General features: G+C 70.5%; 53 protein-coding genes (2 of these 53 cut by a window edge). 35 read left to right on the top strand and 18 right to left on the bottom strand.

What is annotated here, in order from left to right; all coding sequences use genetic code 11:
- Positions 1 to 853: the 3' portion of a molecular chaperone DnaJ gene (gene dnaJ / locus SMIR_RS17145; protein WP_168493948.1), read on the top strand. Its footprint begins 332 nt before the window's first position; the window shows 853 of its 1,185 coding nt (coding positions 333-1,185); its start codon lies beyond the left edge, outside the window; it ends in the stop codon at positions 851 to 853.
- Between the two features lie 4 nt (positions 854 to 857).
- Positions 858 to 1,310, top strand: a complete 453-nt coding sequence (locus SMIR_RS17140) for a heat shock protein transcriptional repressor HspR (RefSeq protein ID WP_030617286.1) — start codon at positions 858 to 860, stop codon at positions 1,308 to 1,310.
- Positions 1,311 to 1,367: 57 nt separating this feature from the next.
- Here SMIR_RS17140 and SMIR_RS17135 read toward each other — a convergent pair whose 3' ends face one another.
- Both SMIR_RS17135 and SMIR_RS43515 read right to left on the bottom strand, forming a co-directional pair.
- Positions 1,368 to 2,048, bottom strand: coding sequence for a fibronectin type III domain-containing protein (locus tag SMIR_RS17135; RefSeq protein ID WP_168493950.1), 681 nt, complete (start codon positions 2,046 to 2,048; stop codon positions 1,368 to 1,370).
- Positions 1,991 to 2,350 carry a PA14 domain-containing protein gene (locus SMIR_RS43515; RefSeq protein WP_248003036.1) on the bottom strand — a complete coding sequence of 120 codons (360 nt, stop codon included), beginning with the start codon at positions 2,348 to 2,350 and terminating at the stop codon, positions 1,991 to 1,993. The genes SMIR_RS17135 and SMIR_RS43515 overlap by 58 nt, the downstream gene beginning before the upstream one ends.
- A gap of 275 nt (positions 2,351 to 2,625) precedes the next feature.
- Here SMIR_RS43515 and SMIR_RS17130 point away from each other — a divergent pair, with 275 nt between their 5' ends.
- Positions 2,626 to 3,753: a sugar ABC transporter substrate-binding protein gene (locus tag SMIR_RS17130; protein ID WP_248003037.1), complete on the top strand. Its 1,128-nt coding sequence runs from the start codon at positions 2,626 to 2,628 to the stop codon at positions 3,751 to 3,753.
- 495 nt (positions 3,754 to 4,248) lie between these two features.
- Positions 4,249 to 4,740, top strand: coding sequence for a hypothetical protein (locus SMIR_RS17125; RefSeq protein WP_248003684.1), 492 nt, complete (start codon positions 4,249 to 4,251; stop codon positions 4,738 to 4,740).
- On the opposite strand, the gene SMIR_RS17120 is transcribed toward SMIR_RS17125, so the two are convergent.
- Positions 4,718 to 4,906, bottom strand: coding sequence for a DUF397 domain-containing protein (locus SMIR_RS17120; RefSeq protein ID WP_168493954.1), 189 nt, complete (start codon positions 4,904 to 4,906; stop codon positions 4,718 to 4,720). The two genes, SMIR_RS17125 and SMIR_RS17120, sit on opposite strands and share 23 nt — an antisense overlap.
- Before the next feature lie 12 nt (positions 4,907 to 4,918).
- Entirely contained in the window at positions 4,919 to 5,572 is a 654-nt protein-coding gene (locus SMIR_RS17115) for a DUF5753 domain-containing protein (protein ID WP_168493956.1), read from the bottom strand.
- Between the two features lie 222 nt (positions 5,573 to 5,794).
- On the opposite strand from SMIR_RS17115, the gene SMIR_RS17110 reads away from it, so the two are divergent.
- Positions 5,795 to 6,442, top strand: a complete 648-nt coding sequence (locus SMIR_RS17110) for a Uma2 family endonuclease (protein ID WP_168493958.1) — start codon at positions 5,795 to 5,797, stop codon at positions 6,440 to 6,442.
- Between the two features lie 16 nt (positions 6,443 to 6,458).
- Here the strand turns inward: SMIR_RS17110 and SMIR_RS17105 are convergent, their stop codons facing one another.
- The 3 genes from SMIR_RS17105 to SMIR_RS17095 are packed head-to-tail and all read right to left on the bottom strand — an operon-like array spanning position 6,459 to position 9,801.
- Positions 6,459 to 7,313, bottom strand: a complete 855-nt coding sequence (locus tag SMIR_RS17105) for a transglutaminase family protein (protein ID WP_248003039.1) — start codon at positions 7,311 to 7,313, stop codon at positions 6,459 to 6,461.
- Positions 7,314 to 7,318: 5 nt separating this feature from the next.
- Positions 7,319 to 8,251, bottom strand: coding sequence for an alpha-E domain-containing protein (locus tag SMIR_RS17100; protein WP_168493960.1), 933 nt, complete (start codon positions 8,249 to 8,251; stop codon positions 7,319 to 7,321).
- Positions 8,248 to 9,801 carry a circularly permuted type 2 ATP-grasp protein gene (locus SMIR_RS17095; RefSeq protein ID WP_168493962.1) on the bottom strand — a complete coding sequence of 518 codons (1,554 nt, stop codon included), beginning with the start codon at positions 9,799 to 9,801 and terminating at the stop codon, positions 8,248 to 8,250. The genes SMIR_RS17100 and SMIR_RS17095 overlap by 4 nt, the downstream gene beginning before the upstream one ends.
- A 360-nt stretch (positions 9,802 to 10,161) precedes the next feature.
- Here SMIR_RS17095 and SMIR_RS17090 point away from each other — a divergent pair, with 360 nt between their 5' ends.
- Positions 10,162 to 11,232: a helix-turn-helix transcriptional regulator gene (locus SMIR_RS17090; RefSeq protein WP_248003040.1), complete on the top strand. Its 1,071-nt coding sequence runs from the start codon at positions 10,162 to 10,164 to the stop codon at positions 11,230 to 11,232.
- Here the strand turns inward: SMIR_RS17090 and SMIR_RS17085 are convergent.
- Both SMIR_RS17085 and SMIR_RS17080 read right to left on the bottom strand, forming a co-directional pair.
- Complete coding sequence (locus tag SMIR_RS17085) at positions 11,159 to 12,184, bottom strand: helix-turn-helix transcriptional regulator (RefSeq protein ID WP_168493964.1); 1,026 nt, start codon at positions 12,182 to 12,184, stop codon at positions 11,159 to 11,161. The two genes, SMIR_RS17090 and SMIR_RS17085, sit on opposite strands and share 74 nt — an antisense overlap.
- Before the next feature lie 23 nt (positions 12,185 to 12,207).
- Positions 12,208 to 13,191 (bottom strand): helix-turn-helix domain-containing protein, encoded by a 984-nt coding sequence (locus tag SMIR_RS17080; RefSeq protein WP_097285591.1) that lies wholly within the window; start codon positions 13,189 to 13,191, stop codon positions 12,208 to 12,210.
- A 345-nt stretch (positions 13,192 to 13,536) separates the two neighbouring features.
- Between SMIR_RS17080 and SMIR_RS17075 the strand changes: the two genes are divergently transcribed.
- Positions 13,537 to 13,833: a Rieske (2Fe-2S) protein gene (locus tag SMIR_RS17075; RefSeq protein ID WP_075033054.1), complete on the top strand. Its 297-nt coding sequence runs from the start codon at positions 13,537 to 13,539 to the stop codon at positions 13,831 to 13,833.
- 145 nt (positions 13,834 to 13,978) lie between these two features.
- Here SMIR_RS17075 and SMIR_RS17070 read toward each other — a convergent pair whose 3' ends face one another.
- A complete protein-coding gene (locus tag SMIR_RS17070; RefSeq protein ID WP_168493967.1) occupies positions 13,979 to 14,392 on the bottom strand; it encodes a pyridoxamine 5'-phosphate oxidase family protein in 414 nt (137 codons plus the stop codon).
- Between the two features lie 131 nt (positions 14,393 to 14,523).
- Between SMIR_RS17070 and clpB the strand changes: the two genes are divergently transcribed.
- Positions 14,524 to 17,124, top strand: coding sequence for an ATP-dependent chaperone ClpB (clpB, locus tag SMIR_RS17065; protein ID WP_168493969.1), 2,601 nt, complete (start codon positions 14,524 to 14,526; stop codon positions 17,122 to 17,124).
- Positions 17,125 to 17,298: 174 nt separating this feature from the next.
- Positions 17,299 to 17,832: a YbjN domain-containing protein gene (locus SMIR_RS17060; RefSeq protein ID WP_075033056.1), complete on the top strand. Its 534-nt coding sequence runs from the start codon at positions 17,299 to 17,301 to the stop codon at positions 17,830 to 17,832.
- Positions 17,833 to 17,847: 15 nt separating this feature from the next.
- Here SMIR_RS17060 and SMIR_RS17055 read toward each other — a convergent pair whose 3' ends face one another.
- Both SMIR_RS17055 and SMIR_RS17050 read right to left on the bottom strand, forming a co-directional pair.
- Positions 17,848 to 19,047, bottom strand: a complete 1,200-nt coding sequence (locus tag SMIR_RS17055) for a putative hexosyltransferase (protein WP_422664439.1) — start codon at positions 19,045 to 19,047, stop codon at positions 17,848 to 17,850.
- A gap of 106 nt (positions 19,048 to 19,153) precedes the next feature.
- Positions 19,154 to 20,368 (bottom strand): pyridoxal phosphate-dependent aminotransferase, encoded by a 1,215-nt coding sequence (locus SMIR_RS17050; protein ID WP_168493971.1) that lies wholly within the window; start codon positions 20,366 to 20,368, stop codon positions 19,154 to 19,156.
- 128 nt (positions 20,369 to 20,496) lie between these two features.
- On the opposite strand from SMIR_RS17050, the gene SMIR_RS17045 reads away from it, so the two are divergent.
- The 11 genes from SMIR_RS17045 (at position 20,497) to kynU (ending at position 31,557) form a co-directional block, all read left to right on the top strand.
- Positions 20,497 to 20,823 carry a hypothetical protein gene (locus SMIR_RS17045; protein ID WP_211118767.1) on the top strand — a complete coding sequence of 109 codons (327 nt, stop codon included), beginning with the start codon at positions 20,497 to 20,499 and terminating at the stop codon, positions 20,821 to 20,823.
- 392 nt (positions 20,824 to 21,215) lie between these two features.
- On the top strand, positions 21,216 to 21,737 hold the full coding sequence (locus tag SMIR_RS17040; protein ID WP_168493973.1) for a DUF2617 family protein: 522 nt from the start codon (positions 21,216 to 21,218) through the stop codon (positions 21,735 to 21,737).
- Positions 21,738 to 21,879: 142 nt separating this feature from the next.
- Positions 21,880 to 23,523, top strand: a complete 1,644-nt coding sequence (locus SMIR_RS17035; RefSeq protein ID WP_168493975.1) for a polyamine aminopropyltransferase — start codon at positions 21,880 to 21,882, stop codon at positions 23,521 to 23,523.
- A 68-nt stretch (positions 23,524 to 23,591) separates the two neighbouring features.
- Positions 23,592 to 24,389 carry an SRPBCC family protein gene (locus SMIR_RS17030; protein WP_168493977.1) on the top strand — a complete coding sequence of 266 codons (798 nt, stop codon included), beginning with the start codon at positions 23,592 to 23,594 and terminating at the stop codon, positions 24,387 to 24,389.
- A 130-nt stretch (positions 24,390 to 24,519) separates the two neighbouring features.
- A complete protein-coding gene (locus tag SMIR_RS17025; protein ID WP_168493979.1) occupies positions 24,520 to 25,308 on the top strand; it encodes an aldose epimerase family protein in 789 nt (262 codons plus the stop codon).
- Between the two features lie 10 nt (positions 25,309 to 25,318).
- Complete coding sequence (pyrE, locus tag SMIR_RS17020) at positions 25,319 to 25,867, top strand: orotate phosphoribosyltransferase (RefSeq protein ID WP_075033060.1); 549 nt, start codon at positions 25,319 to 25,321, stop codon at positions 25,865 to 25,867.
- 185 nt (positions 25,868 to 26,052) lie between these two features.
- Positions 26,053 to 27,075, top strand: a complete 1,023-nt coding sequence (gene fbaA / locus SMIR_RS17015) for a class II fructose-bisphosphate aldolase (protein ID WP_060901612.1) — start codon at positions 26,053 to 26,055, stop codon at positions 27,073 to 27,075.
- A gap of 105 nt (positions 27,076 to 27,180) precedes the next feature.
- On the top strand, positions 27,181 to 28,698 hold the full coding sequence (locus tag SMIR_RS17010; protein WP_168493981.1) for an MFS transporter: 1,518 nt from the start codon (positions 27,181 to 27,183) through the stop codon (positions 28,696 to 28,698).
- A gap of 113 nt (positions 28,699 to 28,811) precedes the next feature.
- Positions 28,812 to 29,225 carry a DUF3151 domain-containing protein gene (locus SMIR_RS17005; protein WP_054231350.1) on the top strand — a complete coding sequence of 138 codons (414 nt, stop codon included), beginning with the start codon at positions 28,812 to 28,814 and terminating at the stop codon, positions 29,223 to 29,225.
- A 237-nt stretch (positions 29,226 to 29,462) separates the two neighbouring features.
- Positions 29,463 to 30,311 carry a tryptophan 2,3-dioxygenase family protein gene (locus SMIR_RS17000; RefSeq protein WP_101399512.1) on the top strand — a complete coding sequence of 283 codons (849 nt, stop codon included), beginning with the start codon at positions 29,463 to 29,465 and terminating at the stop codon, positions 30,309 to 30,311.
- Positions 30,304 to 31,557, top strand: coding sequence for a kynureninase (kynU, locus tag SMIR_RS16995; RefSeq protein ID WP_168493984.1), 1,254 nt, complete (start codon positions 30,304 to 30,306; stop codon positions 31,555 to 31,557). The genes SMIR_RS17000 and kynU overlap by 8 nt, the downstream gene beginning before the upstream one ends.
- A gap of 583 nt (positions 31,558 to 32,140) precedes the next feature.
- Here the strand turns inward: kynU and SMIR_RS16990 are convergent.
- Positions 32,141 to 32,689 (bottom strand): TetR/AcrR family transcriptional regulator, encoded by a 549-nt coding sequence (locus tag SMIR_RS16990; RefSeq protein ID WP_248003041.1) that lies wholly within the window; start codon positions 32,687 to 32,689, stop codon positions 32,141 to 32,143.
- Positions 32,690 to 33,054: 365 nt separating this feature from the next.
- On the opposite strand from SMIR_RS16990, the gene SMIR_RS16985 reads away from it, so the two are divergent.
- The 8 genes from SMIR_RS16985 (at position 33,055) to SMIR_RS16950 (ending at position 42,376) form a co-directional block, all read left to right on the top strand.
- Positions 33,055 to 33,933, top strand: a complete 879-nt coding sequence (locus SMIR_RS16985) for an alpha/beta hydrolase (protein WP_168493989.1) — start codon at positions 33,055 to 33,057, stop codon at positions 33,931 to 33,933.
- A 139-nt stretch (positions 33,934 to 34,072) separates the two neighbouring features.
- Positions 34,073 to 35,263: an alpha/beta hydrolase gene (locus tag SMIR_RS16980; RefSeq protein WP_212727173.1), complete on the top strand. Its 1,191-nt coding sequence runs from the start codon at positions 34,073 to 34,075 to the stop codon at positions 35,261 to 35,263.
- Between the two features lie 169 nt (positions 35,264 to 35,432).
- Complete coding sequence (locus tag SMIR_RS16975) at positions 35,433 to 36,611, top strand: acyltransferase family protein (protein ID WP_248003685.1); 1,179 nt, start codon at positions 35,433 to 35,435, stop codon at positions 36,609 to 36,611.
- A 10-nt stretch (positions 36,612 to 36,621) separates the two neighbouring features.
- The gene (locus SMIR_RS16970) at positions 36,622 to 38,094 is read left to right on the top strand and encodes a sensor histidine kinase (protein WP_422664438.1); all 1,473 of its coding nucleotides are present in this window, start codon (positions 36,622 to 36,624) and stop codon (positions 38,092 to 38,094) included.
- Positions 38,091 to 38,765, top strand: a complete 675-nt coding sequence (locus tag SMIR_RS16965) for a response regulator (RefSeq protein WP_054231356.1) — start codon at positions 38,091 to 38,093, stop codon at positions 38,763 to 38,765. The genes SMIR_RS16970 and SMIR_RS16965 overlap by 4 nt, the downstream gene beginning before the upstream one ends.
- A gap of 155 nt (positions 38,766 to 38,920) precedes the next feature.
- On the top strand, positions 38,921 to 40,270 hold the full coding sequence (locus SMIR_RS16960) for a sensor histidine kinase (RefSeq protein ID WP_211118768.1): 1,350 nt from the start codon (positions 38,921 to 38,923) through the stop codon (positions 40,268 to 40,270).
- The gene (locus SMIR_RS16955) at positions 40,267 to 40,941 is read left to right on the top strand and encodes a response regulator (protein ID WP_054231357.1); all 675 of its coding nucleotides are present in this window, start codon (positions 40,267 to 40,269) and stop codon (positions 40,939 to 40,941) included. The genes SMIR_RS16960 and SMIR_RS16955 overlap by 4 nt, the downstream gene beginning before the upstream one ends.
- A gap of 196 nt (positions 40,942 to 41,137) precedes the next feature.
- Positions 41,138 to 42,376, top strand: a complete 1,239-nt coding sequence (locus SMIR_RS16950; protein WP_168493995.1) for a cytochrome P450 — start codon at positions 41,138 to 41,140, stop codon at positions 42,374 to 42,376.
- A gap of 64 nt (positions 42,377 to 42,440) precedes the next feature.
- On the opposite strand, the gene SMIR_RS16945 is transcribed toward SMIR_RS16950, so the two are convergent.
- Both SMIR_RS16945 and SMIR_RS16940 read right to left on the bottom strand, forming a co-directional pair.
- Positions 42,441 to 44,057 (bottom strand): ABC transporter permease, encoded by a 1,617-nt coding sequence (locus SMIR_RS16945; protein ID WP_168493997.1) that lies wholly within the window; start codon positions 44,055 to 44,057, stop codon positions 42,441 to 42,443.
- Positions 44,054 to 45,007, bottom strand: a complete 954-nt coding sequence (locus SMIR_RS16940) for an ABC transporter ATP-binding protein (RefSeq protein WP_168493999.1) — start codon at positions 45,005 to 45,007, stop codon at positions 44,054 to 44,056. Before SMIR_RS16940 ends, SMIR_RS16945 begins: the two co-directional genes overlap by 4 nt.
- A gap of 74 nt (positions 45,008 to 45,081) precedes the next feature.
- Here SMIR_RS16940 and SMIR_RS16935 point away from each other — a divergent pair, with 74 nt between their 5' ends.
- On the top strand, positions 45,082 to 45,603 hold the full coding sequence (locus SMIR_RS16935) for a GbsR/MarR family transcriptional regulator (RefSeq protein ID WP_168494000.1): 522 nt from the start codon (positions 45,082 to 45,084) through the stop codon (positions 45,601 to 45,603).
- A gap of 54 nt (positions 45,604 to 45,657) precedes the next feature.
- Here SMIR_RS16935 and SMIR_RS16930 read toward each other — a convergent pair whose 3' ends face one another.
- Complete coding sequence (locus SMIR_RS16930) at positions 45,658 to 47,178, bottom strand: APC family permease (protein WP_168494002.1); 1,521 nt, start codon at positions 47,176 to 47,178, stop codon at positions 45,658 to 45,660.
- 215 nt (positions 47,179 to 47,393) lie between these two features.
- Here SMIR_RS16930 and SMIR_RS16925 point away from each other — a divergent pair, with 215 nt between their 5' ends.
- Positions 47,394 to 48,788: an ethanolamine ammonia-lyase subunit EutB gene (locus tag SMIR_RS16925; RefSeq protein WP_168494005.1), complete on the top strand. Its 1,395-nt coding sequence runs from the start codon at positions 47,394 to 47,396 to the stop codon at positions 48,786 to 48,788.
- Between the two features lie 113 nt (positions 48,789 to 48,901).
- Positions 48,902 to 49,648, top strand: coding sequence for an ethanolamine ammonia-lyase subunit EutC (gene eutC / locus SMIR_RS16920; protein WP_249938626.1), 747 nt, complete (start codon positions 48,902 to 48,904; stop codon positions 49,646 to 49,648).
- A gap of 17 nt (positions 49,649 to 49,665) precedes the next feature.
- Here eutC and SMIR_RS16915 read toward each other — a convergent pair whose 3' ends face one another.
- On the bottom strand, positions 49,666 to 50,625 hold the full coding sequence (locus tag SMIR_RS16915; protein WP_211118769.1) for a diacylglycerol kinase: 960 nt from the start codon (positions 50,623 to 50,625) through the stop codon (positions 49,666 to 49,668).
- Positions 50,626 to 50,816: 191 nt separating this feature from the next.
- On the opposite strand from SMIR_RS16915, the gene SMIR_RS16910 reads away from it, so the two are divergent.
- From SMIR_RS16910 to SMIR_RS16895, 4 genes are all read left to right on the top strand, one after another.
- Positions 50,817 to 52,100 (top strand): adenylosuccinate synthase, encoded by a 1,284-nt coding sequence (locus SMIR_RS16910; protein WP_168494009.1) that lies wholly within the window; start codon positions 50,817 to 50,819, stop codon positions 52,098 to 52,100.
- A gap of 202 nt (positions 52,101 to 52,302) precedes the next feature.
- Positions 52,303 to 52,755: a hypothetical protein gene (locus SMIR_RS16905; RefSeq protein WP_212727172.1), complete on the top strand. Its 453-nt coding sequence runs from the start codon at positions 52,303 to 52,305 to the stop codon at positions 52,753 to 52,755.
- An 18-nt stretch (positions 52,756 to 52,773) separates the two neighbouring features.
- Positions 52,774 to 52,989: a cold-shock protein gene (locus tag SMIR_RS16900; RefSeq protein ID WP_168494013.1), complete on the top strand. Its 216-nt coding sequence runs from the start codon at positions 52,774 to 52,776 to the stop codon at positions 52,987 to 52,989.
- A gap of 288 nt (positions 52,990 to 53,277) precedes the next feature.
- A complete protein-coding gene (locus tag SMIR_RS16895) occupies positions 53,278 to 55,104 on the top strand; it encodes a 5'-nucleotidase C-terminal domain-containing protein (protein WP_168494015.1) in 1,827 nt (608 codons plus the stop codon).
- A 109-nt stretch (positions 55,105 to 55,213) separates the two neighbouring features.
- On the opposite strand, the gene SMIR_RS16890 is transcribed toward SMIR_RS16895, so the two are convergent.
- Positions 55,214 to 55,647, bottom strand: partial view of a putative DNA-mimic protein gene (locus SMIR_RS16890; RefSeq protein ID WP_054231368.1) — the 3' portion only. Its footprint extends 217 nt past the window's final position; 434 of the gene's 651 nt are visible here — the last part of the coding sequence; its start codon lies off the right edge, out of view — the gene reads right to left on this strand; it ends in the stop codon at positions 55,214 to 55,216.

Below are 55,647 nucleotides of genomic sequence, written 5' to 3'. Positions count from 1 at the left end.
CGGTGCCGGCGGCTTCGGCGGCGGCATCGGAGACGTCTTCGGGGGCCTGTTCAACCGCGGCGGCGCGGGAACCGGTACGCGGACCCAGCCCCGGCGCGGCCAGGACATCGACACCGAGGTGACGCTCAGCTTCACCGAGGCGGTGGACGGCGCGACGGTCCCGCTGCGGATGACGTCCCAGGCACCCTGCAAGGCCTGTTCGGGCACCGGTGACGCGAACGGCACACCGCGCGTGTGCCCGACGTGCGTCGGCACCGGCCAGGTCGCGCGCGGCTCCGGCGGCGGCTTCTCGCTCACGGACCCCTGCCCGGACTGCAAGGGCCGCGGTCTGATCGCGGAGAACCCCTGCGAGATCTGCCACGGCAGCGGCCGCGCCAAGTCCTCGCGCACGATGCAGGTCCGCATCCCGGCGGGAGTGAGCGACAGCCAGCGCATCCGCCTGCGCGGCAAGGGCGCACCCGGCGAACGGGGCGGCCCGGCGGGCGACCTGTACGTCACGGTCCACGTGGACGCCCACCCGGTCTTCGGCCGCAAGGGCGACAACCTCACCGTCACCGTGCCCGTCACCTTCACGGAGGCGGCGCTCGGCGGCGAGGTGCGTGTACCGACGCTGGGCGGCCCCCCGGTCACTTTGAAACTGCCCCCGGGCACGCCCAACGGCCGTACGATGCGGGCCCGCGGCAAGGGTGCCGTCCGCAAGGACGGTACGCGCGGCGACCTCCTCGTCACCGTCGAGGTCGCGGTCCCCACAGACGTGTCGGGCAAGGCTCGCGACGCCCTGGAGGCGTATCGCGAGGCAACCGCGGGCGAGGACCCACGGGCGGAGCTGTTCCAGGCCGCGAAGGGAGCATGAGCAGATGGACGGCCGTCGTCGGAACCCCTATGAACTGACCGAGGAGACCCCGGTCTACGTCATCTCGGTGGCGGCCCAGCTCTCCGGCCTGCACCCGCAGACCCTGCGCCAGTACGACCGCCTCGGCCTGGTCTCCCCGGACCGCACCGCCGGGCGCGGCCGGCGCTACTCGGCCCGCGACATCGAACTGCTCCGCACGGTGCAGGCGCTGTCCCAGGACGAGGGCATCAACCTGGCCGGCATCAAGCGCATCATCGAGCTGGAGAACCAGGTCGCCGCCCTCCAGTCCCGAGTCGCGGAACTGGAATCGGCCCTGGACGGCGCCGCTGCCGCGATGCAGCAGCGCGAGGCCGCGGTGCACGCCTCGTACCGCCGTGACCTGGTCCCGTACCAAGAGGTCCAGCAGACGAGCGCGCTGGTGGTCTGGCGCCCGAAGAGGCAGCAGTCCTCGGACTGACGGCCGACGCCCATCTGTCGCTGGGGCCCGGAGGCTGAGCCTCCGGGCCCCAGCGCGTCACTTGGCGGGCGCGGTGACCGCCCAGTCGCCGGCGGGCAGGGTCTCGGTGCCGTCGGCCTTCACACCGGTCACCCAGTAGTAGGACGTGGTGCCGCGCTTCGCGCCGGTGTCGAAGTACACGAACGCTCCGGCCGAGGCCTCGTGGATCTTCTCGTACGCGGCGGTGGCGGGGTTCCACCGGTAGATGCGAAAGCCCTGCGCGGATTCGGGGGACCCCTCTTCGCCTGCTCCGAGCCCGGACCAGGTCAGCTGGTTGCCCTCGTCGCCCTCCGCCGCGGACGCCTCCAGACGGAGCGGCGAGCCCTCGGGCGTCGGCACGCTCGGCGTCGTGTCGAGCTCGGTCGCGGCCACCGCCTCGGCCGTCCGGGTCCACTTGAAGGAGGAGTTCCAGGAGGTGTCGATGGCGTCGACGAAGAAGCAGACGCGGTCGCCGTCCGGACGGGTGGTGTACGAGTACGAGGTGGTGTCGGCCGGCAGATACTCCGTCAGCGTTCCGGAGCACACCTGCTCCTCGCCCTCGTCGCCCCAGAGCTCACCCCGGTAGACGGTGTACCTCCCGAGGTCGGCGGCCGGGTTCTTGTCCCACTCCAGCTCGAAGCCGTACTCGGTCGGGGTGACCGTCAGCCCGGTGACGGCGGGCGGCGGGGTGAGGTCCTCGCGTTCCCCGGCGGCGGCCATGGAACGCGCGGACTACCCGATCCGAAGTCCCTCGTCACGGTCCAGCGGACGCCGAAGTTGTCCTTGGGGAGGCCGGAGGCGGGGGCCTTCGTGCCCCAGTTCTCGCTGACCGCGCCTTCGCAGTCCGTTTTCTTCGGTGTGCCGGAGAAAGTGGTGTTCGCGTAGAACTGCCGCTTGTACGCCGGTGATGCGCAGCTGCTCGCGGCGGAGGCGGGTGCCCCCGATATGGCGAGCAGGCCCCCGGTGGTGGCGATCGTCAGTGTCGCGACGAGCGCCCGTCCACCCCGTCCAACTGGTCTCATGCTTCCCCTGATCCGTGCTGCGGTGTGCGCGGCCACCTTGGAGACTCCCGGGCGTGGGGGTGGGTTGTATGCCGCCGGGGAGCGAGTGACGCAAGTCAATCAGAGGGGTTCTGTGGAAGTGGCGGCGCACCCCCTTCCCATCGTGTTCACTTGGGGAACACAGAATGCTGTTGCCATCTCGTTAAGTGGTTACTCCTTGACGCTGAGGTGATCGCCGCGTTGGCTTTCAGCCACCTGGGTCGCAAAGCAGCTACCTCGCCCGGAAGGCACCTGATGTGAACACTCGTAACACCCGGCTTCGTCGTACCGCCATAGCCCTGGCCTGCTCCGCGATGACCGTCTCCCTCGCCGCGTGCGGTGTCGTGGACGGGATCGGCGGCAGCAGCACCAAGGCGAGCCCGACCAAGGGTGACGACATCACGGTTGGTCTGCTCCTCCCGGAGAAGGCCAACACCCGTTACGAGAAGTTCGACTACCCGATCATCGAGCAGCAGGTCGCCAAGCTCACGAACAACAAGGGCAAGGTCGACTACGCCAACGCGGCTCAGGACGCCAACAAGCAGAGCCAGCAGTTCCAGCAGATGGTGGCCGACAAGGTCGACGTGATCCTCGTCGACGCGGTGGACTCCAAGGCCATCGCGAGCGATGTGCAGAAGGCCAAGGACGCGGGCATCCCCGTCATCGCCTACGACCGTCTGGCGCAGGGCCCGATCGACGCCTACATCTCCTTCGACAACGAGCTCGTCGGCCAGGTCCAGGGCAAGGCCCTCCTGGAGGCGCTGGGCACCGACGCCGCCTCGAAGAAGATCGTCATGATGAACGGCTCGCCCACCGACCCGAACGCGGCGCAGTTCAAGGCCGGCGCCCTGGGTGAGCTCAACGGCAAGGTCGTCATCTCCAAGTCGTACGACACCAAGGACTGGGACCCGGCCGTCGGCAAGGCCAACATGGAGAAGGCCATCACGGCCATCGGCCTCAACAACATCGCCGGTGTCTACTCCGCCAACGACGGACTCGCGGGTGCCGTCATCGACGCCCTGAAGACCATGGGCGTCAGCAAGGTGCCGCCGGTCACCGGCCAGGACGCCGAGCTGGACGCGGTGCAGCGGATCGTCCGGGGCGAGCAGTACATGAGCGTCTACAAGTCCTACCCCGACGAGGCCTCCGCGGCCGCCGAGATGGCCGTGGCGAAGGTCCAGGGGCGTGGTATCGAGTTCGACGCGCTCACCCGCGACAAGGTCGACAGCCCCACGAACAAGAAGATCCCCTCCCAGCTGATGCCCGTGGTCGCCCTGACCAAGGCGAACATCAAGGAGACGGTGATCCAGGACGGCATCTACACCGTCAAGCAGATCTGCGCGGCCTCGACCAAGGCGGACTGCACGGCGATCGGCCTCAAGTAGTCGTGCTTCGGCACTGACGACCTGCACCGACGTCCTGCACGGACGACCTTCCCTGACGAACGCGCGGGAGCCCTGGGGGAGGGGCTCCCGCGCGTTCGTCGGATCGGTGCTCCAGTGCTTCTCAGGTACGTACGGTCCGGGGGCGGGCAGTGCGGGCCCGTTCGGCCCGTACGGCGTCCAGGATCGCTGTGCTGGTGGTCGGGCCGCTGCCGGTGCAGGCGAAGCCCTTGCCGCCTATGAGGACGTTGAGCCGGTGCGGGATTCCTGCTCTATCTGAGCTACTGACCTCGGTCGGAGGAAGAACTGGAGAAGCTGGTCCGTCGTTGGAGCGCCCTCTTCATCGGCTGTATCACCCGGTGCTCGGCGCGAATCGGACTGAACCGGGTCGGCGACAGCGTGATCGCCGGGTGAACCGTTTCGGGGCTGCGCGTGTCTCAGAGGGGGACCGTGCTTGCTGTGTTTGATGCGCTAGTTGCGCTGGAGGCGTCCGTGGCCATGATCGGCCTTTTCTGGATCACCAAGGAGAGCGTGTACGTGGGCGCCGAACCCGAGGGGTACGGGCGCGGGGTGCGGCTCACCCCCGAGGGGCTTCAGGCCGTGGGTACGGGCCAGGAGGGGTTCTGGTCCTGGGCGGACGTCCGCGCGGTCACGGTCCACGACGTGCAGGTGCGCTCCAGTACCCGGTGGCTGGTGAACAACGTGATGGACACGGTCCTCGACCTGGCGATGGGCGGCGGTGAGGCGCCGCCCGCGTTCGAACTCCACGTACGGACGGACGAGGAGAAGGCCGAGCTGACGGTGTACACCGCGGCCGTCGGGGGTTACGTCCAGTCCGAGTACGAGCTGTCGGTGGCGCTGCTGAACCGGTTCGTGGACGGTACGGCGGACGTGGCGCGGCTGCTGGAGTGGGGAAGCGTCGAGGGCGACGGCGTGACGCCCTGGCGGGCGGCGCGCGAGGCCCTGCTCACGAGCTGGGCCGCGGCCTGAGATGTTCGAGGAGGGCGGCGAGCCCCTCCGGGGTGGTGGCGAGTACGGTGCGGGGTTCGTCGCTCTCGCGTAGGCGGATCGTTCCGTCGGGGGCGACGGCGACGTTCACGCATTCGCCTTGCGGGCCGCCGCTGAACGTCGACTTCTGCCAGTCGAGTTCGGACATCGTGGCTTCCCCCTAAAGCGTGTGGAGAAGGTGCTGGACGAGGCCCAGCGAGTCCTTCACTGAGTGTGCTTCGGGGGCCAACGATACGTCGACGGGGGCCAGGGCGTTCTCGACGAGACGGTCGAACATCTCGCCGTACCGGCGGAGTTGCGTCCGCTCGCTCAGGTACCGGGCGCCCGTGGGCTGCTCCAGAACCACGGTGCTGAGTTCTGAGGAGCCCGGGACGATGTGGACGAAGTTCCCGCTCAGCGCGGCGTGGGCCTGGGCGCTGAACGGGTACACCTGGATGGTCACATGCGGCAGGCGTGCCAGTTCGATGAGCCGCAGCAGCTGTTCGCGCATCATCTGGGGGCTGCCGAAGCGCATGTGCAGGGCTGCTTCGTGGATCACCGCGTGTACGGCGGGAGGGTTCTCGCGCGTGAGAATGTGCTGCCTCTCCATGCGGAACCTCAGGGCTTGCTCGGTGTTCTCGAAGCCCAGTTTGGGGCTGTTGAAGATGGCCTGGGTGTACGCGGCGGTCTGAAAGAGCCCCGGCACGAAGAGGGACTGGTGCACCCGCAGGGCCACGGCACTCGACTCCAGCTCCGCCAGGCTGAGCGCGCCCGCTTCCATCGGTCCCTTGCAGGCGCTCCACCAGCCCGTGCCGGTGGCCTCGGGCAAGGTCACCAGAGCATCTACGTACGTCTCATCTGTGCATCCATAGGAGTGGCACAACGGGGGTCTGGTTCGAGTTGGTGGGGGAGGGGGAGCTCGGCGGATCGTTCCGTCCTCACCGCATCGGGTGACCCGGAGCCGGTTCCCCTGGTCGGCTCTGTCGCCGTACCTACCGTGATCGCGTTGCTTGTGCCCCATGGACGCCAAGCCCACACTTGAGGAGGTGATGCCGCCATGACCGCTCTTGCACACGAGAGGCCCGAGACCATGTCTGAGGTCAGGACCGAGTCCGAGAACGATTCCGACTTCGACGAGGTCCTGTGGCAGGCATGGAAGGCCATGGAACTCCCCGAGGGCTACCGCGCTGAGATCATCGAGGGAGCCATCGAGGTGTCGCCCACCGCTCGCCGTTCGCACGGCCTGATCACCAATCGCGTGCGTAGGGCCCTGGACAAGTTCTTGGACGGTGGCGAATACGCGTGCCATCAGGATGTGAACGTGATCCACAGGCGCAAGGCGTGGATCCCCGACGCCTTCGTTGCACCGGAGGACACGGAACCCTGGGGTGATGAGGACGACCTCGGTGTCAGGGCCGAGGCCGTCCACCTCATCGTGGAAGTCGTTTCCCCGGGTAAGCGCAACCAGGACCGGGACCGGGTCCGCAAGCTTCGCGAATACGCTCGCGCCGGCATTCCGATCTATGTCGTCATCGATGATTACGACGCTCAGGGATCGGTCACTCTGTGCACCGGCCCGCGTCCCGACAAGGCGGACTGGGAAGACATCCACCGCGTCTACTACGGCACCGACGTCACCATCCCCGAAGGCCCCGCCAAGGGCTTCGTGATCGGGGAAGCGATTACCGGGCCCAAGCGGAGCTGAGGTCGCCCCTTAGTCCTCACGCCACCCGCGTGAACTCCACCGTCACCTCCGGCGGCCCCCCGGCCACCCCCCGGTAGATCCCCTTGTGGGGGGTCACGTCGTCGTAGTCGCGGCCACGGCCGACCACGACGTGGGACTCGTCGGCCCGGGTGCTGTTGGTGGGGTCGTAGCCGGTCCAGTCGCCGGCCCAGTACTCGATCCAGGCGTGGCTCTGGCCGGCGACGGGGCGGTGGAGTTCGGCCTCGCGTTCGGGGTGGAGGTAGCCGGAGACATAGCGGGTGGGCAGGCCCAGGCCGCGCAGGAGGGCCGCCGTCAGGTGGGCGATGTCCTGGCAGACGCCCGCACCCTGTTCCCAGGCCTCCATGGCGCCGGTGTTCACCCCGGTGGCGCCGGGGATGTACGAGACCTGGTCGGTGACCAAGGACGAGACCGCGACCGCCGTCTCGTGCGGGTCCAGGCCCGTCGACGCCGTCCTCGCCCGCTCCACCAGCTCCTGTGTCACCGTCGTACGGGTGGTCGGGGACGCGTACTCCAGGAGGCGGGAGTTCGCCGTCGTTCTCGCGACCTCCGCCCAGGTCGGCGCGGGGGTCGGCGGGCCCGGTGGGGCCGTTTCCACCAGGCTCGACGCCGTGATGGTCAGGTCCTCGTGCGGTTCCATCAGGTCGAAGCCCGTCACCTGGGTGCCCCAGTAGTCCCAGTACGACCAGGTGGGCGTGGTCGGGTTGACCGTGACCCTGGCGTCCAGGGTCGTCTGGCCGGGGAGTGTCAGGGGGGTCATGCGGACCTCGTTGTGGGAGGAGACCGCGGCCTGTGCGTACGAGACGCGGGTGGTGTGCCGGATCCGCAGCCGGCGCGTCACGGGAGTGCTCATCGCGCTCACGCTCCTTCCTGGGCCCACTCGACGGGCCCCTGGTACGGGAAGAACCTCTCCGCCACCGCCTCCGCCGAGGCCATGCACGCTTGTTGCAGGTCACGGAGGAGCAGGGGGAGCTGTTCCTCCAGGGCCGTCAGGTCCAGGTATTCCAGGCGGGTTCTCATCCGGCCTATCGGGCGGCGGGCCGGGTCCTGACGGGGGCGGCCGAGGGCGGCGAGGCACTCCTCGGCGGTGGTGAGCGCGTGCAGGGCGGACCGGGGGAAGTCCCGGTCAAGGAGGAGGAATTCGGCCACTCTCGGGGTGTCGCCGAAACCTCCGTACACCCGGGCATACGCCTCGTCCGCGCCGCTCGCGCTCAGCAGCGTCGGCCAGTCGGGCGCGTGGACGGCGTCCAGCACGCGGACGGAGAGGAGCCGCACCGTCATGTCCACCCGCTCCAGGCTTCGGCCCAGCACCACGAAACGCCAGCTGTCGTCGCGGCTCATCGTGGAGTCGGCGAGGCCGAAGAAGAGGGCGGCCCGGCGGCGTACCAGCTCCAGGTACGCGTACGGGCCCGTGCGGCGGGCCGCGAGGCGCTGGTCGGCCAGCGCGTGCCAGGTGGAGTTGAGGCACTCCCACATCTCGGAGGAGACGGCCTCGCGGGCGCTGCGGGCGTTGAGGCGGGCGGCTCCGAGCGCGCCCTCGATGGAGCAGGTGGAGCGGGCGTCGAAGGCGAGCTGGTCCAGGACCTGCTGCATGTCGACGCGTTCGGCGCCCGCGTCGACGCCGAGGATGGCGTACAGGGAGCGGCAGGCCACGTCCTCGTCGCGCCAGGGGTCCTCCAGGAGGCGGTGGAGGTAGGCGTCGAGGATGCGGCCGGTGGCGTCCGCCCGCTCGACGTAACGGCCCGTCCAGGTCAGGGCCTCGGCTATGCGGGAGAGGATCACGTCGTTCACTGCTGCTGTGCCCCTTCCTGTACGACGCCACGGTCGCCGTCGGGTCCGAGCTGGCGCGGGACCACGTCCAACGCCGTGCCGTCGTCGGTGAAGTCGAGAACTTGGGGGAGCTCGGCGGGGCCCTCCGCCAGCACCCAGGTGTCCTTGGAGCCGCCGCCCTGGCTGGAGTTGACGATGAGGTTGCCCTCCTGGAGGGCGACCCGGGTGAGACCGCCGGGCAGCACCCAGACGTCCGTGCCGTCGTTGACGGCGAACGGGCGCAGGTCGATGTGGCGGGGGGCCATCCGGTCGCCCGCGAGGGTGGGCGAGGTGGAGAGCGCCACGGGCCGCTGCGCGATCCAGCCACGCGGGTCGGCGGCGACGGCCTCCCGGGTGCGCTCCAGGGTGTCCCGGTCGGCCTTGGGGCCGATGACGATGCCCTGGCCGCCCGCCCCGTCCACCGGCTTGATCACCAGCTGGTCGATCTGGTCGAGGACGGCGTCCAACTGGCCCGGTTCGTCCGGACGGTAGGACTCGACGTTCGGGAGAACGGGCTCCTCGCCGAGGTAGTACCGGATCAGATCGGGTACGTATGTGTAGAGGAGTTTGTCGTCGGCGATGCCGTTGCCCACGGCGTTGGCGAGCGTGACGGTGCCCGCCTGGGCGGCGCTGAGGATGCCCGGGCAGCCGATCACCGAGTCGGGCCGGAAGTGCAGCGGATCGAGGAAGTCGTCGTCGAGCCGTCGGTATACGACATGCACCGGCATCTCGCCCCGCGTGGTCCGCATCCAGACACGGTTGTTCCGGCAGACGAGATCGTGCCCCTCGACCAGCTGCACCCCCATCAGCCGGGCCAGCAGGGCGTGTTCGAAGTAGGCGGCGTTGCTGGGGCCGGGGGTGAGCACGACGACCCTCGGGTCGCCGACCCCGCCGGGCGCGGCGGCGCGCAGGGCCGCCAGAAGTCTCTGCGCGTAGCCGTCCACGGGGACGACGTGCTGTTCGGCGAAGAGGGACGGGAAGATCCTGGTCATCGCGCGCCGGTTCTCGATGACGTACGAGACTCCGGACGGCACGCGGACGTTGTCCTCCAGGACCCGGAAGTCCCCGGCCTCGTCCCGTACGAGATCGATGCCGGCGACGTGGATGCGTACGCCGCCGGGTGGCTCGATCCCGTGCGCCGCCCGATGGAAATGGGGGGAGTTGAGCAGGAGACGCCAGGGCACGACCCCGTCCTCGAAGGCGCGGCAGGGCCCGTAGGCGTCGGAGAGGTAGGCCTCCAGGGCTCTCACTCGTTGGGAGACCCCCCGTTGGATGAGGTCCCATTCGAGGGCGTCGAGGATCCTGGGGACCAGGTCCAGCGGCCAGGGGCGCTCCTCGCCCGCGAAGGCGTAGGTCACGCCCCGGTCGGTGAACGCGCGGGCCATCTGGTCGGCCCGGAAGCGCAGTTCACCCGGTTCGATCGGCTGCAGGGCGGCCAGTACCGGCTCATAGGCGGTCCTGACTTCACCCGGCCGCTCAAACATCTCGTCCCACGCATCGGCCAACGCGTACGCGTCAAATATGTCCGCCATGGCCTGACGGTAGGTGCGGTACGTAACGTACCGATCACTCGACGATTTCCGGCAGCTCACGCGATCCGGACAAGGGCCGGAGGAGCCCTGGCCGGACGAGGAGTGTCCGGCCAGGGCGGGCCAGGACGCCGTGTCGCCCTGGGTGAGCGGGTCCACGATGCACCGGGCGGCGCACCGCCACCACCGTCATGTTGTTGCAGAGCGCCGTGCGGAGGTGGGGATATTTCAGGACGTATGCGGGCGAGAGGGGGCGCGCGAAGGGTGCAGCCGTGTTGCGATGGCGGTCGGGGCCGCGCATAGTTGCGCTGCGGACGGCGCGGAGGCGTCGCATCGCGAGGATGCTGGAGCCAGGGGTGGAAGATGGCCGGGCACAGGAGGGACAGGCATCCGCACGGCGCTGACCGACTGTGCGAGGCCGGGGACCGGGTGTACTCCCGGGCCGTGCGGCGCGGGCGCGTGCCGCGCGAGGACGCCGAGACGGTGCCCTGTCTTGTCGAGTTGGCGCTGCTGCATCCGGACCCCGACGACATGGGGTGGCTGGTGCCGACCTCGCCGCAGGAGGTCATGACACGGCTGCTGCGCGGGGTGTACGAGGAGGTCAGCGCCAGCCAGACGCGGGTGGGCGACGCGGTGGCCGCGTTCGAGTGGTACGCCGGTCTCGGCGGGCGCGTCCAGGCACCCACGGAGGGCGTGGCGATCCGCGTGCTCGACGGACTGCCGCGGATCCGGGCCGCGATGGACGAGGCGACCGAGGCGTGCGCGACCGAGGTGCTCACCGTGCAGCCCGGCGGCATCCGTCGCGAGGACGAACTCTCCGAGGGACTGCACCGGGCGCTGGAGATGCGCCGGCGGGGCGTGCGGATGCGCGACCTGTACACGCACGTGGCCCGGCACGGCCAGGGCCTGCACAACTACATGGAGCTGATGGGCGACGCGGCGGAGGCCCGCACCCTCGACGAAGTCGTCGAGCGCCTCATCCTCTTCGACCGCAAGGTGGCCTTCATACCGGCGAACGCGGACCGCACGATCGCCCTGGAACTGCGCCACCCCGCCCTCGTCGACTACCTGGTCACGGTCTTCGAGCGGCTGTGGCGCCTCGCGATCCCGCTCGCCGCGCCGCTCCCGGAGACCGGCATCGACGGCATCACCCACCGCGAGCGGTCCATCGCCGCGCTGCTGGCGGAGGGACACCAGGACGCGGTGGTCGCGGAGCGGCTGGGGATCAGCGTCCGTACCTGCCGCGCGCACATCGCGCGCCTCTCGGAGACCCTGGGCGCGGCGAGCCGTACGCAGTTGGGGGTGCGGATCGCGCAGGCGGGGCTGGACGGGCCGCCGCGCTCCCCGGAACTCCAGACACTCACCGCTCCCGGCTCGGCTCCTGGTCCTGTTCCTGTTTCTGTTCCTGATCCAGAATCCCCGACCGGCCTATGAGATAGCCGAGTTGCGCCCGGCTCTCACTTCCCAGGGTCGCGGCGAGCTTGGCGATGTGGACGCGGGCGGTACGGACGTTCATGCCGAGGCGGTCGGCGATGGTGGAGTCGGTGTGGCCTTCTATGAGGAGGCCGGCGATGGCGCGCTGGCGTGGGGTGATGCCGTTGAGGGACGGGCGTTGGACGGCTTGGGGGTACATGGGGGTGGCCAGGCGCCAGAGGCGGTCGAAGGTGGTGACGAAGTAGTCGACGAGGGCGGGGTGGCGGACTTCCAGGGCGAGGGAGCCGTCCTTGTTGGCGGGGATGAAGGCGATGGTGGAGTCGACGACGATGAGCCGGTCGGTGACCTCGTCGAGCGAACGGGCCTCGGCGTCGCCTCTCAGCTGCTCATAGCGGGCGAGGAGGGACGGGGCGTGTCGGAGCGTGTGCTGGTAGAGGGTGCGGATGCGGCCTCCGCGGCTCAGTAGATCCTGGTCGCGGGTCAGGGAGCGGGCCTGCGCCACCGCGCTGCGCCGACCGGTGTGGCCGGTGTGCGGCTGGACGCACAGGAGTTCCCGGGTCGCTTCGGCCATGGCTTCGGTGATGGCCCGGTTGATCCGGTCCGAACCGCTGAGGACCCTGAGCATCGGGGTGTCCGACGCGGATGACGTGTGCCGGCCGTCGATACGCATGAGGGGCTCGAACACGGCGGCCAGCCGGGCCTCGCGCCGCCGTTCGTCCGCGATGCGGTCCTCGATGTCGCGCAGCAGCTGGTGGAGTGAGACGGCCGGGGCCGTGGGTTCCAGCCACTCCAGGTCCTCGACGCTCGGGTGGAGCAGGCCGAGGTCGATCAGGCAGGGGACGTCCGTGGCCTCATGGGTGAGTACGCCGCCGTTGCGTAACGCGCGTTCGTACAGGGTGCGGCCGGCCTCGCACATCTCGTCCACTCCGTGGCTGTGTGCCTCGGCTGTCATGTGTGGTGCACCTCCTCGCTCGTTCAGCGATCCTGGTCCAGGATCCCCGACTGTGCGATGAGGAAGCCGAGTTGGGCCCGGCTGCCGCTGCCGAGGGCGGTGGCCAGCTTGGCTATGTGGGCGCGGCAGGTGCGGACGTTCATGCCGAGGCGGCGGGCGATGGCCTCGTCGACGTGCCCCTCCACAAGGAGTTTGGCGATGGAGTGCTGGATCTCCGTGATGCCGTCGGGGGCCGTCTCGTAGGGGGCGCCGGCGCTCAGCGGGACGGACCGGCCCCACATGAACTCGAAGACCTTGATCAGGTAGCGGACGAGTCCCGGGTTGCGGAGTTCCAGGGCGACTTGCTGGTCGTCGCGGGTGGGGATGAAGGCGACGGTCTCGTCGCAGATGATCAGGCGCTCGACCAGCTCGTCGATGGTGCGGTACTCCACCTTGCCGTTCGAGAGCTGCTCCACGTAGGCCAGCCGCTCCAGGTCGTAGCGGACCGTGTGTTGATAGAGCGTCCGGATGCGCACCCCGCGCTCGGTCAGCGGCCGGTCGCGCTCCATCCCCTGGAGGATGCTGCGTTCGGAGAACCGGTTGCTCGGCTGGACCGTGAGCATCTCGGTCTGGCACTGGGCCGTGGCCAGGTTGAGCGCCGCGTTGATGCGGTCGCCGCCCTCCAGCACCGTGATCGAGTGCGTGGTCGCCGTCGTCTGCGTGCTGAGCGCCATGAACGGCTCGAAAGCATCGGACAGTTCGATTGACCAGCGCCTGCGCTCGGCTATCTCCTGCTCTAGGGGGTTGAGCCGCTGAGCCAGGGCGACTGCCGGAGGTACGGGTCGCAGCCAGTCCGGGTCATCGGGATCAGGGTGAAGAAGGGACAATTCCATCAGACAGGAAGCCGACTTTACGTCTTCGCGGGCGATACGTCCGGTGCGCAGGGCATGCGCATAAAGTCGGCCACCTTCCTCACACAGTTCGGTCACCGCATGGGGATGTGTCGCTTTAGTCCGATTCGTTGTCAAATCTCCACCCCCCAGGGTCCTGAACGTGCAGGAACATGATGCACCGATTGTGTGGCCATGACGTGCCCGAATGAGCCATCGTCGTATCCGACGGGGGAAGAGGGGACCTTCAAGTGAGGACGAAGCCGACTATGCGTAACAGAATGCTTCGCTCGGTGCTTGTCGCTGCCTTCTCTGCCGTTGTGGCCATCGGAGCTCTGAGTGGCCTATCCGGTACGAAGAGCGACATGCGAGCGGACAGCAAGTGGCCGGCGGTTGCCGTGTCCACCACGCCCGTGGATACGGCAGAGGGAGCTGGAGGCTGACGTGACCACTCCACCCGACGACCGCTCCTTCCGTCGAGAAATGGCCACCGCCTACCGCTCTGGATGGCACTTCATCGACCTGGCGACCGCCATTCCCCACAGTGGCGACTCGTTGATGGTGACGGTGTTCGGAGAGCCGGTCGTCGTCACCCGGGATGACGACGAGGACGTCCGGGCGTACCGGTGTCTGCGGCGCCCGCGCGGCGCGCCGCAGCCCGTGCGGTGTGCCATTCGGTACGGAATGATCTTTGTGAACCTCGACCAGCGTGACCACCAGCTGGCCGAGCCGGAAGTCCCTGACGTAAGGACCATCTCAGCCACCCCCCGCAGTGCCTGACGCGATTCCCCCGTCGTAGTAGATCGCGCAGGTACTTCCCCCCGCAGCGGCGTCACCGTGACCTGAACACGGTGACGCCGCTGCAGTTTTGGGCGAAGGATCCAGGTATCCGCCCATCTTCATGCCATCTCCACAACGGCTGAAATCAGCCGTGCCCCATCGCCGAGGTCAGCGTGATCTCGATCGCCACCCGGTCGGGGTTCGGCGAGGGCACCCTCCCGTACCGCTCCGCGTACCGCCGCTCCGCCTCCGCGACACGCGCGGGGTCCGCGGCGATCCTCGCGCGCCCCTCCAGCGTCGCCCACCGGCGCCCGTCCACCTGGCAGACCGAGACGCGCGCCCCCTGCGCTCCCGCGGCGAGCACGTGCCCCACCTTCGCGCTGGACTTGTTGGTGATCACCCGAGCCAGGCCCGCCTCGGGGTCGTATGTAACCCCGACAGGCACGACGTGCGGGCTGCCGTCCGCCCGGAGGGTGGTGAGGGAGCACAGATGGCGTTCCCGCCAGAAGGTGAGGTACGCGGGGTCGGGATCGTGCGGGTCCACCGGGTATGCGCTCATGGTCGGAAATGTATCCCCACCCGTGCGTGCCATGGCTTCCCGGCCGTCCTTGAGTGGAATAGACTCAACTTTGTGTACGTTGGGTGAGTCAGTCCGTACATCAGGGTCGTATTGAGGAGGAGAACGCGAACGTGGACGCCGAGCTGACCAACAGGAGCCGGGACGCGATCAACGCGGCCACCAGCCGGGCCGTGTCCGAGGGGCACCCCGACCTCACCCCTGCCCACCTGCTGCTCGCGCTGCTCGGTGGTCAGGAGAACGAGAACATCACCGACCTGCTGGCCGCGGTCGACGCCGACCAGGCCGCCGTACGGGCCGCGGCCGAGCGCGTCCTCGCCGGCCTGCCCAGCGTGACCGGGTCCACCGTCGCGCCCCCGCAGCCCAACCGCGAACTGCTCGCCGTCATCGCCGAGGCGGCCGACAAGGCCAAGGAGCTCGGGGACGAGTACCTCTCCACCGAGCACCTCCTCATCGGGATCGCCGCGAAGGGCGGCCCGAGCGGCGACGTACTCTCCCAGCAGGGCGTCAGTGCGAAGAAGCTGCTTGAGGCGTTCCAGAAGAGCAGGGGAGGACGCCGGGTGACGACCCCGGATCCCGAGGGCCAGTACAAGGCGCTCGAAAAGTTCGGTACGGACTTCACCGCCGCCGCGCGCGACGGGAAGCTCGACCCGGTCATCGGCCGGGACCAGGAGATCCGCCGGGTCGTGCAGGTGCTGTCCCGGCGCACCAAGAACAACCCCGTACTCATCGGTGAGCCCGGCGTAGGCAAGACCGCCGTCGTGGAGGGGCTCGCCCAGCGGATCGTGAAGGGCGACGTGCCCGAGTCCCTCAAGAACAAGCGGCTCGTCGCGCTCGACCTCGGCGCCATGGTGGCCGGGGCGAAGTACCGGGGTGAGTTCGAGGAGAGGCTGAAGACCGTCCTCGCCGAGATCAAGGACTCCGACGGGCAGATCATCACCTTCATCGACGAGCTGCACACGGTCGTCGGCGCGGGCGCGGGCGGCGACTCCGCCATGGACGCCGGCAACATGCTCAAGCCGATGCTCGCCCGCGGTGAGCTGCGGATGGTCGGCGCCACCACCCTCGACGAGTACCGCGAGCGGATCGAGAAGGACCCCGCCCTGGAACGCCGCTTCCAGCAGGTCCTGGTCGCCGAGCCGTCCGTCGAGGACACCATCGCGATCCTGCGCGGACTCAAGGGCCGCTACGAGGCCCACCACAAGGTCGTGATCGCGGACAGCGCGCTGGTCGCCGCGGCCACCCTCTCCGACCGGTACATCACCTCCCGCTTCCTGCCCGACAAGGCCATCGACCTCGTCGACGAGGCAGCCTCCCGGCTGCGCATGGAGATCGACTCGTCCCCCGTCGAGATCGACGAACTCCAGCGCGCGGTGGACCGGCTGCGCATGGAGGAGCTGGCCCTCGACAAGGAGACCGACCCCGCCTCCCGGCAGCGTCTGGAGAAGCTGCGCCGCGACCTCGCCGACAAGGAGGAGGAGCTGCGGGGCCTGACCGCCCGCTGGGAGAAGGAGAAGCAGTCCCTCAACCGCGTCGGCGAGCTGAAGGAGAAGCTCGACGAGCTGCGCGGGCAGGCCGAACGCGCCCAGCGCGACGGCGACTTCGACACCGCCTCCAAGCTGCTCTACGGCGAGATCCCCACCCTGGAGCGGGACCTGGAGGAGGCCTCCGAGGCGGAGGAGGAAGCCGCCAGGGACACCATGGTCAAGGAGGAGGTCGGCCCCGACGACATCGCGGACGTGGTCGGCTCCTGGACGGGCATCCCGGCCGGGCGCCTCCTGGAGGGCGAGACCCAGAAGCTCCTGCGCATGGAGGAGGAGCTGGGCCGCCGCCTCATCGGCCAGAGCGAGGCCGTCCAGGCCGTGTCCGACGCCGTACGCCGCACCCGCGCCGGAATCGCCGACCCGGACCGGCCCACCGGATCGTTCCTCTTCCTCGGCCCGACCGGCGTCGGCAAGACCGAACTCGCCAAGGCCCTCGCGGACTTCCTCTTCGACGACGAGCGGGCCATGATCCGCATCGACATGAGCGAGTACGGCGAGAAGCACAGCGTCGCCCGGCTGGTCGGCGCCCCGCCCGGGTACATCGGCTACGAGGAGGGCGGCCAGCTCACGGAGGCCGCGCGCCGGCGCCCGTACAGCGTCGTCCTGCTCGACGAGGTCGAGAAGGCGCACCCGGAGGTCTTCGACATCCTGCTCCAGGTGCTGGACGACGGACGGCTCACCGACGGACAGGGCCGTACGGTCGATTTCCGCAACACCATCCTCATCCTCACCTCGAACCTGGGAAGCCAATTCTTGAGTGGGCACAGCCTGGTCGAGCCGCTGACCTCCGAGGAGGAGAAGAAGCAGCAGGTCCTGGAGGTCGTACGGGCCTCCTTCAAGCCAGAATTCCTCAACCGCCTCGACGACCTCGTGGTCTTCTCGGCGCTGAACAAGGAGGAGCTGGAGCGCATCGCCGGGCTCCAGATCGGCCGCCTCGCCAAGCGGCTGGCCGAGCGCCGGCTCACCCTGGAGGTCACCGACGCGGCCCTGGCCTGGCTCGCGGAGGAGGGCAACGATCCGGCGTACGGGGCCCGGCCGCTGCGCCGCCTCGTCCAGACCGCGATCGGCGACCGGCTCGCCAAGGAGATCCTGGCGGGCGAGGTCAAGGACGGCGACACGGTCCGGGTGGACGCCTTCGGGGACGGCCTGATCGTGGGGGTCGCGCAGTAGCCCGGACGGGCTGATTCTCAGCGGTCGACGGCGCCGGTCCCGGCGGCGCCGTCGTCACTGGCCGCAGCGGATACACACTCCCGGTGGTGGTGTCCGTGCCTTTGCCTGTGGGGGTTGCCACTGACCGCCCGTGATGGGGGAGGATGGCAGCATCCGTACGAAGGGAAATACACGGTGAGCATCGACCCGTCCTCGATTCCGAATTTCGGGGGCCAGCCCGAGCCGCAGCCCGGCGGACCGGCGGGCCCCGTCGTCCCGGATCAGGACCTCGTGAAGCAGCTCCTGGATCAGATGGAGCTGAAGTACGTCGTCGACGACGAGGGTGACCTCGCGGCGCCGTGGGAGGAGTTCCGTACGTACTTCATGTTCCGCGGCGAGGGGGACCAGCAGGTCTTCTCGGTGCGGACGTTCTACGACCGGCCGCACCAGATCGACGAGAAGCCGACTCTGCTGGAGTCCATCGACGACTGGAACCGCCGCACGCTGTGGCCGAAGGTCTACAGCCACACGCACGACGACGGCACAGTCCGCCTGATCGGCGAGGCGCAGATGCTGATCGGCACCGGCGTCGCCCTCGAGCACTTCGTTTCGTCGACGGTCAGCTGGGTGCGGGCCGCCATCGAGTTCGACAAGTGGCTCGTCGAGCAGCTCGGCCTCGAGCAGGAAGTCAACGAGGCGGAGAAGCCCGAGGACGACGACGAGGAGTAGTCCTCCCACCAGGTTTTACAGCGGCGTGTGCGCGATGACGACCAGATACGCGCCGTAGGCGAACGAGAGCCCGGCCAGGGCGCCGACCACCAGGACGGCGTGCCAGGGCCGGGTTCTTGCCGTGCGGACCAGCGCCCGGGCGAGCGGCAGCAGCAGCGGGAACGCGGGCAGCAGGAAGCGCGGCTTGCACTCGAAGAACCCGGAGCCGCCGAGCGCGATCAGCAGCAGTACCCCGCTGTGCACGAGCAGTGGCAGCGGGGCGCGGTCCGCGATCAGCAGCCCGTACAGCAGCACGGCCGCCGCCACGACCACCATCGTCATCGGGAACACGAAGCGGTCCCCGTGCGTCAGCAGATGCTGGACGAAGCGCAGCGAACCGGCGCCGAAGTCGAAGCGCGAGCCCCACAGCCGCTGCACCTGGAAATAGCCGCCGAACGGATCTCCCTTGCGCCGCCCCACCCACAGCACATAGCCGCCCCAGCCGACCGGCGCGAGCGCGGCGCCCGTCCACAGCCTGTGGGAAACCCGTCCGCGCCGCCGCCAGACCTCGCACGCCGCCGCGGCCAGCACCGCCGCGGCCACCGCGAGCCCGTTCGGCCGCGACATGCCCGCGAGCGCGGCCAGCGCGCCCGCCCACAGCCAGCGCCCGGTGAGCACCGCGTACAGCGACCAGGCCGCGAAGGCGGAGAGGACGGGCTCGGTGTACGCCAGGGACAGCACGATCGAGTGCGGGAGCAGGCCCCACAGCAGGACCAGCATGGTGGCGACGGCGCGGCCGTGCAGCCGGGCCCCGATCGCGTAGATCCCGCAGGCGGCGACCGCGGCGGCGGTCCAGGCGACCAGCAGTCCCGCCGCGCCGCCGCTCAGCGCGGTCAGCGTGGTGACGGCGCGGATCAGCCCCGGATACAGCGGGAAGAAGGCCAGGTCGCTGTGGACGACGGTGGGCCTGAAGTACTGGGTGCGTCCGTAGCCGTGCGCCGCGATCCCCAGGTACCAGAGCGAGTCCCAGGACCGCCCGAGCAGGGCGAGGGGGCGCTTGCCGCCCGCCCAGGCGGTTCCGGCGAGCACGAGAACGCCGACGAGTCGCGCCGTCGCGAACAGCGCCAGCGCGTGCGCGACAGGGGGCAGGCCGTGCGCGGAGCGCGCCGGACGGCCGTGCCCCCCGTCACCGGGCTTCGGGGCGGCGGGGGCCGGAAGGGTACTGGCGTGGGTCACACCCGAACTGTGCGTCCCTTACGGTGTATTTGCGAGCTTTACACGCCTGGGTGAGTGCGGTTTCCCCCACTTCGGCGCGCCGTCCCCACCGTCCTGGGCCCCCGTGCTACCAGGCCGCCTTGAGCCGCTTCGCCGCCTCCTCCAGCACCTCGGTCCGCTTGCAGAACGCGAACCGCACGAAGGGCGCGCCCGCCTCCCGGTGGTCGTAGAAGACCGCGTTCGGGATGGCGACGACCCCGGCGCGCTCCGGGAGCGCACGGCAGAAGGCGAAGCCGTCGGACTCGCCGAGCGGCCGGATGTCGGTGGTGATGAAGTACGTGCCCGCCGGCTGGAAGACCTTGAACCCCGCCTCCGTGAGCCCGGCCGCCAGCACGTCTCGCCTGGCCAGCATGTCCGCGCGGAACGCCTCGAAGTACGTGTCCGGCAGTGCCAGCGCCTCGGCCACGGCGTACTGGAACGGCCCCGACGCCACGTACGTCAGGAACTGCTTGGCCGACCGTACGGCGGTGACGAGGTCCGGCGTGCCCGTCACCCAGCCCACCTTCCACCCCGTGAAGGAGAAGGTCTTCCCCGCGCTGCCGATGGTGACCGTCCGCTCCCGCATCCCCGGGAAGGAGGCCAGCGGCAGGTGTTCGGCCTCGTCGAACACCAGGTGCTCGTACACCTCGTCGGTGATGACGAGGAGATCCCGCTCGACGGCGAGCTTCGCGATCTCCCCCAGCTCCTCGCGGGTCAGGACGGTACCGGTCGGGTTGTGCGGGGTGTTGACGAGCAGCAGCCGGGTGTTGTCGGTGACCGCGTCGCGCAGCTCGTCGAGATCGAGCCGGAAGCGCCGGTGGGTGACTCCGTCGCGGGTCTCCTCGTGCGGGCGCAGGGTGACCGGGATCCTGGTCCCGCCCGCCATCGCGATGCTGGCCGCGTACGAGTCGTAGTACGGCTCCAGGGCGATGACCTCGTCACCGGGCTCGACCAGCGCGAGCAGCGACGCCGCGATGGCCTCCGTGGCACCGGCCGTGACGAGCACCTCGCGGTCCGGGTCGTACGCCAGTCCGTACCGGTGCTTCTGGTGTTCGGCGATCGCCGAACGCAGCTCGGGCACGCCGGGGCCCGGCGGGTACTGGTTGCCGCGTCCGTCGCGCAGCGCCCGCACGGCCGCCTCCCTGATCTCCTCGGGCCCGTCCGTGTCGGGGAAGCCCTGGCCCAGGTTGATCGATCCGGTGCTCAAGGCCAGGGCCGACATCTCGGCGAAGATCGTCGTGCCGAACTCGGCGAGTCGGCGGTTGAGGAGGGGGCGTCGGCCGTTGGAGGTCATGCCGGTCATCCTGCGCCGAAGCTCTGGACTTCCTCAACTCTGCTTTGGCTGGTGAGACGCGAGGGCATCCCCCTGGCACGCAAGAAGCGAGGCGCCCACGGGGGGTCGCTTCGGGGGAACGAAAGGAGGGTGACGCCATGTTCATCGGCTTCATCCTGGCGGTCGTCTTCATCCTGTTCGTCGTGTCGTTGCGTGCCGCCGCCCGCGGCCGGAAGAAGGTCGGGCTCTCGAAGAGCTCGTCGGGTTCGGCGCGGGGCCGCCGCTCGCGGGGCGGGTCCTCGGACAGCTCCGGCAGCTGGTGGGCCGGCGGGGCCGGGGGAGCCGTGTCGTCCTGCGGCAGCGGTTCGTCCGGCGGGCACCACGGGGGTCACTCGTGCGGCGGGCACTCGTCGTGCGGGGGCGGCTCGTCCTGCGGAGGCGGGTCGTCGTGCGGGGGCGGCGGGGGGTGCGGCGGAGGCAGCTGAGCTTCGCCGGGGGTGTGGGGCGCGGGGGCGAGGGAGGGGCTTCTGCTGCGGGCCGGTGGGGCTGGTCGCGCCCGCGCGGCGGAGCCGAAGATGTCACCGCCCCGCGCCCCTTACGGTGCGCCGGGGCGCTTCGTTCCGCGCGCCCCGGCGCACGCCGTGGTTGAACAGTTGAACTGTGGAGCCCTCGGGGGGATGGAAACCCTACGAAGTTGGGTAAAAACGCTGTGACGGCGCCACAGTTCATGATTCCCTCTAAACCACCAAAGCAGCCCTCGGATCGTCCCTTCCCCACAGGGCAGACCGGGCTGACCGGGCCGATCCCCCGGTACTGAGGTACCGACCGGGTGCGCCGGATCCCCACCTCCCTTTTTGCGTGCTAGCGGAGCCGACCCATGCTCACGACCCTGAACACCTCGTACACCGACACGCGCGCGGCCGACCTGGCGTGGGCCCTGGGGCGCGAACCGCTCCCCGCGCTCGCCACTCTCGACCTCGAACTCGGCGGGGCGAGACTGCAGTTGCGGCTCCTCGGCGCGTCCCACCAGGTCCTCCTGGAGGAGGAGCGGGGCAGCTGTTCGGAAACCGTCGCGTGCATCGCCGGCAGCAGCACGCCGCTTCCGCTCGGGGTGGCCAAGCGGGTCGGTGACTGGGAGTACGAGTTCGCGGCGCGCGTCGAGACGCTCTCCTGCGGGTCCTTCGCGGGGCGGGCGCAGGAGTTGCTGGCCCTGGTCTCCGACCACCCCAACGGACTCGCCGGCGTCTTCCCCGGCAGCCCGCACGCCTTCACCGCGCTGCTCGCCCAGCGCCACGAGGGGCAGGTCCACTGGCGTACGTGGCACGCCTACCCGCAGGACGGCCAGCTGGTGGCGACGCGCACGAGGGTGGGGGTACGGGTGACGGCGGCGGTGCTGTGAGGGGGGTGCTTCGCCTGCCGCTTCGGCTGCCGTTTCGCCTGCCGACGAATTCGTCATCAGTGCCGGACGCCACACATCGGGACGGCACTTCCACACGTGTGGGTGACGAAGCGTCGTGGTGGCGTGACGTAGCGTTCCACGCGTGATCGAACCGCACGCGCCTGCTCCCCCCGGCGCGCCGCCGCCCTGGGGCGTCCAGGGCCAGGCGCGGCTGCCCGTCCGCCCGGGCATCGGGCGGTTCCTGGTCCTCGCGGGCGTGTTCGTCTGCGCGGCCTGTGGACTCGTGTACGAACTCGAACTCGTCGCCCTCGCCTCGTACCTGATCGGCGACTCGGTCACCCAGGCCTCCGTGGTCCTCTCCGTGATGGTCTTCGCCATGGGCATCGGCTCCCTCGCCGCGAAACGCCTGCGCCCCCGCGCCGCGGCCGGCTTCGGCGCGGTCGAGGCGGCGCTCGCCCTGGTCGGCGGCTGCAGCGCGATGGCCCTGTACGCGGTGTTCGCGTGGACCGGCGACTGGGGCGGGGTCTGGACGAGCGGCTCGCGCTATCTCCTGGCGGCCTTCTCCCTCGCCATCGGCCTCCTCATCGGCGCCGAAGTCCCCCTCCTCATGGAGCTGATACAGCGCATCCGCCGCCAGGACCCGGGCGGTGCGGTGGCGGACCTCTTCGCGGCGGACTACGTCGGTGCCCTCGTCGGCGGCCTCGCCTTCCCCTTCCTCCTGCTCCCCCTCCTCGGGCAACTGGAGGGCGCGCTGCTCACCGGAACCGTGAACGCGCTGGCCGGCGGAGCCCTCGTACTGGGCCTGTTCCGCGGGGACTTGAGCCGACGCGGACGCTGGTTCCTGTTCATCGCCAACGTCCTGGTCCTCGCCCTGCTCGCCGCGGCCGCCGCCCACGTCGACGACTTCGAACGCGCGGCCCGGCGCGCCGTGTACGGCAAGGACGTTCGGGTCGCCCTGCAGACCGGCGTGCAGGAGGTCGTGCTCACCGGCGGCACGCACGGCCGCCCGCTCGACCTCTTCCTCGACGGACGCCTGCGGGTCAGCGGCCGCGACGAGCACCGCTACCACGAGGCGCTGGTCCACCCCGCGATGAACGGTCCCCACGCGCGCGTGCTCGTCCTCGGCGGCGGCGACGGACTCGCCACCCGCGAGGTGCTGCGCGACCCGGGCGTGCGCCGCGTCGACGTGGTCGAACTCGACCCGGGGGTGGTGCGGTTGGCGCGTACCGACCCGGCCCTGTCGGCGCTCAACGCTCACGCGTTCGGCGACCGGCGCGTGCACGTGTTCACCGCCGACGCCTTCGGCTGGCTGCGCGGGGCCGAGTCGACGTACGACGTGGTCATCTCGGACCTGCCCGACCCCGGGATCACGGCGAGCACCAAGCTGTACTCGCAGGAGTTCTACGGCCTGGCGCGCCGCGTCCTCGCCCCCGGCGGCCGCCTGGCCGTCCACGCGGGCCCCGTCTCCTCCCGCCCCCGCGTCTTCTGGACGGTCGAGTCCACACTCCGGGCGGCCGGCCTGCGCACCACCCCCTACTGCGTCGGCGGCCGGGACTCCGGTTTCGCGGCCGGCCCAGACCGCACGGCGGGCGCGTCGAGCGCCCCCCGCGACTGGGGCTTCATCCTGGCCTCCGTCACGGGCACGCCCCTGCGTCTCGACCCGCACGGTCCACGCCTGCGTACGCTCACACAGCCGTCCCTCACCGTCGACGCTCACGCCGCGTGGCGTACCCGCGTACCCGGCCTGGCGCCCTCCACACTGGTCCATCCGCGCTACGCCGACTGAGACGGCGGACGGACGAATCCCCGGATACGAGGGTGCGGTGCGGGCCGTCCTGGGTAGGCTCGGCCGACATGGAGCATGAGGTGTTCGTTCCGGTTCGGGCCGAGCGGCTGAGGGAGGCGCTGGCCGATCCCGTACGGGTGGCCCGGGCGGTCCCCGGACTCCAGCAGGACGCCGGGACGCCGCCCGTCTCCGGGCGCCTGAAAGTCCGCGTCGGCGGCCACACCATCACCTACCGGGGGACGGTCCGGGTCACCGCCCGGGACGACGGTTCGTACGCCGTCGAGGGCGACGCCACCGAGGCGCGCGGCCCCGGCACCGTGAAACTCGCCCTCGCGCTCACCCTCTCCCCCTCCGCCGGCGGCACGACCGTCACCATCACCGGAACCACCACAGCGGATGGCCGCGTGGCGGATCTCCCCCCGGACGCGGTGTCCGCGACCACGGGCCGCCTGCTGAACCGGTTCGTCGAGAACTTGGCGGAGGTGACGGAGACGCCACCGGGCACGGTCGAACGCGAGCCGGAACGGGAGACTGAGCCGGAGCCGGAGGCCGAGCCGGAAGCGGAGGTCGAGCCCGCCCCGGAGGCCGAGCCCTCCGCCCTCTTCGAGGAGGAGGAACCGGCCCCGCCCACCCCGAGCCGTGTGAACAGGGAGGATGCCGTGGCAGAGGCGGCGCATGCGCGACGGACGATGATCGGCCGCAGCGCGGAGGAGGTGGACCACGCCCCGCCGCGTGGCCGCTACGCCCCGGTCCCGGCGCCGGAGACCGCCGTCGGCCGTGCCACGCTCCGCTGGGCGGCCCCCGCCGCGGCCGTCGCCCTGGCCTCGGCCATCGCCGTCACCCGAGCCCTGCGCAAACGCCGCTGACCACAGCACCAGCGCGCCCCGCCGGGGGAGCCGGGAACTGCGTGACCAGCCCCCGCCCACCCGCAGCCGCATGGGGCGGGTAGTGGCGGTGGGGGCCGAGTGGGGAATCCGGCCCAGTAGGGTCAACTCCGTGAGTAACGAAGACATCACGCTGACCGCGGGCGACGCGGAAGTGACCGTCACACCGGGCAACGGCGGACGGATCGGCAGTCTACGAATCGGCGACGCCGAACTACTGCGACAGGGACAGAAGTTCGGCTGCTTCCCGATGGTCCCGTGGTGCGGGAGAATTCGCGACGGCCGGTTCCTGGACGGCGCCACGGTCCAGCAGATGCCGCTCAACGCCCCACCGCATGCCATCCACGGCACCGCCCGGGACGGCGCCTGGCGCACCGCCCGCACCAGCAAGTCCGAGGCCGTGATCACGTACGACCTCGTGGCCCCCTGGCCCCACCCCGGCCGCGTCACCCAGCTCTTCACCCTGACCGAGGACGCCTTCACGGTCACGATGTCCGTGGAGACGTACGAGGACTCGTTCCCCGCCCAGGTCGGCTGGCACCCGTGGTTCAACAGGAGCCTGGGCCAAGAAGACGTCCAGGTCGACTTCACCCCGGCCTGGCAGGAGGAACGCGGCGAGGACCACCTGCCCACCGGCCACCGCATCGAGCCGAAGCCCAGCCCCTGGGACGACTGCTTCGGCATGCCCGACGGCGTCGACGTCACGCTCACCTGGCCGGGACAGCTGGAGCTGAAGGTGGCCAGCAGGGAGGAGTGGGTGGTGGTGTACGACGAGCAGGAGGCCGCCGTGTGCGTCGAACCGCAGACCGGCCCGCCCAACGGGCTGAACATCCACCCGCGCCTGGTCACCCCCATCGACCCCCTGGAGGCGACCATGACCTGGAGCTGGCGGCGCCTCTAAGCTGGCGGACATGAGTGACGTACGCGGCGCGCTGCTGCAGCAGATCAAGGACAAGGCCGTGGTGCACGGCAAGGTGACCCTCTCGTCGGGCAAGGAAGCCGACTACTACATCGACCTTCGCCGGATCACGCTCGACGGTGTGGCCGCGCCGCTCGTCGGTCAGGTCATGCTCGACCTGACCGACGAACTCGACTACGAGGCCGTCGGCGGTCTGACCCTCGGAGCGGACCCGGTCGCGACCGCGATGCTGCACGCCTCCGCCGCGCGCGGGAAGACGCTGGACGCCTTTGTCGTGCGCAAGGCCGGCAAGGCCCACGGCCTCCAGCGTCGCATCGAGGGTGCCGAGGTCAAGGGGCGCCGTGTCCTGGCGGTCGAGGACACCTCCACCACCGGTGGCTCGGTGCTGACCGCGGTGGAGGCGCTGCGCGAAGCCGGTGCCGAGGTCGTCGCCGTGGCCACGATCGTGGACCGGGACACCGGTGCCGCCGAGGCCGTCGCAGAGAAGGCCGGAGTGCCGTACCTCTTCGCCTACTCCAAGACGGATCTCGGCCTGGACTAGGGCCCGGCACGGGACCCCGCAGAAACTCGGGGTCCCGTATCCCGGACAGGGTGTCTGGAGCATCCGGCCAAGTCTGGAAAGATGGGGCCGACGATGACGTCGCCCCCCTAGGTCAGGGCCGTAAGCACCAGTCCCGTCGTGCCGCAGCAGCGGTACGCAGACCCGCACATACAAGGAGCGGACAGATGCCCATCGCAACCCCCGAGGTCTACAACGAGATGCTCGACCGGGCGAAGGCAGGCAAGTTCGCCTACCCGGCCATCAACGTGACCTCCTCCCAGACCCTGCACGCTGCACTGCGCGGCTTCGCGGAGGCGGAGAGCGACGGCATCATCCAGATGTCCACCGGTGGTGCGGAGTTCCTCGGCGGCCAGCACAAGAAGGACATGGTGACCGGCGCCGTCGCGCTCGCCGAGTTCGCGCACATCGTCGCCGCCAAGTACGACATCACCGTCGCGCTGCACACGGACCACTGCCCCAAGGACAAGCTGGACACGTACGTACGTCCGCTGCTCGACATCTCCGCCGAGCGCGTCGCCAAGGGCGAGAACCCGCTGTTCCAGTCGCACATGTGGGACGGCTCCGCCGAGACCCTCGCCGACAACCTGGCCATCGCCCAGGAGCTGCTCGCCAAGGCCGCCGCCGCGAAGATCATCCTCGAGGTCGAGATCACCCCGACCGGCGGTGAGGAGGACGGCGTCAGCCACGAGATCAACGACTCCCTCTACACCACCGTCGACGACGCGCTGCGCACCGCCGAGGCCCTCGGCCTGGGCGAGAAGGGCCGCTACCTGCTGGCCGCGTCCTTCGGCAACGTGCACGGCGTCTACAAGCCGGGCAACGTCGTCCTGCGCCCCGACCTTCTGAAGGAGCTGAACGACGGCGTCGCCGCCAAGTACGGCAAGCCGTCCCCGTTCGACTTCGTCTTCCACGGCGGCTCCGGCTCCACGGCCGAGGAGATCGCCACCGCGCTGGAGAACGGCGTCGTGAAGATGAACCTCGACACCGACACCCAGTACGCCTTCACGCGTCCGGTCGCGGACCACATGTTCAAGAACTACGACGGTGTCCTGAAGGTCGACGGCGAGGTCGGCTCCAAGAAGACCTACGACCCGCGCACCTGGGGCAAGCTCGCCGAGGCGGGCATGGCGGGCCGTGTCACCGAGGCGTGCGAGATGCTGCGCTCCGCGGGCAACAAGCTCAAGTAGTCACCCGGGTTCCCCCGGTCGGTCACCCGGTTTCCCCCGGTCCGGACCGTACGAGAAAGGGCTCGGCACCCCCACGGTGCCGGGCCCTTCCGTATGCTCCGAGGTATGGCTGCGCCTCTGCAGAAGACATCGGGTGAGGGAGCGGGACCGGGTCCCCATGTGCGGATCTCCAGCCCCACCGGCAAGTGGATCCTGCTGACCACCGTCCTCGGCTCCAGCATGGCCATGCTGGACTCGACGGTCGTCAACGTCGCGCTGCCCACGATCGGCCGTGACCTGGGCACGGGCCTCGCGGCACTCCAGTGGACCGTGAACGCGTACATGCTGACCCTCGCGGGCCTGATCCTGCTCGGCGGGTCACTCGGCGACCGCTTCGGACGGCGCAAGATCTTCGTCCTCGGCGTGGTGTGGTTCGCCTCCGCCTCGCTGCTGTGCGGTCTGGCGCCGACCGGGGGCGTACTGATCGCGGCCCGCGCCCTGCAGGGAATCGGCGGCGCACTGCTCACCCCCGGTTCGCTCGCGATCATCCAGGCGTCCTTCCACCCGGACGACCGGGCCAGGGCCGTCGGCCTGTGGTCGGGCTTCGGCGGCGTCGGCGCGGCGGTCGGCCCGTTCCTGGGCGGCTGGCTGGTGGACGGTCCCGGCTGGCGCTGGGTCTTCCTGCTCAACGTTCCGGTGGCGCTGATCTGCGCCCCCATCGCCGTGCGCCACGTCCCCGAGTCGTCCGACGGCCGTGCGCACGGCCGGGGCTTCGACGTCCTGGGCGCCGTCCTGGGCGCCCTGGCGCTCGCCCTGGTGACGTACGCCCTGATCGAGGCCACGAGCGGTTCCGTACTGGTCTGGGTGTCGGCGGTCGGGGGCGTGGCGGCCGGCGTGGCCTTCGTGTACGTCGAGCGGCGCCGCCCCGACCCGATGATGCCGCCGGACATCTTCTCGTCGCGGCAGTTCACGGCCGTCAACCTCGTCACGCTGTGCGTGTACGCGGCCTTCGGCGGCTTCTTCTTCCTGACCGCGCTCCAGCTCCAGGTCGTGGCGGGCTACTCGGCCCTGGGCGCCGGTACGGCACTGCTGCCCACGACCGTCCTGATGCTGCTCTTCTCCGCCCGCTCCGGCGAGCTCGCCCAGCGCATCGGCCCGCGCATCCCGCTCACCGTCGGCCCGCTGCTGTGCGCGACGGGCATGCTGCTCATGCTGCGGGTGGGCCCGCACGCCTCGTACCTCGGCGATGTGCTTCCCGCGCTGGTGGTGATGGGCGCGGGCATGGTGACCCTGGTCGCGCCCCTGACAGCGACCGTCCTCGCCTCCGTGGACGCCGGGCGGGCGGGCCTGGCCAGCGGGATCAACAACGCGGCGGCCCGGGCGGCCGGACTGATCGCGGTGGCCGCGCTGCCGCTGCTGGCCGGGATGGGCCCGGAGGCGTACCGCTCGGCGGACGCCTTCAACGCCGCCTTCCGGCGTGCGATGCCCCTGTGCGCCGGGGTGCTGGTCGTCGGGGCGGTGCTGGCCTTCACGACCGTACGCCGCCCGGCCCCCGACTGCCGACGTCCCCAGTGCCGCACGCACGGCTGTGTGACGGCCCCACCACTGGAGCCTTCGCGCCCGCGCCCGCCCCAGCCTCAGTGAGACCGGAAGGCGGGGCAGCCCGTCGTGTCTCCCGTCGTGGCTCCGGGGCGGCTGCTCGGGCGCCGGGTACCCCGTTCGGCACAACCCCCGGAGGGTGCCGCAGACTGGAACGTATGACGATTCACGAGAACCTCCTCGGGGGCCCGCCCCCGACTCACCTCCCCGACGACCCGGAGCCGCGCGAGCTCCTCGCGAACGGCACGGCGCCCGCGGATGTCGCCGCCAAGTACCCCACCTCCTCGCTCGCCTGGGCCCAGCTGGCCGACGACGCGTTCGAGCGAGGCAGTGTCGTCGAGTCGTACGCCTACGCCCGTACGGGCTACCACCGCGGCCTGGACTCCCTGCGCCGGGGCGGCTGGAAGGGCCACGGACCGGTGCCCTGGGAGCACGAGCCGAACCGCGGCTTTCTGCGCGCCCTGCACGCCCTCGCCCGCGCCGCGCAGGCGATCGGCGAGCAGGAGGAGTACGAGCGCTGCAGCCAGTTCCTGAAGGACTCCTCGCCGACGGCGGCGCAGACGCTGGGCTGAGTCCTCCCAGGGGGTGGCCGAGTCCTTCCAGGGAGTGGCCGAGTCCTCCCAGGGTGTACCCGTCGTATGGCCGTCCGGGTGTACTCGCAGGTCATACGGGTCCGCCTGGTCGATGTGACCGGGCGGACCTTGCGGTTTCGGGTGACGATTGTGGAGGATGCCCGGTGGGGACCGGGGCCCCCGTGTCGAAAACGGCAGGGGCGGACCGCTACCCGGAGTACGCATCAGGAGACAGCGATGTCGTCCCAGCAGGCTCAGCCCGTCGAGGCTCAGGAGCCCGAGACCCCGCATCTCGACTTCCAAGGAACGACCCCGTACGAGGACTATGTCCAGGCGGACGTTCTGACCCACCTCCAGCACACCCTCTCCGACGACCCCGGAGAGATGGTCTTCCTGGTCACCACCCAGGTCATGGAGCTGTGGTTCACGGTCATCGTCCACGAGTGGGAGACCGCGGCGAACGCGCTCCGCGAGGACCGGGTGCCCGTCGCGGTGGCCGCCCTGAAGCGGTCCGTACGGGAGCTGGAGGCGCTGAACGCCTCCTGGCGGCCCCTCGCCCAGCTCACCCCCGCCCAGTTCAACTCCTACCGCTCGGCCCTCGGCGAGGGCTCCGGCTTCCAGTCCGCGATGTACCGCCGGATGGAGTTCCTGCTCGGCGAGAAGTCCGCGTCCATGCTGGTCCCGCACCGGGGCGCGCCGCGTGTGCACGCCGAGCTGGAGAAGGCACTGCACGAACCGAGCCTCTACGACGAGGTCCTGAGGCTGCTCGCGCGAAGCGGCCACGCGGTCCCGAAGTCCGTACTGGACCGGGACGTGTCCCAGCGCTACGAGTCCTCACCGGAGGTGGAGGCGGTGTGGACGGCCCTGTACGCGGGCGACGAGCATGACGAACTCGCCCGCCTCGGTGAGGCGTTGACGGACGTCGCCGAACTGGTGTGGCGATGGCGCAACGACCATCTCGTCGCGACGCGCCGCGCGATGGGCGCGAAGACGGGCACGGGCGGCTCCGCCGGGGTGGCCTGGCTGGAGAAGCGGGCGCAGAAGAACGTGTTCCCCGAGCTGTGGACGGCGAGGTCTCATGTCTGAGCGGTCTGAACGGTCCGAGCGGTCTGAACCGGGTGTCTCCGAGCGGTCCGACCTGTACGTCAGGGCCGTCGAACTGGACGCCTCCGACGAACTCGCCAAACTGCGTGCGCAGTTCGTCCTGGACGACGTGGTGTACCTCGACGGGAACTCACTCGGCGCGCTCCCGGCGTCGGTCCCCGGCCGGATCGACGACGTCGTACGCCGCCAGTGGGGCGAACTGCGCATCCGCTCCTGGGAGGAGAGCGGCTGGTGGACGGCGCCGGAACGGATCGGCGACCGGATCGCGCCGCTGGTCGGGGCGGCCCCCGGCCAGATCGTGGTGGGCGACTCCACGAGCGTGAACGTCTTCAAGGCCCTGGTGGGAGCGGTCCGTCTGGCCGCCTTGTCCTCCGACGGGCGTGACGAGATCATCGTCGACGCGACGACGTTCCCGACGGACGGCTACATCGCGGCGTCCGCGGCCCGCCTGACAGGCTGCGAACTGCGTCCCTTGGACCCGTCGGAGGTCCCCTCCGCACTCGGCCCCCGCACAGCGGCGGTGTTGCTGAACCACGTCGACTACCGCACCGGCCGTCTGCACGACCTCCCGGCCCTCACGTCCGCGATCCACGACGCGGGTGCCCTGGCGGTCTGGGACCTGTGCCACAGCGCCGGGGCCCTGCCGGTGGACCTCGACCGCCACGGGGTCGACCTCGCGGTCGGCTGCACGTACAAGTACCTGAACGGAGGCCCGGGCTCCCCGGCGTACCTCTACGTCCGCGCCGACCTCCAGCCCCGCTTCGACTCCCCACTCCCCGGCTGGAACTCCCACGCCGACCCGTTCGGCATGAGCCCCGCCTACGAACCGGCCCCGGGCGCCCTGCGGGGCCGCGTCGGCACCCCGGACATCCTCTCCATGCTGGCCCTGGAGGCCGCGCTGGAGGTGTGGGAGAGCGTCTCGATCGACTCCGTCCGCACCAAGTCCCTCGCCCTGACCGACTTCTTCCTGGAATGCGTCGAGGCGTACGTCCCCCGGGGCCGCGTCGAGTCCCTGACCCCCTCCACCCACGCCGAACGCGGCAGCCAGGTCGCCCTGCGCTGCGCGGACGCGGGCGAGGTGATGAAGCGCCTGATCGAACGGGGCGTCGTAGGCGACTTCCGCCACCCCGACGTCCTCCGCTTCGGCTTCACCCCCCTGTACGTGGGCTTCGGGGACGTGGAACGGGCGGCGCGGGTACTGGGGGAGACGGTGAGCGAGGGGGCGTAGCCCGCTGCTTTGGTTGCCTGCGGATGGGTGGGGGCCGATCGCGCGGTTCCCCGCGCCCCTGGGACCGGGGCTGCGCCCCGGATCCCCGCCCGGCCGCAGTCGTTGGGGTGGGGGCCGGTGGGGGCCGGTGGGGGCCGGTGCGGGCCGGTGGGGGCCGGTCGCGCGGTTCCCCGCGACCCTGAGAGCCTCGGGCCGTCCGGTGTCCGAGGGGCGAGACCGCAGCCGGCACCCCACCCACCCCTCATCGCCAGCCCGTCCGGCGTTTGAGGCCGAGGCCGTTCAGGCATTCGGGGGTCTGGGGCGGAATCCTGCGGGGTCCGGGCCGCGGCCCCGCGGGGGGTTTGGGCCGGAGTCCTGCGAGGGTTCGGGCCACGGCCCTGTGGGGGTTTGGGGCGGAGTCCTGCGGGGGTCCTGGGGGCGGCAGCCCCCGGTGGGGTGCGGGGGCGGAGCCCCTGGCGGGGTGCGGGCCCTGCGGGGGGTGCCGGGGCGTAGCCCCGGGTGGGGTTGAAGGGGCGGAGCCCCTGGGGATGGGTCGGGTAGGGGCGGCGGGGGCGATCAACCCCGGGCCGACCCCCACGCCGGTTCACTCCCCGACGACGTACACCCCCGCCACCGCCGCAGCAAACGCCCCTTCCGCCGCCCGCACGGCAGCCCCCTCGTCCGGCACCACTCCAACAGTCAGCAACGAGTAATAGAGCGGCGCCGACACCGCCCGTACGACCACCGCCGCATCGGTCCCCACAGGCAGCTCCCCCCGAGCCACCCCCTCCTCGACACACGGCACCCACTCACTCACCCGCACGTCATAGAACCGCCGCAATGCCTCCGCCGTACGCACATCGCACGTCGCCGCGGCGATCACGGCCCGAAACAGCGCCCCCTGCCGAGGATCGGCCAACGTCCGCCGCACCAACGCGGCGTTGGCCCGCAGATCACCACGTACGGACCCGGTCTCCGTACGCGGCGACGACTGCTCCGCCATGTCACTCAGCAGATCGGCCACGAGCCCCGTCACCGACCCCCACCGCCGGTACACCGTCGTCTTCCCGACCTCCGCCCGCCGTGCCACATCGGCGAGATCGAGATGCGCGAACCCCTCCTCGGCGAGTACATCCCCCGCGGCACGCAACACGGCCGCACGAACCCGGGCGGTACGCCCACCAGGACGTACGGTGCCGGGTTCACCAGGACGTAGGGTGCCGGGTTCACCAGGATGTACGGTGCCGGGTTCACCAGGACGTACGGTGCCGGGTTCACCAGGACCCACGAGGCCGGGCTCGCCACGACCTACGGTGCCGGACTCGGCGGACATGACGGACTCCTTAGCAATACCGTTCGCGTGACCCCACCCAGCGTAACGAAACACCAGATCCGTTTACCCCTCACCGAGCGTGACATCCGGGTGTAGACGCACGTCACGGGCCTGATACCGTCCCCGCCAACGGCCGAATTCACTCCTGGTCCGCCAAATCCGTTTCACCGCTGAGAGGTTGGAGCATGCCGGACGACGCCGCAGCACGGGACGCCGCCGAGGAGGCCTCGGCCTTCTCCCACCCGCCGGTCGACCCCGACGTCACCGCCACGTACGGCGACCATCCCGACCAGGTGATCGACTTCTACACCCCGCGCGAACCCGACCCCGAGGTTCCCGCCCCGCTGGTGATCGTCCTGCACGGCGGCGCCTGGCGCGCCCCGTACGACCGTCGCCACATCACCCCGTTCGCGGACTACCTGGCCCGCCGGGGCTTCGCCGTGGCCAACGTGGAGTACCGCCGGGGCGCCGCGATCCCCGCGCAGGGCGGTGGGGGCCCGGTCGCGGGCCGCTGGCCGGACACCTTCGACGACATCGCGGCCGCACTCGACGCGCTGCCGGCGCTCGCCCGCGAGCATCTGCCGCGGGCGGACCTCCGCCGCACGGTGATCACCGGCCACTCGGCCGGCGGCCACCTCGCCCTGTGGGCCGCCGCCCGTCACGTCCTGCCCGTCGACGCTCCTTGGCGCACCGACCGCCCCGCTCCGCTGCGCGGTGTCGTGGCCCTCGCCCCGATCGCGGACTTCGCGGTCGCCGAGAAACTGAACGTCTGCTCCGGAGCCTCCCGCCAACTCCTCGGCGGCGAGGCCAGGTTCGCGGAGCGGCAGCCGTACGCCGACCCGGCGTTCCTGCTTCCCACCGGCATCGCCACGACCCTCGTGCAGGGCCGCACCGACGTCGTCGTCCCGGAGGCGGTCGCCGAGTCGTACGCGGAGGCGGCGGCGAGGGCGGGCGAGGTGGTGGGTCTGACGCTCCTGGAGGACGTGGGCCACTTCCCGCTGATCGACCCGGCGGCGGACGCGTGCGCGGTGGTGGCCGAGGAGATCGCCCAACTGGCTTGGTAGCGTCCCCCGGTCATACCCGTAGTACCTGAGAGCTACCTCCAAGATGAGCTCCCTGGCGGGACGCGAATGACACGTCACGATCCGTAACTTCCCATCCAGAGGCGCCCGATGAGCGGGCGGACCGGACGGGAAGGACGCCATGGAGCTCCGGGGGAAGCCGACCGCGGCGGAAAGGGCGACACAAGCCACCCAGACGGCACCGCCTCGTGAACCGTCCAGTCCACCACCCGAGCCGACGGAGTCATCCGAGCCGGTACGGCCGGCCCCGCCAGCTCGACCGGCGGAGCCCTCGGCCTCCACCCCCCGTTTCCGGTTCCTCCGGCGCCTGAGCCGCACCCTGCTCGCCGCGCTGGTCACGGCCGCCGTGGTCGTCCCCGTCTCCGCCGCGGCCCGCCCCCGGATCCCCGCCCCGGCCCCCGCCGCCCTCGCCCCGCCGACGACAGCGACGCTGGACGAGGCGTACACGGCGAACCGGGCGAACGCCGCGGAGGCGTCCCGCATGGCCACCGCCCACGGCGACCGCACCCGCGCTGTCGCGGACCACGCCATGGCAGCCCCCTCCCGCCACTTCCTCTCCTTCGACGGGCGCGGCCAGGGCCTGGCCGTCGAGGTCCTCGGCGACCTCGCCCACGCGGACCGCGTCGCGGTGCTGGTCCCGGGTTCCGACACGACCTTGGAGACCTACGGCCGCTTCCGAGCAGGAGCGGCAGCCCTCCAAGACCGCCTCAACAGCCTCGACCGTCGCCACGGATCCCACGGATCCCACGGATCCCACGGATCCCACGGATCCCACGGATCCACCTCACGTCCGCATACGGCGGTCATCGCCTGGCTCGGCTACGAGACACCGGGCACGTTCAGCACCACGGTCCTGACGACCGGCCGTGCCGAGGACGCGGCCCCGCAGCTGAAGGGGTTCATACGCGAACTGCGGGGCGTCGTCGGCGAGAAGGCGCACGTCTCCCTGCTGTGCCACTCGTACGGCACGGTCGTCTGCGGTCGCGCGGCGCACGGGCTGGACGCGGACGACATCGCCCTCATCGGCAGCCCGGGCACGGGCGCGGACTCCGTGGCGGCACTGCGCACCTCCGCTCGGATCTGGGCGGCCCGAGGCGCCGACGACTGGATCGTGAACGTGCCGCACGTCCACGCAGGCCTCTTCGGCACCACCGTCGGCTTCGGCGCCGACCCGGTGTCCCCGGCCTTCGGCGCCCACGTCTTCGCGGCGGGCACCGGCGGCCACAGCGACTACTTCAAACCGGGCTCCGTGTCCTTGGACAACCTCGCCCGGATCGTCCTCGGAGACACCTCGGAGGTAACCCGTGCGTGAGTCGATGGTCCGTAAGCCGATGGTTCATGAACAGGCGGCCGCCCGCCGAACGACCGCACAGAACGCACAGAACGCACCGACCACACCGACCACACCGCCCGCACCGAAGCGCCGCACACGCCCCTCCGCTGCCACGCGCACGGTCGCCCTGCGCACCGCCACCCACGCCATAGGAGACGGCGCCCGCCGTATCGACGCCGCCACCCCCGCGGAGCGGGACCGCGCGGTCGACGCCCTGCGCGCCTTCGCGATCCTCGGCGTGGTCCTGGGCCACTGGCTGGTGACGGCCCTGGTCGCGGACGGCGGCGCGCTGCACACGGCGAGCCCGTTGCAGCACATGCCGTGGCTGGCCCCCATCTCCTGGGTCTTCCAGACACTCGCGGTGTTCTTCCTGGTGGGCGGCCATGTGGCGACGAAGAGCTATACGTCGGCGCGGGCGCGTGGCACGACGTACGGACAGTGGCTGCGCGCCCGTCTCACACGGCTCTTCAAACCCGTGGCCGCGGTCCTGACGCTCTGGACGGTGGCCACCGTCGGCCTGCTCGCGTCGGGCACCGGAGTCGGTACGGTCCACACCCTCGTCAAACTCGCCCTGTCCCCGCTGTGGTTCCTCCTGGTCTTCGCGGGACTGACGGCCGCGACGCCCCTGCTCACCCGGCTCAACCCGCTGTGGCCGCTGGCCGTCGTTCTCCACGTGGACCTGATGCGTTTCGGACTCGGCGGCCCGTCCTGGCTCGGCTGGGTGAACGTGGCGGCGGGCTGGATGGTCCCGTACACGCTGGGCGCGGCCTGGACGCGCGGCGAGTTGGACCGGCGGCGTGCGGGCTGGGTGCTGCTCCTGTGCGGCGCGGCGGCGACCGCGGCGCTGGTGATGTGGGCCGGCTACCCGGCGTCGATGGTCGGCGTCCCGGGCGCGGCGGTCTCGAACCTGAACCCGCCGACGCTGGCCGCGGTCACCTTCGGCATGGCCCAGTGCGGCCTCGCTCTTCTGCTGCGCGAGTCGTTGCGCCGGTGGATGCGGCGGCCCCTGGCGTGGGCTGCGGTGGCCCTGGTCAATCTGTCGGCGATGACGATATTCCTCTGGCACCAGACGTCCATGATGGCGGTCACCGCCGTGGGCCTGTCGGCGGGAAGGCTGCCCGGTCTGCACATGGTTCCCGACGGTTTGGGCTGGGTGGCTGCCCGCCTCGCCTGGCTTCCGGTCTTCGCCTTCGCGCTCGGCGTCTGCTGGGTCGCCTTTCGCTCCTACGAACAAGGTCCGCGCCGCCGTCCCGGCCGTCCCTCCAGGGTCGTTCGCGTCCACCGTCGTGGTGGTCCGGCGGGGTCACGAACGGCCCGCCGTGCCTAGGGTTGATCACGTGACCAGCGCCGAGCCGAGGCCCCCGAGCAGCGAGCCGAGCAGCGAGCCGACCCGTGCGCTCCTGCGTGAAGTCCTCACCGACCTCACCTCACCGTCGGCGGCCCCGCTGCCCCCGCTGTCCCGGCCTCGTTGGCTGCGCTGGCTGCCGCACGTGGTGCTGTGCCTGATCGCGCTCGGGCTCGCACTCGCGGGCGTGGCCGAGCTGAACGACACCTACCGACTCGGCGTCCCGCTGGGTGAGGTGACCGGGGCCGCGCAGGGCGTCGCGATCGCCCTCGCCCTGCGGCGGCCCGTGCCGGCCTGGTGGCTGTCGCTGGGCGCCACGCTCCTGGCCGCCGCCGGGGCCAGGTCGCACATGATGGCGGACATCCGAGCGCCGCGCCCCGACTGGCCGTGGAGTTCGCCCGCGCTGGTCGCGCAGGCCTTCGTGCTCTTCCTGCTGGCGCTGCGGCTGCCCACACGGGTGGCCATCGGCGCGCTGTCCGTGACCGCCCTGCTGACGTACGTCATGCAGGGCCTGGTCGGCGGACAGCTGTACCACTCGACGGGGTTCCTGGCGGTCGTCGTCTTCGCCGCGGTGGTCCTCCTCGGCATCGCCCTGCGCGGCCGCCGCGAGGCCCGCACCCAGCTCGTCGAACAGGCCTCGCAGACCGAGGAGGAGCGTGCCCGCCGCACCGTCCTGGAGGAGCGCAGCCGGATCGCGCGCGAGCTGCACGACGTGGTCGCCCACCACATGTCGGTGATCTCCATCCAGGCCCAGGTCGCTCCGCACCTGGTCGAGAACCCCTCCGACGAACTGAAGGAGAACCTCGAGGGCATCCGGCAGAACGCCCTGGAGGCGCTCACCGAGCTGCGCCGCGTCCTCGGCGTGCTGCGCTCCGAGAACCCCGAGGACCCGTACGGCCTCGGTGCCGGCACCGGTGCCGCCCCCAACTCCCCGCAGCCCACGCTCGACCGCCTCGACGCCCTCGTCGAGAACACCCGCGTCGCCGGTCTCCAGGTGACCACGGAGATCACCGGTGAGCAGCTCCCGCTGCCGCCCGGCGTGGAGCTGTCGGCGTACCGGATCATCCAGGAGGCACTGAGCAACGCGCTGCGGCACGCGCCCGGTTCGGTGGTCCGCGTCGAGCTGTGGCACTTCCCGCGCGGGCTGCAGGTGCGGGTGATCAATTCCAGACCCGAGCGTCCCGCCCCGCCGTCCCCGGGCGCGGGGCACGGGCTGCTCGGCATGCGGGAGCGCGCCGCGATGCTGGGCGGCACCCTCGTGACCTCCGAGACCGCGCACGGCGGTTTCGTGGTGGCGGCCTTCCTGCCCCGCGACGGCGCGGTCACGGGCGACGCCCCCTCCACCGACCTTTCCCCTCCCCCTACCACCGACCCTTCGTCTGCCCCTTCCCCTGCCCCTTCCCCCGCCACCTCCCCATCCACCGACGTCGATCGCCCAGGCCGCACAGGAGACGAGAGCCGATGACGAGCAGCACCATCCGCGTACTGATCGCCGACGACCAGCAGATGGTCCGCCAGGGTTTCACCGTGCTGCTCAACACCCAGCCCGACATCGAGGTGGTCGGCCAGGCGGTCGACGGCCTGGACGCGATCGCCAAGGTCGCCGAACTCGCCCCGGACGTCGTGCTGATGGACATCCGTATGCCCGAACTCGGCGGCATCGACGCGACCAGACGCATCACCGGCGAGACCCCGCACATCAAGGTGCTGGTGCTCACCACCTTCGACCTCGACGAGTACGTGTACGAGGCGCTGCGTGCCGGCGCCTCCGGGTTCCTGCTCAAGGACGCGTCCGCCGACCAGCTGGCCGAGGCGGTACGGGTGGTGGCGGCGGGCGACGCGTTGCTCGCCCCCGGGATCACCCGCCGTCTCATCGCCGAGTTCTCCCGCCTGGACTCCACACCCCGTGCCCCGCTCAAGCAGCGCGTGGGCGAGCTGACCGAGCGGGAGACGGAGGTGCTGGCCCTCATCGCGCAGGGCCTGTCGAACGCGGAGATCGCCGAGCGCCTGGTCGTCGCCGAGCAGACCGTGAAGACCCATGTGGGCCGCATCCTGGTGAAACTGGGCCTGCGCGACCGCACCCAGGCCGCGGTCTTCGCCTACGAGTCGGGCCTGGTACGCCCGTCCGGCTACTGAGCCCGCGGACTTCCGCGCCCACCCCGTCCCCCGGGTGCCCCCCCGGATCCGTCTTGGGGGACACCCGGGGATACCCGTAGTACCTGAGACGGATCCCGCAGGACCCTTCTCACTGGTGACGACCGTGACCCGGCAGGCGGCCTACCGTTTTGAACGTGACCGAGACGACCCAGACGCAGATGAAGCCGCCGGGCGGGGCCAAGCCCCGCAGCCCGGAGTTCCGGCTGGCCGCGGACGCCCTGCGCGGGCTGCGGCAGGACCTGTTCCACGATGCCTTCGCCTACCGTCCGCTGCCGCGGATGCGAGTGGACGGCCCGCTCACCCGACGCCTGCCCGAGCGCGTCAGGGAGCACGCGGCCTGGACTCCGCACGCCGTGGTCGCGGCGTGCGGACTGCTCGCGATGGCCGTCGCGAGCACCGCGAACCAAGGCGGCCCCGGCATCGGGAGTCTGGTGCCCAGCCTCCTCGCGCTGCTCCCGGTGCTGCTGACGCTCGTCCGGCCGGTCGGAGCCTTCTGGTTCTCCATGGCGGCGACACCGTTCGTGGTCGTGTTCAGCGACAGCTGGGGTGACTGGCCCTGGCCGCCGGGCGCCTTCATCACCCACCTGGTGGTGCTGACGGTCGTGGCGCTGCGGACCCGACCGCGTACCGCGGCCTGGATGTGGGTGCTGACCGCGTTGTACGGGTCGGCGGCCGAGACCGTATTCGGCTCCGGGCACTACGCGACCGACTCGATCCCCCTGCTGTTCCTCGCCGCTCTCGCCCTGCTGCTCGTCACCGTCCTGAACATACGCCGCACGGCGGAGCAGGAGGTGACCGCCCAGCAGTCGGAGACGGCGCACGAGCGCTCCAAGCGCACCCTCCTGGAGGAGCGCACCACGATCGCCCGCGAGCTGCACGACGTGGTCGCCCACCACATGTCGGTGGTCGCCATCCAGGCGGAGGCCGCGCCCTACCGGGTGGAGAACCCACCGCCCGAGCTGGAGCAGGCCTTCGTCACGATCCGGGAGAACGCGGTGGCGGCGCTCACCGAGCTGCGTCGCGTCCTCGGTGTCGTACGGGCCGCGGACTACGAGGCTCCGGACGCCCCGCAGCCCACCCTCGCCGACCTCGGCGCGCTCCTCGCCAATGTGCGGGAGGCGGGCCTGAGCGTGGAGAAGACGGTCACGGGCGCGGTGCGTGAACTCCCGCAGGGCGTGGAGCTGTCGGCGTACCGCATCGTCCAGGAGGCGCTGAGCAACACCCTGCGGCACGCGCCGGGCGCGACGGCCCGCGTCGAGATCGGCTACGTTCTCGGCGGGCTCGGCTTGCGCATAGTCAACGGCCCCGCGCAGACGACGACCCTGGTGAAGTCCACCCATGGCGCGGGGCACGGCATCACAGGGATGCGTGAGCGTGTCACGATGCTGGACGGTGAGATGACGACGGGCGAGACGGACGACGGGGGATACGAGGTGACGGTCTTCCTGCCGGTGCCGCTGCGGGCGGCGGAGGAAACCGGATGACGAACGGCACCATCCGCGTCCTGATAGCCGACGACCAGGTGATGGTCCGCGAGGGCTTCTCGGTGCTGCTCGGCGCGATGCCGGACATCGAGGTGGTCGGCGAGGCGGTCAACGGACGGGACGCGGTCGAGCGGGTCCGTGAGCTCGGTCCGGACGTCGTGCTGATGGACATCCGCATGCCGGAGATGAACGGCATCGAGGCGACCCGGGAGATCGTCGCCGCGGACAGCGCCGCGAAGGTGCTGGTGCTGACCACCTTCGACCTCGACGAGTACGTGTACCAGGCGCTGCGCGCGGGAGCCTCCGGCTTTCTGCTCAAGGACGCCTCGGCGCGCCAACTCGCCGACGGGGTGCGGGTGGTGGCGGCCGGGGAGGCGTTGCTCGCTCCGTCCGTGACCAAGCGGCTGATCACCGAGTTCTCCAAGCTCTCGGACGCCCCGCGACTCTCGGCCACGGCGCAGGCGGCCTACGGCGAGCTGACCGAGCGGGAGACGGAGGTGCTGGTCCTGATCGCGCAGGGCCTGTCGAACGCGGAGATCGCCTCGCGGCTGTTCGTCGCCGAGTCCACGATCAAGACCCATGTGAGCCGGATCCTGGTGAAGCTGGGCCTGCGGGACCGCACACAGGCGGCGGTGTTCGCGTACGAGGCGCGGCTGATCACACCCAGGTGACCCAGGAGACTCACATGACCGAGGCCAACGAGGCCAACGAGGCCAACGAGGCCACCGAGGTGACCGGCGACCTGGGTGCCTGCTGACCGGGGGAGCGCGGCGGCCGGGCCGATGGCGGGGTACGGGGGTCCCCGCCGCGTGCCCGGCCGCCGAGACACCCCTGTTCAGCGGGGCCGAGTCGGGCTAGCGTCCGCCCATGGCAGCCTCGCACACCCCGCAGTCCCCGCAGACACCGTCGGCCTTCGATCCCTGGAACCCGGAGTTCGTGGCGAACCCGTACCCCGCGTACGCGGAGCTGCGCGAGCGCGGCCGGGTGCACTACTACGAGCCCACCGACCAGTGGCTGGTCCCGCACCACGCGGACGTGTCGGCGCTGCTGCGGGAGCGGCGCCTGGGCCGGACCTATCAGCACCGTTACACGCACGAGGACTTCGGGCGGACGGCACCTCCGCCCGAGCACGAGCCGTTCCACGTCCTCAACGACCACGGAATGCTGGACCTGGAGCCGCCGGACCACACGCGGATCCGACGTCTGGTCTCCAAGGCGTTCACGCCGCGTACGGTCGAGCAGCTCAGGCCCTATGTGGACCGGCTGGCGAACGAGCTGGTCGCCGGTCTGGTGGCGGCGGGCGGTGGTGATCTGCTCACCGATGTCGCCGAGCCGCTCCCGGTGGCCGTGATCGCCGAGATGCTGGGCATCCCGGAGTCGGACCGGGCGCCGCTCAGGCCGTGGTCGGCGGACATCTGCGGGATGTACGAGCTGAACCCTTCCGAGGAGACGGCGGCGAAGGCGGTCCGGGCGTCGGTGGAGTTCACGGAGTACCTCCGGGAGCTGATCGCGGCGCGCCGCAAGGAGCCGGGCGACGACCTGATCTCGGGGCTCATCGCCGCGCACGACGAGGGCGACCGTCTGACCGAGCAGGAGATGATCTCCACCTGCGTCCTGCTGCTGAACGCGGGGCACGAGGCGACGGTGAACGCCACGGTGAACGGGTGGTGGGCGCTGTTCCGCAACCCCGACCAGTTGGCGGCCCTGCGCGGCGACCGTTCGCTGATCCCCACGGCGGTGGAGGAGCTGATGCGCTACGACACCCCGCTCCAGCTCTTCGAACGGTGGGTTCTGGACGACATCGAGATCGACGGCACGACCGTTCCCCGGGGTGCGGAGATCGCCCTGCTCTTCGGCTCCGCCAACCACGACCCGAAGGTCTTCGCGTCCCCGGAGAGTCTGGACCTCTCCCGCACCGACAACCCCCACATCTCCTTCAGCGCCGGCATCCACTACTGCATCGGCGCCCCGCTGGCCCGTCTCGAACTGGCGGCGTCCTTGGGCGCTTTGCTGGAGAAGGCGCCGACACTCGCCCTCGCCGCGGAGCCGGAGCGCAAGCCGAACTTCGTGATCCGCGGGCTGGAGGGACTCAGCGTCGTGCTCTGACCCGCCCGGACCGCCGGCCCCGCCCCCGCCCCCGCCCCCGCACCGAGCACGCGTGCGCCCGCCGTCAGGTGCTCATGTCCCGTCGCCGCAACGCGGCCAGCCCCGCGGCGGTCAGGGCCACCGCGATCGCCGTCAGGATCAGTACCGGAGTCCATGACATCTCCCCGCCCGGCAGCTTGGGGAGATGGCCGAAGGGGGAGAGGTCCATGGCGGCCTGAGGGACGTTCAGGGCGGGGCCGATCCAGCCCAGCAGGAGGGCGACCCCGGCCGCGCCCCAGGCGCCGGGGGCCAGTTGGGGCGAGATCCCGTAGAGAAGGACCGCCAGCCCGCCCAGCGTCCAGACCGCCGCGACCTGGACGAGGCAGGCGCCGAGCACGGGCCCGAGCTCATGGCCGTACCCGAGTCCGAGACCGAGCCCGCCCAGCGCCATGATGAGCGCCGCGCCACCGAAGGCGACGACCAGGTGTCCGCCGGCCCACCGCAGCCGCCCCACGGCGTTCGCCAGCACCGGTTCCGCCCGCTGCGAGGTCTCCTCACCGTGCAGGCGCAGCACCGAAGAGACGACGTACAGCGCGGCCACCATCCCCAGCATGCCGACCATGGCCGCGAGGAACGCGTCCGTGATCCCGGACTGTCCGCCCATCCGCTCGATGATCTGCCGGGTCTTGTCGTTGCTCCCGACCAGATCGGCGGCCCCCTTCGTGATCCCGCCGAACGCGGCCCCCGCGGCGAGGAACCCGAGGCTCCACCCCAGCACGGCCCCCCTCTGCAGCCGCCAGGCCAGTGCCCCGGCCGATCCGAGCCGCCCCCGCGCGGGCCCCGGCCGGGTCGGCAGGAAGCTCATCCCGACATCGCGCCGCCCGGCGAGTTCGTAGGCGACCGCGCCCTGGATCGCCACGGCCGCGACGAACAGCGGCAGCACCCACCACCGTTCCTGCGCGAAGGGGCGTTCGTTCTCCAGCCACCCCAGCGGCGACACCCAGGTCAGCACGGACGAACCGTCGTTCGTCGACGAGTCGCCCGCCGCCCGCAGCACGAACGCGGCGCCGAGCAGCCCGCCCGTCAGCCCCTTGGCGAGCCGCGCGCTCTCGGTGAGCTGGGCGACGATCGCCGCCATGGTGGCGAAGACCATGCCGACGCCCCCGACGCCGAGCCCGAGGGCCAGCGCTCCGGCACCGCCCCGGCCTGCCAGCCCGCCCGCGATGAGCAGCGCGAGCACGCCGTTGGCGACGAGGGCGGCCAGCAGCGCCGCCGTCAGCGGGGCCCGGCGCCCCACCATCGCCGACGAGAGGAGTTCCTGGCGCCCGCTCTCCTCCTCCTCGCGGGTGTGCCGTACGACGACGAGCAGGCTCATGATTCCGGCGAACAGACCGGCGTAGCCGCCGATGCGCCAGGCGGTGAGTCCGCCGAGCGAGTCGTCGAACACCGGCCCGTAGGTGGCGCGCAGGGAGGTGTTGGTGAGCATCTGGCGGGCGAGGTCGGCGCGTTCGGCGGCGGTGCCGTAGACGGACTTCAGCGAGTTCGGCATGGACAGCACCAACAGGCCGATCACACCGACCCACAGCGGCATCATCAGCCGGTCGCGGCGCAGGGAGAACCTCAACAGCGTGCCGGTACCGGCGAGTTGGCGGTAGCCCCGGGGCCGTGTGGCGCCCCGTACGGCAGTGGTCGCGGCGGTCATCGCGCCATCGCCCCTTCACCGTTCGCCCGGACGTCGTCCTGGTAGTGCCGCAGGAACAGTTCCTCCAGGGTCGGCGGCGTCGAGGTCAGCGACCGTACGCCCGAGTCGGTGAGCGAGCGCAGTACGGCGTCGATCTTGTCGGTCTCGACCTGGAGCCTGACCCGGTGGCCCTGGATGTCCAGGTCGTGCACGCCGGGCAGGTGTGCCAGCCCGTTGGGCGGTCCCGCGAGTTCGGCGGTGACGCTGGTACGGGTCAGATGGCGCAGGTCGGCGAGGGTGCCGCTCTCGACGGTGCGGCCCTTGCGGATGATGCTGACGCGGTCGCACAGCTCCTCCACCTCGCTGAGGATGTGCGAGGAGAGCAGGACGGTCCGGCCGCGGTCGCGTTCCTCCTCGACGCACCGCTGGAAGACCTCCTCCATCAGCGGGTCGAGACCCGATGTGGGCTCGTCGAGGATCAGCAGGTCGACGTCCGAGGCGAAGGCGGCGACGAGGGCAACCTTCTGCCGGTTGCCCTTGGAGTAGGTGCGTCCCTTCTTGGTGGGGTCGAGTTCGAAGCGTTCGATCAGTTCCGCCCGCCGCGCCCGGTCGAGCCCCCCGCGCAGCCGCCCGTACAGGTCGATGACCTCGCCGCCGGAGAGGTTGCGCCACAGGGTGACGTCACCGGGTACGTAGGCGACCCGGCGGTGCAGTTCCACCGCGTCCGCCCAGGGGTCCCGGCCCAGCACCTGCGCCGCGCCCGCGTCGCCTCGCAGCAGGCCCAGCAGGACCCGGATGGTGGTGGACTTCCCGGAGCCGTTCGGACCGAGGAAGCCGTGCACCTCGCCGGCTTCGACGTCCAGGTCGAGACCGTCCAGCGCGTGTGTCGCGCCGAACGACTTGTGCAGCCCGGAGACGGTGATCGCCTTCGTCGTGCCCTTCGCCAGGCCCTTGGCCCTGCCCTTCGTCATGCTCCAGAACGTACGCTTCTTTCAGAAATTTGTGAAGTTAACGAATTGTATAAACGCTCGGATACAATCGAGGGATGGCAGAGCCGGAGACGGTGGGACCGAAGGCGGTGGGAGCGGTGGGCCGGGACGCGGAGGCGGTCTCGCGGTTCGTCGAGCACTTCGCGGCGCAACTCGTGCAGGCCGGGATGCCCCGGATGCCGTCCCGGGTCTTCGGCGCGCTGCTCGCCTCGGACACCGGCGCTCTGACCTCGGTCGAACTGGGCGAGCAACTGCAGATCAGCCCCGCGGCGGTCTCCGGTGCGGTGCGCTATCTCGCGCAGGTGCACATGGTGTCGCGCGAGCGGGAACCCGGTTCGCGCCGGGAGCGGTACCGCGTGCACAGCGACCAGTGGTACGAGGCGCTCACCAATCGTGAGGCGATCATCAAGCGCTGGGAGGACGCCCTGCGCGAGGGCGTCGCCAGCCTGGGCGCGGACACCCCGGCGGGCGGCCGGCTCGCGGAGACCCTTGCCTTCTTCGAGTTCATGGAGGGCGAGCTGGAGTCGATGATGGACCGCTGGCGGGTCCACCGGGAGCGGCACTTCGGCGAGGGCTGAGAGCCCTCGCCGAAGGAACGGGGTGAAGCGGCGCTCCGGCCGCGTCCGTAGCGGCTACCGCTCCTTGGTCTCCTCCAGGACCGTCCGCCCGAGCAGGGCGTACCGCTGCGGTGCGCGGCGCTTGAGGTACGTCGCGTACGCCACGCCGCCCGCCGCGATCAGGGCGACGATCCAGGGGGTCGCCTTCAGCACGAGGGAGCCGGACTCCGTGCCGGCCGCGGCGCCCATGTTGGACACCAGCAGGACGACCACGCCGAGCATCGCGAGGCCGCCGACGAGCGGGGCGGTGAAGGTCCTGAACCAGTGCCTGCTCTCGGGGTGGTTCTTGCGGAAGTACGCCAGCACCGCGAAGGAGCAGACCGCCTGCACCACCAGGATGGCCATCGTGCCGAGGATGGCGAGCAGGACGTACGTACCGGTGTACGGGTCCTTGCCGGCGAGCCAGAACGCGGCGATGAGGACGGCGCTGACGACCGTCTGGACGAGGCCCGCGATGTGCGGGGAGCCGTGCTGGGGGTGGGTGCGGCCGATCGTGCGCTGGAGCGAGGGGAGGACGCCCTCGCGGCCCAGCGCGTACATGTAACGGGCGGCGCAGTTGTGGAAGGCCATGCCGCAGGCCAGCGAGCCGGTGATCATCAGCCACTGCATGACGTCGACGGCCCAGTGACCGACGTAGTGCTCGGTGGGGTTGAAGAACAGGGCGAGCGGGTTCGAGGAGGAGGCGGCCGTGACGGCCTCGCTCTCGCCGTTGCCGATGATGGCCATCCAGGAGACGAAGACGTAGAAGACGCCGACGCCCAGTACGGAGATCATCGTCGCCTTGGGGATGATCTTCTTCGGGTCGCGGGACTCCTCGCCGTACATCGCCGTGGACTCGAAGCCGACCCACGACCAGAAGGCGAAGAAGAGGCCGAGGCCCGCCGAGGTCCCCTTGAAGGCGTTGACCGGGTTGACCGGGCCGAAGGTGAAGCCGTGCGGGCCGCCGCCGTGCAGGGCGACGGAGACGGCCATGGCGGCCAGGACCGTCACCTCGGTGGCCAGCAGCACGACGAGCAGCTTCTCGGCGACGGACACCCCGAACCACGTGCCCGTCGCGTTGACGGCGAGCATCAGGATCGCGAACGCCCACCAGGGCACGTCAAGTCCCGTCTGGTCCTTGAGGGTTCCGGTGGCGAAGGTCGAGAAGATACCGATCAGGGCCGGCTCGAAGACGACGTACGCGAAGGTCGCGAGAAGTCCCGAGGCGAGTCCCGCGGTGCGGCCGAGACCGTAGGAGATGAAGCCGTAGAAGGCGCCGGTGGAGGTGATGTGCTTCGCCATCGAGGTGAAGCCGACCGCAAAGATCGCCAGGACGACCATTGCGACGAGATAGCTCGCCGGGGCGCCGATGCCGTTGCCGGCGGAGACCATGAAGGGCACGTTGCCCGTCATGGCGGTGATCGGGGCGGCGGTGGCGACGGCCATGAAGACCACGCCCAGCAGCCCGATCGCGTTCGGCTTGAGCCGGTGAACTGTGCCTCCGGGGGTCTCCGCTGTGCCCGCCGCCTCAGGGACCACGCCCTCTTGCACTGCCATCGAGTGGCCCCTTCCGTGTCGCTCGCCGTCCGCACCCTCGGTGCGGCGGAGTGGATTACGAACCGGAATGCTGCACGAGAAATGAGTCCTGTCACGGGTCGGGACGTTAAATATGTGTCAACCAGACCTTTAGAAGTCCGGGTGGAGCGAACGTCCTTGTTAACTCTCCGCCGGACCGTGGACCGCGCCCGACGCCCCTCCGTACGGTCCCTGGCATGAGCACCTACTCCGCCACCCTCGGCGGCCGGACGCACTCCTTCGCCGGCCTCGCGCGGCTGCTCGCCGCCGCGAGCCCCGAACGTTCAGGCGACCGCCTCGCCGGGCTCGCCGCCGACTCCGCGCAGGCACGCGTCGCCGCGCGGTGGGCGCTGGCCGAGGTCCCGCTCGCACGGTTCCTCGCCGAGCCCGTGATCCCGTACGAGAGCGACGACGTGACCCGCCTCATCATGGACAGCCACGACGCGGCGGCCTTCGCCCCCGTCTGTGGCCTCACGGTGGGGGAGCTGCGCGAATGGCTGCTGTCGGAGGCGGCGGACGCGCCGACACTCGCCGCACTCGCCCCCGGCCTGACCCCGGAGATGGTCGCCGCGGTGTCGAAACTGATGGGCAACGCGGATCTGGTGGCGGTCGCCCGCAAGGTCCGGGTGGTCACCGCCTTCCGCTCCACGATCGGCCTCCCGGGCCGCCTGGCCACCCGCCTCCAGCCCAACCACCCCACCGACGACCCCGCGGGCGTGGCGGCGGCCCTGCTGGACGGCCTGCTCCTGGGCTCCGGCGACGCGGTGATCGGCATCAACCCGGCCACGGACAGCCCCGAGGCGGTACGGGACCTGCTGGACCTCCTGGAGGGAGTGATCGACCGCTACTCCATCCCCACCCAGTCCTGCGTCCTGTGCCACGTGACCACCAGCATCGACCTGATGGAACGCGGCGCCCCGGTGGACCTCGTCTTCCAGTCCATCGCCGGTACGCAGGCCGCCAACGCCTCGTTCGGGGTCACACTGGGGCTCCTGGACGAGGCGTACGAGGCGGCGCGCTCGCTGGACAGGGGCACGGTCGGCTCCAACGCCCTGTACTTCGAGACGGGGCAGGGCAGCGCGCTCTCCGCCGACGCGCACCACGGGGTGGACCAGCAGACGGTGGAGGCGCGGGCGTACGCGGTCGCCCGCCGCTACGACCCGCTGCTCGTGAACACGGTGGTCGGCTTCATCGGCCCGGAGTACCTCTACGACGGCCGCCAGATCCTCCGCGCGGCCCTGGAGGACCACTTCTGCGGCAAACTGCTCGGCCTGCCCATGGGCCTCGACATCTGTTACACCAACCACGCCGACGCCGATGACGACGACATCGCCACGATGCTCACCATGCTCGGTGTCGCCGGCGCCTCCTTCGTGATCTGCACCCCCGGAGGCGACGACATCATGCTCAACTACCAGTCGGCCTCGTACCACGACGCGTTGTACCTGCGCGAGGTGCTCGGGCTGCGCCCGGCACCGGAGTTCGAGACGTGGCTGGAGCGGATCGGTCTGCTGGACGACGGCGGCGGGATACGGGACGTGGCGGGTACAGGCCATCCGCTGACGGCGATCGGGCGGGGGCTGGCGGCATGACGGAACGTCAACTAATCCATGTGGACGCCGACTTGGGCGACACGGTGACCGTCCCGACTGCTTCGACCGCAGCGATCGCTTCGGTCGCTTCGGTCGCTTCGGTCGCTCCGGTCGTGGACCGGGAGTCGGACACCGCCCTCTGGAACTCCCTGCGCCGGCACACCCAGGCCCGGATCGGGCTCGGGCGGGCCGGATCGGCGTTGCCCACGCGGCACCGGCTCGAACTGCAGGCCGCGCACGCCGCCGCGCGGGACGCGGTGCACTCGCCGTTCGATCCGGACGTGGTGGCGTCCGCGCTGACGGGTGTGCCGACGATACGGGTGCGCAGCGCCGCCCCCGACCGGCTCACCTATCTCCAGCGCCCCGACCTCGGACGCAGGCTCCACGACGTGGACCGGGCGCACCTGCCCCGCGACGGCTGGGACGTGGTGTTCGTCGTCGCCGACGGGCTGTCCAGCCGGGCGGTGCACGAGCATGCCGCGGCCGTCGTGCGCGCGACGACACAGCGGCTGCCCTCCGACTGGCACGTCGCTCCCGTCGTGCTCGCCGAGCAGGCGCGGGTGGCTCTCGGAGACGACATCGCGCACGCGCTGGGGGCCGGGATGGCCGTCGTCCTCATCGGGGAGCGGCCCGGGATGTCCGCCGCGGACTCGCTCGGGGCGTATCTCACGTACGGCCCGCGCCCGGGTCGCACCACCGACGCCGACCGCAACTGCCTCTCCAACATCCGCCCACCCCTCGGCCTGTCCCACACCGCCGCGGCGACGAAGCTGGCGACACTGATGCGAAGGGCACGCGACCTCGGCCGCACCGGCGTATCCCTGAAGGACGAGTCCACACCGACCCTGCCCCAGCCATAGCGGCAACGCCCGGGGGCTCAGCTCGGCAGCGTAAGCCCCCAACCCCCTTCCCGAACCGTCCACGTCCGCGTCCGCACAGGCCCGGACACCACAGAATCCGCCCGATACCGAAAGTCCGCCCCGGACACAGTCACCCGCCGCCCCACCACCCGCAACGGCGACGCCTCCGCCCCCACGGAAACCGGCCGAACCTCCACCTCCGCACCCCCGGCAACGCCGGGCGTCACGGACACCGCCTCCACCGGCTGGTCCAGATCGACCAAGGTGACCCCGTCGACCTCGACCCGCAGCCGCGAAGGCCCGGGCCCCGGCACGGACGCCACACGCGCGGGCCGCGCCGCAAGCGTACGGACCAGCGACTGACAGGTCCGCAGCCACGCATGCCCCCCGAGCCCGGAAGCCCCACCGCCGAAACCCCCGGAACCCCCGAAACCACCAGAGCTCCCAGAGCCCCCAGACCCACCGAAACCGCCGACTCCGCCGACACCACCCACGTCGGCCCCGTCGATCTCCTCCGCACCCCGCATCGCCCCACCCGCCCCCACCGGCGGAATCCGCAACGCCCCCAACACCACCCCGTCACTCTCGTCGACCAGCAGATCGAGCCGCCGCTCGACCCCGTCGAGCACGGCCCGGGCCGCCGCGACGGCCCCGACGGGCACCCCCAGCGCCCGCGCCAGCGACAGCACACCCCCCACCGGCACCAATGACACCCCACATCCGGCCAGTTCCCGTTGTCGGTGCAAAAGGGATACAGCACGCAAGAGGGCGCGGTCGTCGCCCACCACGACCGGCCGCCGGGAACCTCTCCGGGCCAGCGCCCGGGCAAATTCCTCGGGCCCTTCCGGCAGGCATACTTTCGTCGCCGCACCCGCGCTGAGCACGTCTTTTGCGATCCGTACAGACTCGCCGTCCGTCCAACGGGCGACCGGGTCGATGACCACAAGGAGCTGGTCGGAAGCCGCCACCTCGGTCATGCCTCGCTTCCTCGGGTAGCATCTTTGTGCAAGAGCCCCTTGCGCTATTGCGCCAGGGGCTTCGTCTATTCCGGGGCATCCGGTCCGACGGTCGCGGCCAAAGGAGGTCGCCGGCGTACGCAGCCGTATCGAAAACCAGCCGCGTACGTCCCCGACCTTGGACATGCCCCGCCCGGAAGGGGTGTACGCCTGTGCCCGCACTTGTGCTGCTCGGTGCTCAGTGGGGTGACGAAGGCAAGGGAAAGGCCACCGACCTGCTCGGTGGATCCGTGGACTATGTGGTGCGCTACCAGGGCGGCAACAACGCCGGCCACACGGTAGTCGTGGGCGATCAGAAGTACGCCCTCCACCTCCTCCCTTCCGGAATCCTCACACCGGAGTGCACTCCGGTGATCGGAAACGGAGTCGTCGTCGACCCGTCGGTCCTGTTCTCCGAGCTGAACGGACTGAACGAGCGCGGCGTCGACACCTCCAAGCTTCTGATCAGCGGAAACGCTCACATCATCACGCCGTACAACGTCACCGTCGACAAGGTGACGGAGCGCTTCCTCGGGAAGCGGAAGATCGGCACGACCGGGCGTGGCATCGGGCCCACCTACGCGGACAAGATCAACCGCGTCGGCATCCGTATCCAGGACCTCTACGACGAGTCGATCCTGACCCAGAAGGTCGAGGCGGCCCTCGAGGTCAAGAACCAGCTGCTGACCAAGCTCTACAACCGCCGTGCCATCGAAGCCGGGCAGGTCGTCGAGGAGCTGCTGGGCTACGCGGACCGGCTCAAGCCGTACGTCGCGGACACGGTCCTGATCCTGAACCAGGCGCTGGAGCAGGACAAGGTCGTGCTCTTCGAGGGCGGCCAGGGCACGCTCCTCGACATCGACCACGGCACGTACCCCTTCGTGACGTCGTCGAACCCGACGGCCGGCGGTGCCTGCACCGGTTCGGGCGTCGGCCCGACGAAGATCAGCCGGGTCATCGGCATCCTCAAGGCGTACACGACCCGTGTCGGCTCGGGCCCGTTCCCGACCGAGCTCTTGGACGAGGACGGCGAAGCGCTGCGCCGTATCGGTGGCGAGCGCGGTGTCACCACCGGCCGTGACCGCCGCTGCGGCTGGTTCGACGCGGTCATCGCCCGCTACGCGACCCGTGTGAACGGCCTGACCGACTTCTTCCTCACCAAGCTGGACGTCCTGACCGGCTGGGAGGAGATCCCGGTCTGCGTGGCGTACGAGATCGACGGCAAGCGCGTCGAGGAACTCCCGTACTCCCAGACCGACTTCCACCACGCGAAGCCGATCTACGAGAACCTCCCGGGCTGGTCCGAGGACATCACCAAGGCGAAGTCCTTCTCCGACCTCCCGAAGAACGCCCAGGCGTACGTCAGGGCGCTGGAGGACATGTCCGGCGCCCAGATCTCCGCGATCGGCGTCGGCCCGGGCCGCGACGAGACGATCGAGATCAACTCGTTCATCTGATCCGTTCGGACCGATCGGACAGTTCGAGGCCGCCGTCCCCAACAGGGGGCGGCGGCCTCCGCGTTCACCGGGGGATGTGTCGCCGACACGTGTCTCATCACACCGTGTCAGTTGATGTGCTTTTTGCCCCAGGTCCGTTGTGAGTGCCGTTCTTGATCTATTAGCTTCGCAGGCGAACCCACTGACCTGAAAGAGGTTCACCATGTTTTCGCGCATTGCGAAGCGGGCGGCGATTCTCGCCGCTGTATCGGCACTCGCCGTGGGGCTCGGCTCCGCGCCGTCCTCTGCCGCGGGGGAGCACGTTTTCACTCCGCAGCACCCGTCCTACAACGGCAATGACCCCCGGGGGAATTTCAGCGCTCAAATAAAGTACAGCAACGGCAAGCTCCAGTGGGGGTGGCAGCTCAGCGCCGCCACCGCGGCGCCCGCCACCGGGCTCATGAACGAGACCGCCAACCTCACCTGCAACGGCCACCGGGTCGCTCACGACAGCCACCCCGGCGTCTCTCCGCGGTACTTCGTCCACGCCTCCTCGGCGCTGGGCGGTCACATGACGTCCTGCAAGTGGGATCTGAAGATTCACGAGACCTTCCCCATCGCGCGCGGAACGCGGACGGTCGACCTCGACTTCCCGTTCATCGTCACCCTCGTATAGCGGAAGTAGGATCTCCGCATGACGCTGGCGACGGTTCGTGAATGGGACGACGAAGAGGGCTGGGGGGTCCTCGATTCCGATGAGACGCCGGGCGGTTGCTGGGCGCACTTCTCCGTGATCGAGATGTCCGGCTTCCGCTTTCTCACGCCGGGTCGGAAAGTCACCATGGAGTGGGAAGAGGGCGACCAGGACGGTTATCAATACCGGGCCACCCGGATTGTCGCCGCTGGCTGAGACGCAGTCCCCCGACGAGGGCGCCCCCGGTGCGGCTTCGGCCGATCCGGGGGCGTCGTCATGTCACGAAGTGACCGTCCGGCAGGGCAAGCTGACCGTTAATTGACCTGGACATGGTCTGTTCCTGGTTCCCGACCGGCCTGGACGCGACGACGATCTACGCGTGTAGTGCACTGAGTGCGCGGTGTGCACGTAGCGCACCCAGCGCACATGCAGTGCTCGAAGTCCCCGCACGACTCGCGCAGTTGCTCCCGTCAGCCAAGTCCCAGCCAGTCCCAGGAGACACGTATGCCCGTCAATCCCATGAACCGCCGGGAGTTCGTGAAGAAGTCGGCCGTCACCGGGGCGGCCGTCACGGTCGCGGGGACCGTCGCCGCGACCCCGGCCCAGGCCGCGGACCACAGGCCCGAGAAGGCACCCCGTACCTGGTCGTTCTCCATCCTGGGCACCACCGACCTGCACAGTCACGTCTTCGACTGGGACTACTACACGGACGCGGCGTACAAGGACAGCAAGGGCAACTCCGTGGGCGTCGCCCGCGTCGCCACCCTCATCAAGCAGCAGCGCGCCGCCAAGGGCGAGAAGCGCGTCCTGCTCGTCGACGCCGGTGACATCATCCAGGGCACCTCGCTGGCGTACTACTACGCCCGCGTCGACCCCATCGTCGCCGCCAAGGGCAAGCGCGCCCCCGTGCACCCCATGGCCGTGGCCATGAACCACATGCGCTACGACGCCGCCGCGCTCGGCAACCACGAGTTCAACTACGGCATCGAGACCCTGCGCAAGTTCGAGCAGCAGTGTCACTTCCCGCTGCTCGGCGCCAACGCGCTGGACGCCAAGACGCTGCGTCCGGCCTTCCAGCCGTACACCGTGAAGCGCATCTGCGTCCCCGGCGCCCCGGACATCAAGGTCGGCATCCTCGGCCTCACCAACCCGGGCATCGCCCTGTGGGACAAGGACAACGTCTCCGGGAAGATGGCGTTCACCGGGCTCGTCGAGCAGGCGAAGAAGTACGTCCCGCGGATGCGTGCCCTCGGGTGCGACGTCGTGTTCCTCACCGACCACTCGGGCCTGGACGGCAGTTCGTCGTACGGCAGTGAGCTGCCGTACGTCGAGAACGCCTCGAACCTCGTCGCCCAGCAGGTACCCGGCATCGACGCGATCCTCGTCGGCCACACGCATGTCGAGGTCTCGTCGTACACGGTGAAGAACGAGGAGACCGGCAAGGACGTCGTCCTCTCCGAGCCGTACTGCTGGGGCATGCGCCTGACCGTCTTCGACTTCGAGCTCGAACTCCACCACGGCCAGTGGAAGGTGACGAGCACCAAGGCGCAGACCCTCAACAGCAACACGGTCGAGGAGGACCCGGAGATCACCCGGCTCCTCAAGGCCGACCACGACCTGGTCGTGAAGTACGTCAACACTCCGGTGGGCACCTGCACCGCGGACCTCTCCGCGGCCGAGGCCTGCTGGAAGGACGTCCCGGTGATGGACTTCATCCACCAGGTCCAGATGGCGACGGTGGCCTCCGGCCTGTCCACCGCCGACGCCGCCCTCCCTCTGATCTCCGTCGCCGCGCCCTTCAGCCGCACCGCCGACATCCCGGCGGGCAACGTCACCATCCGCGACGTGGCAGGGCTCTACATCTACGACAACACCCTGTACGGCAAGAAGCTCACGGGCGCCCAGCTCAAGGACTACCTCGAGTACGCGGCTAAGTACTACTACAAGGTCCCGTCCGGCACGAAGGTGGACACGGCCACCCTCACCAACGCCAACAGCTTCTGGGACTACATGTACGACACCGCCGCCGGGGTCGAGTACGACATCGACATCGCGCAGGCCGAGGGCTCCCGCATCAAGAACCTCACCTACAAGGGCGCGGCGGTCGCCGACGACCAGGTCTTCGTCGTCGCCGTCAACAACTACCGCGCCAACGGCGGCAGCGGCTACCCGCACATCGCGGCCGCCGACATCGCGTACAGCTCCACCAACGAGATCCGCCAGCTGATGATCGACTACGTCACGTCCAAGGGCACCCTCGACCCGGCCGACTTCGCGGTCACCAACTGGAAGCTGACACAGGACGGGACGCCGGTTTTCCAAGCCGGCTGACGACCAGTCAAACAGCTTTGGTTCAGGGCAAGTCGAATATAGAAAGAAGGGCGGCCCAGGTCCCACCGACTCCGGTGGGACCTGGGCCTTCCTTCGGGCCGCGTACGCCTCAGCTGAAGATGATCATCGATCCCTGGGCGAGGCTGCGCGTGGCCGCCGCGTGCAGGCCGAGCCACACATGCCGCTCGCGCGCGAACGGACTCGCGTCGTACGGGGCGGGCGCGGCCGGCTCCTCCAGCTCCGTGGGAGCCATGGGCGGCTGCGGGGCGGCAGGCGGGTTCGCCGGGTCGATACCGATCGACGGGGCCACGAACTCCAGCTCGCGCAGCAGCGTCTGCGAGGAGCCCAGGGGGCCACCCCCGGCGAGGAGTTCGTCATTGGCGAGCGGGTGCGGGAAGTCGACCGGGACGTACGCGCCCGCGTGGTCGTAGTGCCACACGAGGTGCGACTGCTGGGCGTTCGTCTCGAACATCTCCAGCAACTGCTCGTAGTCGCCGCCCAGTTCGTCCACCGGGGTCACCGCGAGGCCGCACATCTGGAGCA

Source organism: Streptomyces mirabilis (assembly GCF_018310535.1).
Lineage (GTDB): Bacteria > Actinomycetota > Actinomycetes > Streptomycetales > Streptomycetaceae > Streptomyces.
This window is presented reverse-complemented; position numbering and strand designations above follow the sequence as displayed.

What these genes read in the sequence shown, in the direction of transcription:
- SMIR_RS17140 (WP_030617286.1), top strand. Translation starts at nt 858, where the DNA reads ATGGACGGCCGTCGTCGGAACCCCTATGAACTGACCGAGGAGACCCCG.
- SMIR_RS17135 (WP_168493950.1), bottom strand. Translation starts at nt 2,048, where the DNA reads ATGGCCGCCGCCGGGGAACGCGAGGACCTCACCCCGCCGCCCGCCGTC.
- SMIR_RS43515 (WP_248003036.1), bottom strand. Translation starts at nt 2,350, where the DNA reads ATGAGACCAGTTGGACGGGGTGGACGGGCGCTCGTCGCGACACTGACG.
- SMIR_RS17125 (WP_248003684.1), top strand. Translation starts at nt 4,249, where the DNA reads ATGATCGGCCTTTTCTGGATCACCAAGGAGAGCGTGTACGTGGGCGCC.
- SMIR_RS17120 (WP_168493954.1), bottom strand. Translation starts at nt 4,906, where the DNA reads ATGTCCGAACTCGACTGGCAGAAGTCGACGTTCAGCGGCGGCCCGCAA.
- SMIR_RS17110 (WP_168493958.1), top strand. Translation starts at nt 5,795, where the DNA reads ATGACCGCTCTTGCACACGAGAGGCCCGAGACCATGTCTGAGGTCAGG.
- SMIR_RS17105 (WP_248003039.1), bottom strand. Translation starts at nt 7,313, where the DNA reads ATGAGCACTCCCGTGACGCGCCGGCTGCGGATCCGGCACACCACCCGC.
- SMIR_RS17095 (WP_168493962.1), bottom strand. Translation starts at nt 9,801, where the DNA reads ATGGCGGACATATTTGACGCGTACGCGTTGGCCGATGCGTGGGACGAG.
- SMIR_RS17090 (WP_248003040.1), top strand. Translation starts at nt 10,162, where the DNA reads ATGGCCGGGCACAGGAGGGACAGGCATCCGCACGGCGCTGACCGACTG.
- SMIR_RS17085 (WP_168493964.1), bottom strand. Translation starts at nt 12,184, where the DNA reads ATGACAGCCGAGGCACACAGCCACGGAGTGGACGAGATGTGCGAGGCC.
- SMIR_RS17075 (WP_075033054.1), top strand. Translation starts at nt 13,537, where the DNA reads ATGGCCACCGCCTACCGCTCTGGATGGCACTTCATCGACCTGGCGACC.
- SMIR_RS17070 (WP_168493967.1), bottom strand. Translation starts at nt 14,392, where the DNA reads ATGAGCGCATACCCGGTGGACCCGCACGATCCCGACCCCGCGTACCTC.
- SMIR_RS17050 (WP_168493971.1), bottom strand. Translation starts at nt 20,368, where the DNA reads ATGACCGGCATGACCTCCAACGGCCGACGCCCCCTCCTCAACCGCCGA.
- SMIR_RS17045 (WP_211118767.1), top strand. Translation starts at nt 20,497, where the DNA reads ATGTTCATCGGCTTCATCCTGGCGGTCGTCTTCATCCTGTTCGTCGTG.
- SMIR_RS17040 (WP_168493973.1), top strand. Translation starts at nt 21,216, where the DNA reads ATGCTCACGACCCTGAACACCTCGTACACCGACACGCGCGCGGCCGAC.
- SMIR_RS17030 (WP_168493977.1), top strand. Translation starts at nt 23,592, where the DNA reads ATGGAGCATGAGGTGTTCGTTCCGGTTCGGGCCGAGCGGCTGAGGGAG.
- pyrE (WP_075033060.1), top strand. Translation starts at nt 25,319, where the DNA reads ATGAGTGACGTACGCGGCGCGCTGCTGCAGCAGATCAAGGACAAGGCC.
- fbaA (WP_060901612.1), top strand. Translation starts at nt 26,053, where the DNA reads ATGCCCATCGCAACCCCCGAGGTCTACAACGAGATGCTCGACCGGGCG.
- SMIR_RS17010 (WP_168493981.1), top strand. Translation starts at nt 27,181, where the DNA reads ATGGCTGCGCCTCTGCAGAAGACATCGGGTGAGGGAGCGGGACCGGGT.
- SMIR_RS17005 (WP_054231350.1), top strand. Translation starts at nt 28,812, where the DNA reads ATGACGATTCACGAGAACCTCCTCGGGGGCCCGCCCCCGACTCACCTC.
- SMIR_RS17000 (WP_101399512.1), top strand. Translation starts at nt 29,463, where the DNA reads ATGTCGTCCCAGCAGGCTCAGCCCGTCGAGGCTCAGGAGCCCGAGACC.
- kynU (WP_168493984.1), top strand. Translation starts at nt 30,304, where the DNA reads ATGTCTGAGCGGTCTGAACGGTCCGAGCGGTCTGAACCGGGTGTCTCC.
- SMIR_RS16985 (WP_168493989.1), top strand. Translation starts at nt 33,055, where the DNA reads ATGCCGGACGACGCCGCAGCACGGGACGCCGCCGAGGAGGCCTCGGCC.
- SMIR_RS16980 (WP_212727173.1), top strand. Translation starts at nt 34,073, where the DNA reads ATGGAGCTCCGGGGGAAGCCGACCGCGGCGGAAAGGGCGACACAAGCC.
- SMIR_RS16965 (WP_054231356.1), top strand. Translation starts at nt 38,091, where the DNA reads ATGACGAGCAGCACCATCCGCGTACTGATCGCCGACGACCAGCAGATG.
- SMIR_RS16955 (WP_054231357.1), top strand. Translation starts at nt 40,267, where the DNA reads ATGACGAACGGCACCATCCGCGTCCTGATAGCCGACGACCAGGTGATG.
- SMIR_RS16950 (WP_168493995.1), top strand. Translation starts at nt 41,138, where the DNA reads ATGGCAGCCTCGCACACCCCGCAGTCCCCGCAGACACCGTCGGCCTTC.
- SMIR_RS16945 (WP_168493997.1), bottom strand. Translation starts at nt 44,057, where the DNA reads ATGACCGCCGCGACCACTGCCGTACGGGGCGCCACACGGCCCCGGGGC.
- SMIR_RS16940 (WP_168493999.1), bottom strand. Translation starts at nt 45,007, where the DNA reads ATGACGAAGGGCAGGGCCAAGGGCCTGGCGAAGGGCACGACGAAGGCG.
- SMIR_RS16935 (WP_168494000.1), top strand. Translation starts at nt 45,082, where the DNA reads ATGGCAGAGCCGGAGACGGTGGGACCGAAGGCGGTGGGAGCGGTGGGC.
- SMIR_RS16930 (WP_168494002.1), bottom strand. Translation starts at nt 47,178, where the DNA reads ATGGCAGTGCAAGAGGGCGTGGTCCCTGAGGCGGCGGGCACAGCGGAG.
- SMIR_RS16925 (WP_168494005.1), top strand. Translation starts at nt 47,394, where the DNA reads ATGAGCACCTACTCCGCCACCCTCGGCGGCCGGACGCACTCCTTCGCC.
- SMIR_RS16915 (WP_211118769.1), bottom strand. Translation starts at nt 50,625, where the DNA reads ATGACCGAGGTGGCGGCTTCCGACCAGCTCCTTGTGGTCATCGACCCG.
- SMIR_RS16905 (WP_212727172.1), top strand. Translation starts at nt 52,303, where the DNA reads ATGTTTTCGCGCATTGCGAAGCGGGCGGCGATTCTCGCCGCTGTATCG.
- SMIR_RS16900 (WP_168494013.1), top strand. Translation starts at nt 52,774, where the DNA reads ATGACGCTGGCGACGGTTCGTGAATGGGACGACGAAGAGGGCTGGGGG.
- SMIR_RS16895 (WP_168494015.1), top strand. Translation starts at nt 53,278, where the DNA reads ATGCCCGTCAATCCCATGAACCGCCGGGAGTTCGTGAAGAAGTCGGCC.